Here is a 43,263-nt window from a genome sequence, read left to right as displayed (position 1 = left end):
TATCAGTTATCAGTTATCAGTTATCAGTTATCAGTTATCAGTTATCAGTTATCAGTTATCAGTTATCAGTTATCAGTAAGCAGTTATCAGTTATCAGTTATCAGTTATCAGTTATCAGTAAGCAGTTATCAGTTATCAGTAAGCAGTTATCAGTTATCAGTTATCAGTAAGCAGTAAGCAGTTATCAGTAAGCAGTAAGCAGTTATCAGTAAGCAGTTATCAGTAAGCAGTTATCAGTAAGCAGTTATCAGTTATCAGTTATCAGTAAGCAGTAAGCAGTTATCAGTTATCAGTAAGCAGTTATCAGTTATCAGTTATCAGTTATCAGTTATCAGTTATCATGAGATGGGGGGAATGGGGGAGATGAGGAAGATGGGAAGTTAACTCAAAACTCTACCTACCTGTTAACTGACGAATGACAAATGACAAATGACCTAACTCACTACCCCTACCCTTCAACACGACGGGTGATTATGGGTAAGCATTGTGCTGTAGCCACCAGCCAACCCCTCGCCACATTAGCGGGGATGGAGATGATTTGGGCGGGGGGGAATGCCGTTGATGCGGCGTTAGCGATCGCGATCGCACTCACGGTAGTTGAACCCACCTCTAACGGAATCGGTTCTGACACCTTTGCCTTAGTCTGGGATGGTCAGTTACATGGACTCAATGCTTCCGGTAAAAGTTCTCAAGCCTTAAGTTTAGACCATTTTACCGGGATGGAAGATATCCCTCAATGGGGTTGGTTACCTGTCACCGTACCCGGATGCGTCTCTGCTTGGCGAACATTATGGCAACGGTGGGGAAAGTTACCCTTTGAGCAATTATTTGCCCCGGCGATTCGCTATGCTCGGTCAGGATATCCCGTTTCCCCGGTTACCGCAACGGCTTGGAAACAAGCGGAGGCGATTTTCCTCCCCCTGAAGGGGCGAGAATTTGAGCCGTTTAAATCTGTATTTTTCCCCAATAACCGGGCGCCGCATCCGGGAGAGGTTTGGGGAAGTGAAGCTCATGCCCAAACCTTAACCCAGATTGCTCAAACTGGCGGTGAATGCTTTTATCAGGGAGACATTGCTCGTGCGATCGCGAACTTTGCGGCGGATACAGGTGGCTTATTAACCGTGGCAGATTTCGCCGCCCATCAAGCGGATTGGGTTAACCCCATTTCCACAACCTATCGAGACTTACGGGTTTGGGAAATTCCCCCAAATACTCAAGGATTAGCTGCATTAATCGCCTTGAATATCTTAGAAGGATTTGACTTAAGTCAATATCCCCGTGACTCCGTGGAAAGCTATCACCTGCAAATTGAAGCGATGAAACTGGCATTTGCCGATGCTAAGCGTTATATTGCCGATCCTCGATTTATGGACATGGCAGTTGAGCGACTCCTGGATAAAGACTATGCCAAAACCCGTCGCCAGTTAATCACACAAACCGCAATTCCCTTAGCCCAACCCGGTTTAGCCAAAGGCGGAACCGTCTATTTAGCCGCCGCAGATGGCGAGTTGATGGTGTCGTTGATTCAATCGAACTATCAAGGGTTTGGCAGTGGGATTCTGATTCCGGGTACGGGGATTGCCCTGCATAATCGGGGGTGTGGTTTCACCTTAGAAACAGGTCATCCTAATCAAGTCGCGCCCGGGAAACGTCCCTATCATACAATTATTCCCAGCTTTCTCACCCAAGACGGTCAACCCTTAGGACCCTTTGGCGTAATGGGGGAATATATGCAACCCCAGGGACATCTACAAATGGTAGTGAATCTGGCAGATTATGGCATGAATCCCCAAGCGGCACTGGATGCCCCTCGATGGCAGTTTATCGCCGCAAATCAGGTACTTTTGGAGCCAACTGTACCTGCTGAGGTTGCCTTGGCACTCGCCCAACGGGGACATGACATTGAAAGGAGTGCCGATGGGAAACGGTTTGGCAAGGGTCAGATGATTTTACGGCAGGGAGGCGTTTTTGTTGCGGCGTCTGAACCCCGTGGGGATGGATTGGCGCTGGCGCAGTAGTTGCAAGGTGAGGTTATTGGAGCAGGGCTGTAGGGGCGGGTTTAGACACTCAATGTTGAATCCCACCGATAACATCTGTAGCAAAACCCGCCTTTACTAACCCCAAATCAATACAATACAACACGCTTATAGTCAACATAAGGCAATATTTTTTTACACGTCTTTAAGTAAATACATGGCTTGGCGAGAAAAGAATTCCTTAGTAGAGGAGTAGAAAAATGCAGAAATTGCACGAATTATTAAGGGTTTGGCGAATTGTTACCCTATTTTAGTCAATAATATTGCCCAATATATAATATTATACCCCAAATCGACAAATCGCTGGAACCCCCATAATCTCGTCAATTTATTGGGGAAATGCCTCAAAAACAGGAGTTTATGAAGTTTTGTTACAAAGGCGGTATCATTTAAATGTTTAAACTATTGGACTGTAGGGTATCGCGTAAGTTTATTAGTTTCTGGTGTATGTAGTACCTGATGGTTATCCTGAAACGAACATTCTGCACTCTGAAAGCATGGTTTGGTATAACCACAGTTAGTGGCGCTTAGTAAGTAATAATTGATCAATTGAATACTGAAAATCGGCGACGATTTGAGAATGGCGTATAAGGGTTAAAATCTAGAAGGAGATGCTGGTAATCTATGTCTCATTGATTCAGCCCTGTGTAAGATTGTCATTAAGTTGTCATAACCTTGTCATACCATCTTTCTAGAGTAGGGAGTGAAGTGAGTTCCCTCCAGATTATGCACGGTTCCAATAAGTCAATGATTCTCCTAAATGAGCAAGTTATAGAAATTGACGAAATTACCCGCAAGCGTTGGGAACGGGATATTTATAGCCGTTTTCAGGAAGCTAGGGAACGCTTTCCGGAATTTTTTCCCTGCTTTGAAATCAGAAACTATGCAGTCAACGGATTATATTATTCTATTCACTTTAAGCCGTTGACCCAATACGCTAAACGATTAACCCACCATACTGCCGATTTTCCACATACCGAGCAATTTAAACCCATTGAAATGCTGTGGAATGAATACGGCAAAAGTGAATTAGACATTTTATTTGAACGCTTCCCCACTCAGCGAGCCTTAAAACCTGCCAAACTGGGGTGGGCAAATCCTTTGGGGGAATTTTTCTAGCTTTAATGATTTCAATAGCTTCTGTTAAAAGTTTCCTCTATTAATTAACCTGGACTGACAAATTCAGGTTCAACATCCTGCATTTTGGGCAAGAATTTTTCATCCCGGTAGACCCAGGCGATTCCCAGTGGATCTCTCGATTGACTCCATTGTTCAAAGTCTGGAGCCGAACGCATTCTCTTGAGTAATCGATCGCCACATTTGAAGCGCTTGCAGAGTTCTCTGGCGCTGTGGGGTCGGGTTTGGGGAGGAGAAGCGGTTGCGATCGCGCCTTGCTCTTGCTTAGAGTTTCCCGTCCCTATATCAGATGCTATCTCGTCCAGGGAATACCCCACCAAGGGCATATCCCGGCTATATAATCCCTTTTGTTTGTGATATTGAATAATCGACTCTCCCGCAAACCAATCTAGGGCTGTACGCACCCAGAAACATCCCGGAACAGAGGACGTTTCTAGGCACACAGGTGTTCGTTCACCCGTACTCTGAGCAACCAAGTGATGAGTGGGTTTAAACATTCCCTTTTCCGGTTTTCGGGTTGCTGATGCTTTCTTCTTCCTCGGCGCACAGTTGAGGCAGTACTTTGGTGGTGTACCCGGATAGCACTCGCGAGTTGTCGCCTGATGGCACTTCGCACATATAAATGTGACGGGGCGGGTATAGATGGTTCTCGCGTGGGCGCGAACAATAAACGTTTTGGAGGGCATTGGTGTAGAATAATCAGTATTGTATTGTAATATTTAAATGTTACATTCCTGTAGGAGTAGGGCTGTAGGGGCGAAGCATTCGCGCCTAGATTGTTCGATTCTACAGCTCAATTTTCACCGCGAATGCTTCGCCCAAACCTATGCATCAATCGAGAACAGAAGGGATATCACATCATTCGCCCAAACCTATGCATCAATCGAGAACAGCATAAATACCCATCAATGAAGTCAGGGTCAGTTGCGCTGGGTTATCTTTGTCGCTACAACTCACCCTTACCCCAAATTTTTAGTTAATAACTCCCTTAATCGGGTAAAGTATACTCTCCGACAATTCGCTTGGCAAACTCTGGCACATGGGCTTCTAATTTCTCTGGGTGATGGCGCTTCACATAGAGATAATTGCGGGTAAAGTGGGAGTCTATCGAGAAACGAGCATACTCCAATCCTTTCGGACCAATCTTTTCAATCACCACCCCCATTAATTTGGCGGCCCACATCGGTAAGGTGACACCTTTATCATAAGCCGGAATACTCTGTTGCACCGCTTGGTGTCTATCGCCCTTAGACGTAACCGATTGAGTTTCTAGCTGATTTTGCACCAAATCCAGCATTTCCTGTCCCCGCTCATTTCGCACCACTATCCATTGCCAACCAAAGGGTGCGCCCATGTAACCGACAACCAAATCCGCCAGAGAGTTGACATAATCAAAACAACTCATGCAAGAGGGGGCAAATACATCCTTGAGTTCTTTGGTATTCAATCCGAAGAAGGGGACTTTCTCAATTGAACCATCTTCGTGTTTGAAGTGAACTTGAAAGTCCTGCATAAACTCATAATGCACGACTGTATCAGGGGACTTGCTGGTGGTGTCTAAGAATTTCTGCAAGCCGGCGCGGGTGACATTATCTACACAGGGTGTACCCAGAACATAGAGTTTTTCTAAGCCCAGTTCTTTTTCCACCGCCCGTAATGCCTGAATTTGACAGCCGACGCCAATCACTAATAGGCGTTTCATCCCCGACTGTTCGATTTGTTCCAATACCGAAAGGTTAGGAGACAGGGTTGGCTTATTCACCCGCGCGGCGAGAATATCTTCTGGAGTCCGGGCGATAATCGGCATGGGTTGAAAACGGTCTTCTTTTGTGTTCTGCACACAGACGACGCCTTCGACTTTGCCACTTGTTAGCATTTCAATGGCAATGGTGCTGACAATTCCGGTCCACTGCGCCCCTTCAATGGGTTGAATTTTCCGCGCCGCCATCATGTTTTGGTTGACGCCGAAATACCAATCATCGGGATTATCTAGATTCCGGCTACGTCCGTGAGTTTGGGTTTCTAATTCGGGAATCTGTTGGTTAAGAAATGCACAAGCTTCCTTGACATAGTGAATATAGTATGTATCACACAGACCACATTCGCTACAGAGTTCCTTGGCAGGGCGTATAGTCCCTGGTTTCAGGGCTTTAGCTTTTTTGTGTTTGGCGGAGTTGGGAGTAGTCGCAGTCATTGAAAAAGGATTTTATCTTACGGGACGGTTCTTCTCTCAAGATATCCTAGTTCGTAATCAGGGCTTTAGTGAACCGCCTCTAAGTTCCTCGTTGAGGTGCGTTGAACGTTCCAACATCTGGAAACAGAACTCCCAGATACGTTCAGCTTAACTTGTTTGATGACTTCAGGGCTACTGAAAACCCAGACCTGTGCGATCGCAGGTCTGGGTAGTTGATTAACGCATCCTGTCCGCGATCGCGGAAATATTAGCCAATGGACATCGCCGCATAAGGGGTAATGTAGCGCAACCCTGTGGCTTCAATCGCACCGTGATTATCTAACGGACGACCTGTGGCGTCCATCACCCGACCGAGCAGCGCCTCTCCCACTGGCGCATCCAGAATCCTTTGCCATGGAGTCTCCTTCGCTATGGAGTAGGGTTTTTGACTCAACCGAAAGTCTAGGGGGTATTCATTACCTCGACAGTATCGGCAACGATAACAGGCTTTCCGACATACTCAGCTTCTATCGTCTGCCGAACATCCCCCTCCCAAGTTAGGTCATAATCCCGCTCAAAGTCAGCTAGCACAAGTTCGCGCACTTCTCCGGTAACTTGCACATTCTGCTCTGCGAGAATCGGCTCTGTTGTTGCTGCGGTATTGATCACCAAGACTTGATCAGCAAATATCTCACCGGTTTCTTCTAAGACAAAGGTGTTGATCCCATAATCTTGTTCAACTTCACCCATCACTGTTACCGTCTGACCGATCAGTTCTTCGGTATCTTCAACAACGTCTTCAACGTCTGTATCGTCCGTTTCTGTCAATGTTGTGTCAGGTTCGGTTTGAGGAACCGTTGCTTCCGGTTCGGGGTTGCAAGCACCTAGGAGTAAGGACAATGTGAGTAAAGCAAACGCACCTTTTTTCAAGCTACTTAATCCGTTGTGTTCTTTTTTCGGCAAACGATTCTGCATTCAACAATGTCTCCTTGTGTGGTTTTGGGCAAATTGCCAATTTATCAACTATAGTCCTATGACTAGAAAATAGTTCGGCTAATCAAGTTATAGTCCTCGGCAATCAGCTTAAAAGATGAGGCGTCAAAATCGATCTGCCTCAAGGAGGATTTATCTGTTGTACTCTTTGAGTCCTAACAGATGATTTTTGTTCCGCTTTAAGAGAGATATTTTCCGAACATTTAAGGCAGTAATGAAAGCCAGCGAATCAACAACGGTGCTATTGCCAGGAGGCTGACTTGCACTAACGCGATCGCAATCCACACAATAAGCTGAGATGAAATAGGCATCAGTCTACTCCTACTTGTGCTTGAGGCAATTTGTTCAACAATGAACGGAGAATAATCGGTGCTAGAATGCTAGTCACCCCTGACACAACAACCATAGCAGCGAAAACCTGATTGGATACCGCCCACTCTCCCAAAGAGAGTCCCCGTTCCATGACAATCATGGTAGTTTCGAGTCTTCGGTTCTGTTCATCTTGATCAATCCCTGACAACTAACCGCAGCAGCTACTCTCATCTGAAAATGTAAGCTAACGTCCATGGGTAAGTATGAGCGGGGTAGTTGACCTCTCAAAAGGACGAATCGCCTATGTGTTTTTAGTAGCTTTATTATTAATAAGTTAGTCTTTGGGCTGAGAACATCCTCCTTTTGAAAGAGAGATGTTGTTAGCAAAGTATATCAATTAGAATAAGAGAGGGGTCTAGAAGCAACTCCCTTACCTCAATTAACAAACTGTAGGGGCGACCCGCTTGTATCAATTAACAACACCAGCCCATTCAATTTCATCGGGTCGCCCTCTCCTCAAACCCTTGAGTCAGAACGTGTTTTCTTGAGAGTGAAATTAAAATTTTGCCGCACGAGTGATAAACCCCACGTTACCGGAAGGTGGGCAAAAGCAATGAATAATAACACAACTCGTCTCAAACTTGATAACTCTTGCTCACCCGACATCAAAATTGGCTTACCATTGAACGATGTGCTAATCTAGCCCATCATTCCAATAATTGGTAGTTCCTCTTGCTCTGGTGATGTATTGCTGATCTTCAAGTTTTTGGATTTGTGACTCTCAGTTTCTTCAGGAACAAATTCTAGGCTGATTCTCACCGTGCCTTTTTGCCACCCTTTAGCCGTAAATCTCAAAACTTCAGCCGGAATACCCTTTTCGCTAAACCAGGCATTCTTGTCTTGAGTCCATCCCTCTACATCTTCAAGCTGCATCCGTATCGCTTCTACGAATTCCTCAACTCGGAACGTGCGATTCCCAAGTAAAAGTTGTGCTGATTCATCAACGGACAAGACTTCACCGCCCAAAAGTGGCTCAAACTGATTCTGATTATCTACGCTCATTTTTTGTCATTTATCATTGGTCATTGGTCATTTTTCATCCCTGTGCCCTTTGCCTTGGAGCCTTCACTTTACCAAGGATTGCCAACAATACTAAATGCTGACCAGTAGTAGGGATGAGACAGGTCTGGATTCCCTAGTTTGGCATCAGAAGGTGGCAAAGTAATGGCTTTATCAGACAAGATTAATTGATTGTCTTCATACCTAACCCTCCCTTCAATCATTGCCACTTGCGCCCGTCGCCATGCTTCGGCTTTAATCGGTGCGTCATCCAGATGATTGTAAAACTCTGCCATCATTGGCAACGTTCCCCAATCTTCGATGTACCACAAACTGGCTAATACTGATTTAACTCCAGCTTTAGCCGCAAATCCAGCAAATCCCAGTTCTGCACTCGGATCACCTAATGCGGTACGACAAGCACTTAATACCACTAATTCTACAGGCGGATCATTCCAGCCTAAACTACGTACTTGGTCTAATCCTACCTTAGTATCCCATAACTGAATATAGGAATTACTGGGTGCGCCCGGTACAAATTCAGCATGGGTGGCGAGGTGAATAATACCAAAGGGTTTGTCTTCTCGTTGTCTCTTGAGATTGTTAACAGTAAACTTGTCATTGAAAAAGGCTTGACCTCGCCACAGTGTATTGGTCAGAATCGATACCTCAGCAGCGGCAGCTGGTAATTGTTCCAAAAGGGGATTATTGGGAAATTCTGAGGCTCCCATTGCCAAAACGGGCATTGTTTTAATACTAGCATAACGGGTATCCGTGAGGCTAACACTAGGCATCAAACTGACGCTATATCGCTGCACAATAAAGCCATCTCCATCATGAATAGCGGCTAGGGGCAATGAGCGCAACCCTTCGTCGAGAATGAACACGAGATTTTCAATTCCTTTCTCTTGTAATTCTGGTTCTAAGGGTGCTACTAACCATTGATACAGTTGTTTGGCATCATTTAAATACCCAAACCCACCATCAATAATTTCCTGACGAAAGTTCTGTCCTGTAAGCAGTACATCAGATTGTTTAGCCCCTGACACTCGCTTAGTGATCACATCCTGCTCCGCTGTTACCAGCATCAGTTCGAGTTCCATTTCTGAGTTAGTGCTGCTAGGTACAAAAAAACCGTAAATTACAGCCGGCTTGACCCCAGTCGCAACTTCAATGCTACGCAGGCGACTCCGAATTTCATCTAAGGTGAGGATTTTTTCCGCCTCCATCCCCAATTGTTTCTCAAATGTTTGAGTAAAGTAGCGTTCTATTTTGTAAACATCCGCGTTGAGAATTGGCTCTTGATCTAAGGCATTAGGAGTAGGAGGTCGCTCTAAAGGTCTTTTAAACTCTATTAGCGGACTATTCGGATTATTTGGATTATTCGGATTATTCGGATTATTCGGATTATTCGGATTATTCGGATTATTCGGATTATTCGGATTATTCGGATTATTTGGAACATTCGGGTCAGTTGTAATAATCCGAATATTGCCCAGAGTATAGCTTCCTGGAAATGACTGAACCGGTGCGATAGTAAATTCACCACTGGTAATGGCTTCAGCCGTACCATTATCACTGCCATTACCCACTACAAAAGGCTCATTTCTTGCGCCACCATCGTGACGAATGGTAATATCGCCGCCACCTTTACCGCCAGCAGTAGAAATGCTAGCTTCTCTGCCATTTTGATCAGTAAAACTGCCTGTTGCTTGAAAGAAGCGTTGGGTCGTGATTTCAACATCACCGCCTTGACCATTGCTTCCGCCTTGAGCATTAATGGAACTGACGGTAATATCTTGGATGGGATCAAGTAGAACGTTACCGCCATCGCCTTCAGTGCCGCTAGAATTGATGGCTCCAGTCGTAATCCTGATATTCGCATTTACAGTGATATCGCCACCAGTGGCTGCAGAAGAATTTAAGTCACCCGTATTAATCCGTCCTGTTTGACTGGTGAGATTAATGATGCCGCCAGAGGTGGTAATATTTTCTGTGTTCAGATCAGTATTGGCACTCAGTTCTACCTTGCCGTCAGTTGCTGTAATATTGCCGACAGTCAGGGTATTCGTGGTATTGAGAAGTAAGTCTCCATCCAGGATTTGAATATCTCGAAGATTTGCCTGATTAATTGTGCCAGTTCCCGGTTGATGAGTCAAGCTAGTGGCTCTTGTCGCGTCTTTTGCCGTCACATTAAAAGCACTACTAATTGTCAGGTTTCCCAGAGGTATACGGCTACCTACTTTCTCCTCAAAGATCACATTACCTGTTCCCGCCGTAAAATTTAGATTTTGAGTCCCATCGAGAAGATTATTAAACAGAATATCTCCCGTTCCAGCGCCTGTAGATAGAAACGTTTCACCGGTCAGCGTGAAAGCATTTTCAAATTCAATAGTACCGCCAACCGTAGTAACCTGGAAGTCACCACTTAGCTGAATTTGTTCGGGAATGTTAACCTTACCCCCTGTAGCACTATTGTTTACAGTTAAATTTCTGGCAGTGATATTAGCGAGAGTAATATTGCCACCTTCAGCACCTGTATTTAACCGGATCGTTGTATCTCCCGTACCAGAATTAATTCGTACTTTAGGATCAATTAAAATCTCAGCTTGCCCTGCATCACGAAAATCTCTAATCGCATTCCTATCATTGGCAATTAAGGTCAAATTGCCATTATCGGTTGTAATATCAGCCTTAACAGAAATACTCCGACCGGCTTGTAACGTTAATCCGCCGCCAACCTCCTCCGCTTGAGTTTGAATAACATTATTCACGATAATATCGTTGTTTGCCTGCAACACCATCTCTGTTCCAGTGTTAGTAATGTTGGTAATGGTGTCAGCATCGATGGTAACCTCGGAGTTAGGATTATCATCAAACATGAAGCTTGAAGAAAATAAGTAAACCTTTCCAGCATTGTTAGCAACATCACCCGTATAGTCTCCGACAAATATCTGTGTGCCAACTGTAGTCACCGAATTTCCAAAATGAGAGCCACCAGAAGGATTGGGAAGCGTTTGTAGTATATCTCCTGTGTTGGAATTAAACAAATAGGCAGAGCCTACCGTCCCTATTTTTGTATTATCACTAGGCGCACTCCCTAAAACATTTGCTCCTACCATCGCTATCGACGAGCCGAAAGCTCCATTCGGTGTAGATTGGGGACTTTCAAATGTTTGCAGAAGATTGCCTTGCTGATCAAACAAATAGGCAGCTCCTGTTGTTCCTGAAGTCGTGTTATTCTTAGGCGCACCGATCAGGATATTTTCTCCTGCTGCAGCTACAGAAGTGCCAAATTCACCATTTTCATTATTTAGGTTTTGGAAGCTACGTATCAAGTTACCTTGACTATTGAACAAATAGGCTGCTCCTGTAGTGATAGTATTTGGAGCATCACCAGGGGCACCAACGACTATATCTGAACCAACTCCTGATACGGCATAACCAAAGTGACCACCATTTGTAGGTTTTTGGCTGAGCAAACCTGTTTGGTCTTGCCAATCATTGCCACTAAATAAATAGGCAGCTCCAGCATCCGAGGCTCCTGCCGTATCATCAAAAGGAACACCAACTACTACATTGTTCCCTACTCCAGCGACAGAAAAACCAAATTGGTCACCTTGTGTGGCTCCACCAGCGAAGCTTGGCTTCAAAAAGATTCCTAATTGATTCCCTGAATTATCAAACAAATACGCTGCACCTGCATTATTAACTCCTCCTGGATCATCTCCAGGAGCGCCAATTAGCACGTTTATCCCTACTCCAGCGACAGAAAAACCAAATTGATCTCCCGCTGCATTAGTATCATCGGGATTTAGAAAACTGTGGATTAAGCTTCCATCGTTACCATCAAATAAATAAGCCGCACCTGCATTGGTTCCCTTCGTATCATCCCCAGGATCACCCACTAATATATTGGAGCCGACTGCCGCGACTGAATATCCAAATTGATTATTGGTTAGGTTATTAGGATTAAAAAGTTCTTTTAACGGAGCATTAGTCTCCCCAATTATGATATTTTTAGGATCAAGCAATAACGTACCCGGTTGACCATTAGCTGCTCCAGCATCAGCGTGCCCCGTAAAAACCAGCAACTCTTTGCCAGAAACCTCAATAAATCCCCCATCTCCCACTTGATTTCCACCACGGGCGCTTATCGTCCCATAAAAGCCTGTAACTCCATCTGCCCAAACAAACACCTCACCGCCTGTCCCCTGTACCCCAGCATCAGCCGTAATCAGCGAGTTTTCACTGACGAGGGTTTGAGAGGCATTAAACGTACCTTGACCCTGATAGTCGCCGCCCAGTCGTACTGTTCCCCCGCCATAAGTCCCAGAAGCGTTAATCGTGGCATCAAATACACCAATTTTGTTGCCCAAAACATTCACAGACTGGGAATCGACAGTAGGAGACGCATGAGAAACATCCAGAGTACCAGACGCGATCGCAACGCCTACTTCTGTAGGTACACTCATACCAGAATCCTGAAGCTGTACTTGACCTGTATCCGTAACAGTTAATCCCGTCTCCACACTTTCCTCTGTACCCGTCAGCAGCGTTGGTAAATCCAAGGGTTCAATAGCTTCCATCTCCCCATTGACACCTGTTGGCGGTACAAATTCTAAACTTAATAATTGTCCCGGTTGACTAATCCGCACCCGATGGGATTCCGGTACAGCCGCCATTGTAATTGTGCCGCCCGGTGCAGTCAGTTGCCCGGTGTTAATCGTATGTCCCGCCAGTAAGGTTAAATTGTGTCCTTCAGATACAGCTAAATTGCCACCATTAATGAGAGTTGCTCCTTGAGCCAAATCAAAGGCAAACTGATTGGGATCACCAATTAAGCTTTGATAGTTATTTTCACTAAAGACATTAAACCAATTCTCCCCCTCAAAGCCAATTCCTGTCGCGGTTGTGGCTGTAAATGACGCGGGAACATTTAAGCTAGCATTGGCGCCAAATATAATTCCCGCCGGATTCATTAAAAATAAATTTGAGTTGCCCCCCGTAACTTTAATCAAACCATTAATAATTGAGGCATTCCCACCAACCACCCGCCCTAAGATATTACTAATTTGAGGATTAGAAATAAAATTGGCAATTTCACCCGATGAAAGACCAAATTGTTGAAAACTCTGAAATAGATTTGCCCCATCTCCAGAAACTATGCCACCGTCGATGTTAAATTGGTTACCGTTTTGGTGAACCGTTGTACCTGTCCCATCCACCGCCTCGGTAATGGACTGAGCCATGATTAAAGTTGGGGGGTTGCTCGGTGCGGCTTTCTTGGTTACAATAGTATCTTTCAAATAAGGATTGGGCGCAGACTGTTGAGTAACTAAAGGGTTTCTCAATAGAGAGCTAGGGTTAGGGTGCGAAACAATCGGTACGCCCGTTTTATTCCCATCGGCATGGATTAATGTTGCCTGAGTTGGCGGTATACCAGTTGCCGTCGCACCAAAAATGGGTAAGGTAGCCAACAGTAGGGTTGCTCCTTTCATTGCAGAATTAATCATAGGGGCTACAAAACTCCGTCGAATAAGTAGAACTGATGTATAGGACTTTACCGACAGGATGCCACTCAACCCTACATATAGTAAGTCCTAACCGGAAGCCACACCGAATCCCAATACGCTTACTCAGCTATCAAATAATAGGTGGAATTTTCTACAGACACCAAAACTATTGCTGTTGAATTATCCTCAAGAGTATCTGAATAATCAACCTGGGCTATATCACTCCAATTTTCAGGGTTACGCTATCTGTTATTGGTTTTAGCTAAGGTGAACCTAGGCAAATGCTCAATACAAATGCCCCTCAAAGAAATTCAGAACCGGGAATCTCTTTGCCAGGATGACTCAATTAGGGTCAGCCACTAACCTATATTCTCCAATGACAACAAAATACTAAACCATTGGACAAAAAAGCCACAGTATTTAGTTATACACCACCTAATAATTTAGGAACTATGTAATCTACTTCTTTATAGCACACTGTTTTCAAGGTCAAGTGGCTATGGAATTAAACTTAACCGAGAAGGCGATAAGCTGTTCCCTGTCTAGTACAGGAGAACAGCCAAAGTGGGAAAGCGCATGATCGAACGAGATAGTGTAGCGGGGTCTTACAGGATCGAATCAAGTCGCTGATATATGTACAATCAGATGATGCACATCCACTAGATATAGGGGTTTTGGGGAATGATGTAATACCAGCAACCTGAATTTGAGGACATGGTGATTGATAATGCTCAGTTGAGAACCCCTAGACAAATTTTGGGATTACTTAGCAGAAGCACTACAGCATTCCGTAATGGGTTGGGATGCGATCGCCTCGAGTTCAATGTCCTCTAACAGATTCGTCCAATCCGCCGCCAGGGCGCGATTGGCTGTTTGAGTACGGCGAAGATTGCCGATCAGGGTGATAGAATCAAACCAAATCCCATTCCGGGCAAAGATAACCGCGCGATCGCGTGGTGTCACAACACTATTCAATCCTTGTTTGAGTTCAGCGGTTAAGGGAACACGTTGGATGGAACCTCTAACTCGGACTCGTTTAGGATCAGTGGTAACAGTCGCCCGTTGGGGATCTTCACAGTAAACCGTGAAAATCCAGTTGTAGTATTGGTTTTCCTTTAGCGCGGGTGTGGTTGGCGGTAAAGAGATGCTAATCACGCCGGGTAGGGTGTTTGTCACCCGATAGGTAGTTTCGTACAATTTTTCACCCTGATCACTCCAGAGGGCAAATTTCATCGAGTGGAATTTATTCGCGCCATCGGGAATATAAAACCAGAAGGTGGGATGTTCCTCTACTGTTAATCCCAAATTGGTATCGGGAATCAGGGCGAACAGTGGTTCTCCGGTTTTACCCGCCCCACATAGACTACGACTCGCGCCCCCTGTGCGATCGCCAGGGCGCCCCCTACCCGATAGATCGAGATTAAATTCAAGCATGTCTTGCAGCGAGGGAGTATTACTCGCTGAGTTGATTGGTTGAGATTGAGTCGGGATGGGACTCACCAGACAACCAACCACGACTGATGCGATCGCCACAACACGTTTGATGGGTGGAGGCGATATAGGTATCCTAGTCATGACATAGTAAAGTCTATAGATTTAGACATTTACTAGTACAAGCGGCAATTTCCTAATCCGGATTTACAACACAAATTCAGAAAAACAGATAATTATGCTGGTTTGTGGGTTATTTTTGCAATGTTACTCTAGAGCTTACAGGCTTTTGTAGCTGTAGCGACTCATCGCGCCTGCAAGCTTAACTAGCCTTAACCCAACTCGGCTTAAGGCTGAATCGATTATCGATTAGAGATACTTTTCTAGAGTATTTGCCAGTGTTGTTTTTGGCACTGCGCCCACAACCATATCGACTCGCTGCCCTCCTTTAAAAATCATTAAGGTAGGAATGCTGCGAATTCCGTACTGACTGGCTACATTGGGATTTTCGTCAGTGTTGAGCTTCACAACCTTGACCTGACCTTCGTACTGTTGTGCAATTTCATCCACCACAGGTGCGACCATCCGACAAGGACCACACCAAGGTGCCCAAAAATCCACTAAAACGGGAACGTCACTGTCTAGGACGTCTTGCTTAAAACTGGCGTCTGTAACTGCTACGGCTGTTGACATGCCTGGAAATCCTTGCGTGTACTGTTTCTACGTTGTCTTGGATATTTTACCACAGAGAAAACTGAGCGTTCTCCTGCCAGAAAAGTATTTATTTAGACATAAATTGTCACATTTAATCAGTTGGGATGTCAATGTATCGTGGCATGGGAGCTTGATACTCAAAAGGAACCGCCCGAACGTAGTCCGGGCGGAGTGTGGTGTGAGGAGTGAACGGAAACTTTTAGCTTCCGCTTTCTCTATGTTAACTCACATCAGTGGGGTTTGGGGGAGGCGTCAACCCACAAGTTTTATTTACCCATTCCCAACTGCTGCGCTTTCTGGTAAACTTTCCCTTCTGTGAGCAGGGATGGCGCAATAACAACCTCCACTTGCTGCATTTCTTTCAAGTTCTTAGCGCCCAAGGTTCCCATACTGGTTTTCAGGGCACCTAAAAGATTGTGAGTGCCGTCATCGAGTTGTGCAGGTCCAATGAGAATTTCCTGTAATGTTCCCGTACTCCCGACTTGGATGCGCGTTCCTCGAGGCAGAACTGGGCTAGGGGTTGCCATTCCCCAGTGAAACCCGCGTCCTGGGGCTTCTTTGGCACGAGCCAAAGGAGAGCCAATCATCACCGCATCTGCACCACAAGCAATACATTTACAGATATCTCCTCCCGTAATTAACCCACCATCAGCAATGACTGGCACATAGTTACCCGTCTGTTGATGATACTCATCACGAGCAGCGGCACAATCAGCCACCGCCGTCGCCTGAGGGACTCCCACACCCAAAACCCCCCGCGAGGTACAAGCCGCACCAGGACCTATTCCCACTAAAACAGCCGCCGCACCAGCTTTCATTAAATTCAGAGCAACTTGGTATGTGACACAATTACCCAAAATCACGGGCATCGGCATATCCTGGCAGAACTGGGCTAAATCTAGGGGGGTGACTGACTCTGGCGACAGGTGAGCCGTGGACACTACGGTTGCTTGTACGAAGAATAAATCAGCACCCGCCGAGGCGACAATTTCACCGTATTTCATCGCGCCTGCTGGCGTAGCACTCACAGCCGCAATCCCACCTTGGTCTTTGATTTCCCGAATTCGCTGGCTGATTAATTCCGGTTTAATGGGTTCGGCATACAAATCCTGCATCAGATTAACGAATTCTGACTTACCCACGGAGGTGATTTGCTCTAATATCGGCTCAGGGTCAGCATAACGGGTTTGGATGCCTTCGAGGTTAAGCACCCCTAACGCTCCTATCTCAGATAGCATAACTGCCATTCGCACATCGATTACTCCGTCCATCGCACTGGCAATGATCGGAATTTCTCGTTCAATGCTCCCCAAACGCCAACGGGTGTCTGCCAAATTAGGGTCTAGCGTCCGTTGTCCGGGGACTAGTGCGATTTCATCGATGCCGTAGGCTCTGCGAGCTGTCTTACCTCGCCCAATTTGAATATCCACGCTTCTCTATTCGTTCCCAAGACTATTTAAGCTAGGGTATCAAATTTTGTCATTGGTCATTGGTTATTGGTTGTTGGGGATTGGGGATTGGTTATTGGTTGTTGGGGATTGGGGATTGGGGATTGGTCATTGGTCATTGGTGGTTGGTCATTGGTCATTGGTGGTTGGTCATTGGGCGAAGCATTCGCGTTGGAATTTGAGGAGAAAACCGATATATCTAGGCGCGAATGCGAGAGCCCCTACGAATGCCCATCTGCACCTCTGCCTTAATTGTGAAGGGTTTTGGCATCTTCGCTCTTGCTCTTTGCCCCAGAGACGTGATCCGGTGGCGTGGAAGCCTGATCACTCTTAACCTGAGACGGTTCAACAACTTTCGTGGATAGGGAAGAGGGTTGTCGTTGTCCAGGAGATTTGGACGGGGGAGGGGGTGGCGGGGTTTGCCGCTTGACTAATGGAATCTCCGATTCGGCTGAGAACTCTGGCGGAGTCGGGTTGCCATTCCCTCCATTTTGGCTCGGATTATTCCGCATCAACTTACTCACATGACCAATTAACGTTCCCAGCTTCCCTTCATCCAGAAGTGTGTTGATTAACGATAAGCCACTGGTCGAGAGTAATAGTTTGTTAATATCACCCATCCCATTCCCATTACCATTACTGCCATTCATACCTGGGAACGCGAAAATTCGGGTATCTCCTAAAACTCCTGGCTGTGGCGCTAAAGCTTTGGCAATTTCTGGCAGTTTGTCTACCAAATCGGGCCAAATTGTGGTTAACACTTGGGCGCTTAACTTCGAGTCACTCAAGGTATTCTCGGCTTCAATGACTGCCCGTTTTCCTTCGGCTTCGGCAAGGGCTTTATCCCGATTCGCTTGGGCTAATGTGCGAATGGATTCAGCTTCTAATTCTGCCGCTTGACGCGCAATTTCCGCTTGACGACGACGGCGGAAGACATCAATTTCAACGACGTTCTGATCGGCAATCCGCCGTTTTTCTGCCTCTTGTTCCGCCGAAATCAGCGATAGGCGTTTTTCCCGTTCCGCTTTTTCAATCTCTGTCGCCGTAACCACACCGGATTCCGCTTGGGCGCGTTCGGCTTCAGAGACAAAGCGTTCCCGTTCTTTATTCGCGATCGCAATCGCTGCTTCCTGTTTCGCCACTTGTGATAAGCGTTCAGCCTCAGCCACCCGAACTTGAGCTTCTAGGCGGGAGGAATCAACGGTTTGCTGACGGGTTATTTCGGCAATCTCGGCTTCCTGTTTTTGCAATGTTTGGGCGACTTTTAGCTGTTTATTCCGTTCCTCTAGGGTAATATCAGCTTGAATTTGGTTTTCTTGAACCGAGAGTTTGCGGCGAATTTCTTCTTCTTCAACGGATTTATCTTGTAAAATTTTCGTCCGTTGTACGGTGGCGGCTTCTCGGTCTTTGGCTTCTTGAATTTCCCGTTGTCGCTGGGATTTTAGGGATTCCACCTCCAGTTGTTGCCCCAGAGTGGCGTCTTCTTTTTCTCTGGCGATTCGCAGGGATTGCTTTTGGGCATCAAGTTCCTGCTGTTCAATTCTCACCTGGGTACTCAGTTCAACTTCCCGTTTTTGTTGGATGGATCGTTGAATAGTTTCGGTTCGTAGGCGTACCCCTTGGGCATCGAAGAAGTTATTTGTATCGTAGGTATCGCTTTCTTCTATCTCAGAAATGGCGATATTATTCAGGGTTAAGCCTACTTTTTTTAGGTCAGGCTGAATCAGATTCAATACTTCATCAGCAAACCCTAATTTATCAGAATCAATTTCCGTTAAACTCTGCTTCTTGGCAGCAGCTCGAATCGCATCATCTGCTCGTTTTTCTAGGGCTTCTTTAATATCTTCAGTCGAAACCCGTCCTTGTTTCGAGAGTCGAGCCGCAGCGGTTAACACATCGTCTTTATCGGCATTGATACAGACATAAAAGGTTGCCCGCATATTTGCCCGCAGATAGTCTTGAGTACGAACGGCTAGATTTCCTGTCCGTTCCACATCAATAGAAATTTCGCGTAATGGAACACGGGTCAGTTCATGAAATCCGGGCAAAACGATACAGCCGCCGTAAAGAATAACGGATTTCTTTTTAACGAATAAACCGCCCGTTCTGACAAATGCTTCATTATTGGGGGTGATTTTATAAATCAGTTTGTAAGACCATAAGCCCACGAGAAGCAATAAAATTAGTGCGCCAATCAAACCGGGGAAAAAGAGCATCCCACTGGGCAGTTGTGCCAGGGTAGATGATACCGGGACAGGCTGGGAGGTTGAGGACGTAGATGGTTGTGACATGGTAGTTGGCGATTAGTAATCTATAGGTTTTATTAAAGCCTGGAACTTATACACATGTAGGGTTTGTGTAAAAAGAATCACATTTGACCAAAACCGTACACAGACGGTTGTGTATTCACCCGTTACGGTGAATCCTTAAGCTGGGATGAATTGGACAACCACTGCTGTTGATCAGAACTGTCTTTGGTAATCACGCGATAGCTTTCCGGTTGTCGCTCAATAACTAAAACGTAATTGCCTCGATTGGGAATTATTTTCGCCCATTGAGGCAAAGTGGCATTAATCGTAACCAGATTACCGTTGGGATCAAGAACATCAACTTGACCGATTTTGCCTTGACTTTCTAGGGGAATTGAACGGGAACTGACAGTACCCTGACAACCAATTAGGCGCTCGCCACTAGCATCTTCACCAAAGTCGGCGAAAATTTTGCCCAAGGGTCGAGAAATTAAGCCACCGCAGAATAAACTTAGCACCAGGGATGCACCACCGACGACACCGCCCAATAAACCTGTGGGAATCGTACCCGTGACATTTGCGATCGCCACATTCATCATCCAGCCGAAAAGCCCCACCAGACTACAGTCGGTTGCTAAGAGCAAAATTAGGGGAACTTTACCCACACCGAGTAAACCGAACATTGATCCCATGGCAAAATCGCCACCGGTATCCACATCAATGTCCGCATCGGCATCTACATCAAAATCAAAATCATCATCACCGCCACCGGAGACGATAACAACGAGAAATAGGAGAACTCCCATCCCTAGGAAAATCCAGTAGGGCAGGTTGAGCAGGTTGAATAGCATGGATCGAGGTAGCGATCGCCACTGTAGCGTTAGCTCTATTAACTGATATTCTCAGCCTAGCGGGGAATGGACAAAATAGCTTCACTCCTCTAAAATACTTAATGTTTTGCAAAGGCAAAAAGAATTCCACCGCAAAAGAGACACATACTCATGTAGATAGGCTATAATCCCTATTGTAGAGACGTAGCATTGCTACGTCTAATCGGGCGGCATCGCCAAGTGGTAAGGCAGGGGCCTGCAAAGCCTTTACCCCCAGTTCGAATCTGGGTGCCGCCTTTTCGAGAAACGTGACTCCTGTTTTATTGCTCCGTTGAGGACTATAATTGATTGCCATCCTGAGCAAGTAGAGGAGAAGTCCATGAGTTCTTGGCGCGATCGCTTGAATAAACTGAGTGGCAAAACCCGCTTAGTCGTCTGTCGGTTGTTTGTTCATTTAACCGGCAAAGAAGTCGCGCCGTTATTGGGAGTCCTCAATCAGGCGGCGCGAGATGCGGTAGAATCCGATGGAGATTTGAGGGTTCTCGGAGAAGGGCTGGTCGATATTTGCCAAAACCTCTTACAGTACAACACCTATTGGCAATCGGCTGCTAATGAAGGGAATGTATTTTGGAATGAAGGGGAGGCGGGAGATTATGTGAGTGAGTTATTTACCGACTCTGCCCAACGGTATTTGAGTGAGCCTGACTTCAATGGATATTCATCGGAGGATGAACCCCTATCTTTGCCGGTCACTCGTAATTTAATTGTGATGATTACTATGGCATTTGAGGGGGAAGTGCTGGAACTGGAAACCAATCTGGCGGATATAGAGCCACTAGAAGAGGGTCTCAAAGCTTTAATTAATCTCCATTATCAGGAACGCTTGCGAGCCATTCAAGTTCACTTTTCGCCGGCTCAATTTGGCGATCAATTGACAGATGAACAACTGTTGGTTAATTTCCCCGAACTGATTCCTCTCTAACTCGAAAGGCAGAGAGAGCAGAAGGCTCCAGGGGAGAAGGGAATGATAACTGTGTAGGCGGACATGATATAACGCTATTTTGGTCTCGTCATGTCACAGAGGTTAAGGTAATTAAGTGCCGCTCTATCGTGATGATTAATTGCTATAATATCTTGGAAATTTGCCACGGCTAAATCAATTTTGTTTTGATAAAAACTAACAATTCCTTCTTCAAATTTAGTTTTTGTTTTTTCTTTTAATTTAATTATAAAATCAGGTTCCGAATCAAAAACTTCAAAGATCGGAACCAAATGCTTTTTGCCTTTAACTTGCACTTGGCCGATAAATCGATAGTGATATTGACTTTGATCTTCTAGACAAAATAAAGTATAACCACTAATTAAAATCGATGCCCCATAGACTTTAGTCAAATCTTCTAGACGTGACGCCAAATTAACCGTATCGGAAATCACCGTACTTTCCATTCGCTGCTGTTCTCCAATCGTCCCCAGCATCAAACTACCCGTATGTAAGCCAATACCAATGGTAATCGCCGGATAACCCGCCTTTTCGCGATCGCGATTATAGCGTGTCACTTGTTGCTGGATTTCAATCGCCGCTTGTAAGCCATCATCGGCGGTTGCGGGAAACAGCGCCATGATTGCGTCACCAATGTATTTATCAATAAAACCCTGATGTTTACGGATAATTGGTCCGACTTGTTTCAAATAAGAATTGAGAAAATTAAAATTCTCCTGGGGAGACATACTCTCCGAGAGCGTGGTAAAGTTGCGAATATCCGCAAACATAATTGACATCTCCTGCTGAACCTGATCCCCCAACCGCACATCCACAATACTTTCATACCCCAAAAAACGCAGGAATTCGTGAGGGACAAAGCGCCCGTAAGCGCTATTAATTTTCGACAGATAAAGATGGGTTTTAATCCGGGCAATCAGTTCATGTTTAGAAATCGGTTTAGTTAAATAATCATTCGCCCCCACATTCAAGCCTTCCACCAAATCCGAGACTTGCTCCTTCGCTGTTAACATGATAATTGGCATTTCATTAGCAGGAAAGCGTTGGCGGATTTTTTGGCAAACTTCGTAGCCCGACATCCTGGGCATCATAATATCCAGAATCACCAAATCCGGCTTAAACCCCCGCTCAATTTTGGCTAAAGCCTCCATACCACTGGTCGCTTGAACAATGGCATAATTGTGGACAGATAGGTGATTGGTAACAACCTGCAAATTAATCGGTTCGTCGTCTACAACTAAAATCGTGAATTCGCCAGTTTTAGAAACCCGTGGTAAAGGTTCGCTGGGGGATAAGGTGCTATAGTCCCGCATTTTGGTGATTTCTGTACTGTATTCTGATGAGGGTTTAATCGGTTGGGAACTGATGGGAAGCGTGAAAATAAATCGCGAACCTTGACCCAGTTCTGATTCAACGCGAATGGTTCCGCCGTGGAGTTCAATGAGTTGTTTGGTAATACTTAATCCCAATCCTGTACCCCTGTAGGGACGGGATACAGAGGCGTCAAGTTGCTCAAAGGATTTAAAGATATCCTCGAAGTTATCCGGGGCAATACCAATCCCTGTATCAGCCACCGTCACTTCTGCCCTATCCTGCTTCTGGGTTGCTGACACTGTAACGGAACCCGATTCGGTAAACTTAATCGCATTTCCCACCAGATTGTACATAATTTGTTGCAACCGATTCTCGTCTCCATCGATTCCGGGGAAATCTTCAGGTATCTCATTTTTCAACTCTAGAGATTTACCCCTAATCAGGGTGCGAGACAGGGTAAGCACCACTTCGGTGATTTGGCGAAAGTCCACAGACTTGCGGTGCAATTCGATATCGTGGTTTTTCAGTTTGGCGAAATCCAAAATATCATTAATCAGACTTTGGAGGCGCTTACCACTGGAAACAACCATTGCCAGATTCGCCATTTGCACCTGAGACAAAGGACCAGCCGCCCCGTCAATGAGGGATTCAGCAATACCAATAATGCCATTGAGAGGGGTACGCAGTTCATGGGAGGTATTGGCTAAAAACTCATCTTTGAGTTGATCCAGGCGCTGCAACGCCGCATGCTTTTGTTCCAAGGTTTGGGTAAACTGAAGCCGTTCGGCTTCGGCTTGCTTGTGGGGACTGATATCTTGAAAAGCGGCAATAGCATAGATAACATTACCCTGGTGATCAAAAATGGGAGTTGCCCAAACCTCCAAAGGGATAATCCTATCGCCCTGACGGATTTCCATGTCATCAACCGTCGCTTGTTCACCCATAAGCGCCCGTAAAATTGGATCACGATGACTGGGATAGACTTGTTCTGTTCCCGCCAGATAGACGTGATAAATTTCAGCGAGTTGTTCGGATGGGTGTTTGGATACCACTCCTTTTCCCAGTAATTGCTGTCCTGTCTGGTTAGCATAGTAGGGTTGACCATTGGCATCAATTACAAATAAACCCACAGGTACAGCTTCCAGAAATTGCGCCAACTGTCTCTCACTCGCACGCATCGCATCTTGGACTCGCTGGCGCTCAATCACTTCTTGGCGTAGATTTTCTAATAAGTCAGCTTGCGCCCGTTGTGCCAAACGCTCCTGCTGTTGCGCGGCTTTAATCTGTTGCACATGCTGGAGGGTTTTATTGGTGGTAATTTCTAAATCTTGGAAATCAATGGGTTTAGTCAGGAAGTCGAACGCCCCCAGATTCATCGCTTTGCGGATATTTTCCATATCCCCATAAGCAGAAAGAATAACGGCTTTGGTGGTGGGATAGTTTTGGGCGAGGCGCGTGAGTAAGGTTAACCCATCCATTTGGGGCATATTAATATCGGTTAAAACCATATCAATATCCGGCTGGGTTTGCAGCTTTTCTAAGGCGTCCAAACCGTTACGGGCAAAAATAAACTGGAGTTCCTTACGCCGGATCTTTTTTCTAAATTTCTGGCGGATTAGAAGTTCTAAATCAGGTTCATCATCGACAACCAGTATTTTCGCTGGCATTGTTTTTGCCGGATAAGGATGGACTGTAGAGACGCGATGCAAGAAGCGTCTGGGGGGCGGGTTTTACCATTAACGGGAAGGTTTTCACCCTGATGTCACTCGCGCCCGTCCCCAACGGAGTACAATAATTTTAAAGACAAAGGACAAATGACCAATAACCAATCACTGCTGCTTAAGGATAAGTAAGGTAATATCATCATGGACTTTCTGCTCTCCAATATGCTGCCACACTTGGTCAATAACCGCCTGTCTAATCTCACACACTGAACTGTGCCAGTTTGTTCTTAAAACTTCACAAAGCCTTTCCAGACCATATTGCACCCCATTCATATCTTCAGCCTCAGTAATCCCATCGGTGTACAGGACAACTCCATCTCCTGGATACAACTGAACTGTCGCTTCAGCCACAAACTCAGCAATCGTCTCAGCCAAACCAATAGGGAAGCCTAAATCAATCGTATCAATTCGCTCAATCGTACCATTGGAGCGTAGCACAATCATTTGTTCATGTTGTCCACTAACCGTCAGAACACCTTGGTGATAGTCGATTAAGGCAAGGCTTAAGTTCTTGTCGCAGCCCATCCGTTGCAGGTTCTGGTAAATCGTTTGGTTAAGGGTACTCAAGAAGTTAACCGCATTTGTCTCGTTATTTATTAGCAGTGTCCGCACAGCGGTTTGTACCATCAGCATCAGGACACCGCTTTCTAACCCATGACCGGTGATATCGCCAATCCCAATTTTTACTGTGCCATTGTGTTCAAGTACATCGTAGTAGTCTCCCCCTACCTCATCAGCAGGTTGCATATATCCAGCAATATCCAGCCCCTGAATTTGACGAAGTTCTGTCTCCGTTGGTAAAAGCATTTGTTGCAGTCGTCGGGTAATATCGAGTTCAGTACTGAGGCGAAGGTTTTCTGCTTCTAAACGTTTGAGATAATTTTCCTGGGCTAACGCCTGTTTGAGCTGCTGGACATGTTGCAGAGTTTTGTAGGTGGTAATTTCTAAGTCTTGAAAATTGATCGGTTTGGTAAGAAAGTCAAACGCCCCCAAGTTCATCGCCGCTCTAATATTGTCCATATCCCCATAGGCGGACAGAATCACAGCTTTAATCACAGGATAGTCCGCAGCCAGTTTCATTAGCAAAGCTAGTCCATCCATTTGGGGCATATTAATATCGGTTAAAACCATATCAATATCGGAGTCAGATGAGAGCTTGTCTAGGGCGTCCACACCATTACAGGCAAAAATAAACTGGAGTTCCTTTTGCCTAATCTTTTTTCTAAATTTTTGGCGAATTAGGGGTTCTAAGTCGGGTTCATCATCGACAACCAGAATTTTGGCTGGCATCAGTGTTCAGTCTGCTAATTTGTGGATACATTAAATATTTTTTCTTTAAGTTTGTCAAATTCAACGGGCTTATGAATATAATCATCGGCTCCGTATTCTAAGGACAGTCGATAGTTTTCATCATCGCCGTAAGCTGTAATCATGAAAACTTTTAAATTTGGGAATTTGTTTTTGATTGTTTTAAGTAATTCTAAGCCGTTTATCTCCGGCATATTAATATCTGAAAGAATCAAGACAACACAATTTTGTTTTTTACTTTCCATTTCAAGATAGTAGAGGGCTTCCTTGGCTGAGAAAGCAAAGTGAAATTCAATTTTGCCTTGTCTGATCTCTTTTCTAAATTGTTGTCTAAACAACAACAAAACATCTTTTTCATCATCGACTACCATAACTTTAATCATTCTTTCCTCTCAAGTCATCGGTACAATTCGGCATTTAAACCTTAATATCAAGAATTGCGAAATTCTTGTATGTCGGGCGAGAATCTTGCTCGTTACTCAGCATCTTGCTCACTACCTATAGTGTTTTCATTTGAGATGTGAAACTCACGATAGTGGACAAAGGCAATAGGCAATAGGCAATAGGCAATAGTAGGAGAGAAATGCGTCTGTTTTTTGTGTCATTAGAAACTGGCATTGGGTTACATAAATGAGCAAGAAAATGCTATATATCCAATTTAAATGCATAACACCTTAAAGGGTGAGAGTAAAGGGCAACCTGATTAATTATAGGGCGACCCGAGCCTATTGAGTGGATTCTAAGTGCGCCATGGCAGACGCGCCATGGCTAGAATTATTGAGGTAAAATCAGCTTAAACTCGGTATATGTCCCAACTTCGGTCGCTACTTTAATCTCCCCTTGATGCTCTCCCACAATGATATCGTGACTAATGGATAATCCCAACCCTGTTCCTTGACCTGTGGGTTTAGTGGTAAAAAAGGGGTTGAATATTTTATCCCGGATGTCCGCTGGGATGCCATTGCCGTTATCTCGGATACGGATTTCGACTTTATCTCCTAGATTTTTGGTTTTAACTGAGAGTGTGGGGGTAAATCCTGCGCCAACAGTTTTTTTCTTTTCATGGGCAGCATAACAGGCATTATTGATGACATTGAGAAAGACTCGACTGATATTCTGCGGCACAATTTTAATCTGACCGATGCTGGGGTCATAGTGGGTTTCAACGGTAATGTTGAATGAGGAATCTTTGGCACGCATACCGTGATAGGCTAAATTAACATATTCTGCCAGCAGTGAATTGATATCGACGAGTTGTCGTTCGCTACTTTGACCCCGTGAGTGCATCAGCATACCGCGCACGATATTGTCGGCGCGTTTGCCATGTTCGTTAATTTTTTTAACGTTTTGTCCTAAGTCAGTGAGAATTTCTTCAATGTATTCCGTGCTTTCCGGGTCTAATCGTTCTTTTTGACTATCGAGTTCTTCTAAGAGTTCTTCGGCTAACTCAGCAGAAAGTTCAGCGAAGTTATTGACAAAGTTTAAGGGATTTTTAATTTCATGGGCAATCCCGGCGGTTAACGCGCCGAGGGAGGCGAGTTTTTCTTGGGCGATAATTTGATCTTGAGTGGCTTTGAGTTTTTTCAGGGTGGCGGAGAGTTCCTGATTTTTGTCTTGGAGTTCCTCGGTTCTTTCATCGACTTTAATTTCTAGATTACGGCTATAGGCTTCGAGTTGTTGGTAGAGGCGGGAATTTTCGATGGAGATGGCGGCTTGGGCGGACAGAATTTTTAAGGTTTCGACTCGATCGGGTGTAAATGCGCCGGTGGTAAGGTTATTTTCTAAGTAAAGGATACCTGTCAGTTTACCTTGATTGAGGAGGGGGGTACAGAGAATAGATTTGGGGTGAGTGGCGACGATATAGGAATCGCGGGTAAATTGTCCTTCATGAGTGGCTTCATTGAGGACAACATTCTCCTTCGTGTGGATGACGTAGTTGATGATGGCGGTTGACAGCAGGGGCAATTGGGTGTCAGGATCAACAGCATCAACAGGACGCGATCGCAAGATATTAACCGCTTCTGAATCCACTACACCTTCGGCTTCAATTACCCATTTCCCTTGCTTAGTTCCTGGCTCAATTTGGGATTGCAAAATCAGAAACCCTTTTTGTGCGCCTGCATTTTCAATCGCAATGTTCATTAGTTTGGCGAGTAAGTTATCCAGCACAATTTCACTGGTGAGGGTTTGCGAGGCTTTCATCACCGTTGATAAATCCAAGGCTTGAGCATCACCCCCCGATGTAGAAATTCGGGTGCTAATCCCTTTACCATCAGTTCGATGGGTTGAACCGACTAAAATTTGCGGATATTCTGCTTCCAAGGCTTTGACTTTAGCCTTAGCACCCCAGCGCGTATAGCAATGGTGGGCGTTTTTCAGGTAGAGTTGACCGATTTCGTCTCTACCTAGGGAGAAATAGAACTCCGCTGCACGTTCATAAGCGATGGCTTCTTCGTGGATGAACCCTTGCTCCCTAGCACCACGAATCGCGCGATCATAAAGTTCCATGGCTTGGGTTTTTTTACCCAAAACTCGCGACTTTTCGGCTGCGACTAAATCATATTTGTGCTGATAATTTTCAGGGCAATAAGCTGCCCATTGTTTCAGACGCTTTTGATTTAGGTTAATTTTATTGATCAATTGTTTTTTGGCTAAACTATTGTCTTTAAAATATAACCCAAAATTGCCCATTGATTCATAAAAATTAAGCTGAACGAGGGCTATCATTCCAGCAGCAGAACTGGCGTAGGATTGACCTAAGCTAATATTTTCAATGACCTGATCATAATGTTTAAACAAAAAAGACAATATTGCTTTATTAGCATACAAGTGACATAATGTACAGTAATTCTTGCCTTCTATTAATCTAGGGATAGATTGGGTTTCATTAAAAGCCGTGCCACTTAAATTTAATTTCTCTACAGAGGTATTGAGTAAATTTAATACAGTTTGATGAAAAACCTGGGAATATTGTATAGAGTATACTAACTTTAACTTGATCATTAATTCAGTATACTTTGCTGTCTGTTGCTCCACTTCATCCAAATTGTTGCCAATAAAGAACAAATTAGCACAATAGGAATTTGCCGCCATGCCAGCATACTCCAAATCCCCATGTTCTAATCCGGTATTTAAGCCCTCTCGTAACGGTTCTATTGTTTTTCTAGTATGTTCTTTCCAATGTTTAACCTGAGTATTATAGATTAAAGGAACTCTTGCTGTAAATTGCTGGGCATTAAACTTTTCCAGTAGCTGCAAAGACAACTGACCAAAATGATAAGCATCTTCTTGATAACCTTCGATTCCGGATAGATAGAGAGCATACTGAATATAAGCCCCCACCGCTAAACTCGAATTTCCATACTTAACACAGAGAGTCACTAGACTATAGGCAACCATCGCAAACAATGGTGGATTAGTAATATAAGTAGGCGAAGCGATCGCAAGTAAGATTCTCATTGCTGCAAGTTTATCAGCAGCCGTCATTTCGGGTAGATTAGCTAAGTCTTTAATCGGCGTATCACCTAAAAGTAAATTGAATGCATTATGTTCTTTTTTTATTCGGCTTTGGCTTGATTTTTGAGGTAAAACTATTCCCAATTTAATTAAAATCTCAAGTCCTGTATTTATCGCGGACTGGAACTGTAGTTGCGAGGAATAGGATTGAAGCTTGATTTCATACACTTTGACTTGATCGAGGAGTGTTTTCGTGTGTTGTAGCACAGCAGCAGAAAGCTTTTCCGCTTGATCAAATTGGGTGCTGAGGTATTGGGATTTAATCGTTTCTATATGCAGTTCCAGTGTTAAGTCATACTGACGTTCCCAGCCATCTGATGAGAGGATATCTACCCCTATCTTTAAGTACCGAACAGCCGATTCATAAGCTGTTGCTTCTCTGGCTTTTTTCCCCGCCATCAGATTTAATTGAGCCAACTCATCTCTATCTGACTGATCCTTAATTAATTCGGCTCCGATATTTAACTGGTTAACAATGTCGAAAATATTTTCATCGAGTTCATTTTCTTTAACATTCGCTAGCAATAATTGACCAATTTTGACATGAACTTCTTTTTTCTGATTATCGGGGATCAGAGCGTAAGCCGCTTGTTGAACTCGGTCATGCAAAAACTTATAAAAGATAGAATATTTCTGATCCGCAAAGAGAGAGGGATCTGGTTGATTAGAATCAATTAACTCGGTTTCTTTCTGCCAAAGCAAGGGGATTTTGTAGTCATCACTTAACGGAATAATTAACCCTTCTTGTATAGCTGACAACAGTTCGTTAGCCGTGTCTGACAAAGATTTGGCGTTGACGACAGAGAGAACATCCAAATTAAATCGGTTGCCAATACAGGCTGCTAATTTCAACACATTTTGTGTTTGAGGATCTAACCTTTTAATTTTACTGACCATTAATTCAACAACATTGTCAGTTATGGCTACAGTTTGGATCTGGTTGATATCCCAATGCCAACACCCCGTACTCTGATCGAATAAAATTATTTTTTCTTGATATAAATTTTCAAGTAACTGGGTAACAAAAAACGGATTCCCATGCGTCTTTTTAAAGATTAAATCAGCCAAAGGTTTGGATAAATCTCTTGAGCAGTTTAACGTATCAGCAATCAATTGGTTAACACAGTCTATTCTTAAGGGTTGAAGAGTAATAGTATTCACACTGGTATTAGTCTTTTGAATTTGCTCCAAGGTGAGCATCAAAGGATGTGTGGCAATGACTTCATTATCTCGATATGCCCCAATCATGAGTAGATATTGGATATCGGGTTCAGTCATTAACAACTGAATTAACTTGAAAGAAGCCGAATCTGCCCACTGTAAATCGTCCATAAAAAGAACTAAAGGATGTTCTTTTTTAGTAAAAACGCCAATAAATTTTTTAAAGACTAAATTAAATCTATTTTGAGACTCGGTTGAACCAAGTTGTGGCACGGGTGGCTGTTTACCAATAATTATTTCAACTTCAGGAATAACATCAATAATAATATTCCCATTGTTTCCCAGTGCAGCTAACAGGTCTTGCTTCCAAGTTTGCAGACGCGCTTCACTTTCTGTCAGCAATTGTCGAATCAATTCTTGGAAAGCTTGAATTATAGAAGCATAGGGAATATTCCGCTTAAACTGATCAAATTTACCGGAAATAAAATACCCATGCTGTCCCACGATAGGTTTATGAATTTCATTCACTAAAGCTGACTTACCAATACCTGAATAGCCAGCAACAAGCATCATCTGAGTCGTGCCTTGGGTCACTTGATCAAAGGTGGCTATCAGTTGCTTTATTTCTGTTTCCCTACCATAGAGTTTTTGCGGGATTTTAAACTTATCTGAAATATCTTGTTGACCGAGAGTGAACTCTAAAATCGCCCCTTGAGTTTGTAATTGATTTAAACAGGTTTCTAAATCGGCTTTTAGCCCCCAAGTACTTTGATAGCGATCCTCTGCCGTTTTTGCCATCAGTTTCATGACGATATCAGAAACCGTTTTAGGAATCTCGTTGATCCTCCTATTTTCCGGTTCACTTACTCCTCCTCTCAAGCGATGGGGTGGAATTGGTTGTTTAGCGATATGACAATGCACCAACTCCATCGCATCAGTCGCTTTAAACGGAAGTTGATAGGTGAGAAGTTTGTAGAAAGTAACCCCCAGAGAATAAAAATCAGTGCGGTAATCAATCACTCGATTCATTCTGCCTGTTTGCTCTGGGGAAATATAGGCTAAAGTTCCTTCCAGATGATCCGGATTACGAATGGCTGGATTCTCCCGCGATAAAACAGAAGACATGCCAAAATCGATAATTTTTAATTGTCCTGTTTTTGGGTTATAAACAATATTTGATGGATTAATATCTTTGTGGATGATGTTGGCAGCGTGAATTCCGCCCAAGCCCTCGGTTATTTTTATAGCAACATCAAGAAATTCTTTCAGATTAAACTGGTATTCTGCCATCCATTTCTTTAAGGATTCCCCGCCAAAATCTTCCAATAGCATAATCATGCTATTTTGATATCGCTGTAAGTTGTAGGCTTTAACCACACCCTCCAGATTTAAGGAACGGGTTATTTCATATTCTTGCTTGTATCGATTAAGTTCTGCTGGAGTGGGATAGTCTTCTTTAAGAATCTTCAGGATAATGGGTTGATGATTTTGGGCGAGAATCGCTCGATAGACTAATGAATTATTGCTTTCGTATATTTTGGCAAGAATTTGATAGTCAGTCGTGAAGTTCATTTTTTTATTTCAACAGAAGTAAGTGTTATTCAGTTGGACTGTTATTTTATGGTTTTCTATATTACCAAATACCTTGTCGTGTTTTTTTCTATTTTAGCCATAATTTGGTGATAAAATGGCTACAATCCATAAAAACGAGCCGGGTTATCCCAAAGAATCTTTCGCACTGTTTCCTCACCCAGTTGTTCATGAAGTGCCACGGCTCTTTCCACAATATCCTGCTTATGATCCATGTGAGGATAGTCAGAACCAAAGAGCAAATTCTCGACGCCAATATCCTGAATAACCCGATCCAGATAAGGCTCAGAAGGCTCAATCGTGATAAAGCACTGGCGACGGAAGTAGTCGGACGGCTTCATTTTAACGTTATTCTTCACTTCCCAACCTAACTCCTCATACTCTTCATCCAGACGCCACAGCCAATAGAGTAACCAACCACAGCCAGATTCGAGAAAGCCGACTCTCAGGTTAGGGTGACGCTCTAACACGCCACCTTCAATCAGCGCTAACAATGCCATCATCTGTTCCATTGGATGAGAGCAGGCGTGCATCCCAAAACGGGTGTTAAAGCGATCCGCGCCAGTGGTTGGTAAACGACTGTGACTACCACTTTCATGAATCCCCACCGCTACCCCTAACGCTTCGCACTCCGTCCAAAATGGCTCGTAGGCGGGATCACTCAGCAGTCGTCCCTTAACGGGGTTGGAGCGCAAAAAAACGGCATTCCAACCAAAGGCTACAACTCGGTGCAATTCAGGAAGCATTTCTTCAGGATCGTGTAAGTTGATTGCTCCCACCCCTTTGAGAATTTGCGGGTTATAGCTACAAAAGTCATGTAACCAATTATTGTAGGCTCTGGTAAATGCTCCAGCCAGTTGCGGTGTCATGCTATCGATTCCCATCACCCACAATCCCAGGCTGGGATAGAGAAATGAGATATCAACTCCCATCTGCATCATTGCCCTAACTTGAGATTCTGAGTCAAAACCATTGGGTATGGCATCTGTGGGGTGATTGCGTCCAATATTTCTTACGGCATAATTGTGAATGTCATTAGACATTTTGCTGTAAATTTTTTCACCCTGAATCGTTATATTGGGTGACGTTAGGGCAAACCGCTTTAACCCTGGTTCTAGGTACTTGTGCCAAAGATCTTGCGGCTCGAATACATGAGCATCTGCATCAATAATTTGATATCCGTTAAGCATGATTTCTGATTCTTTAATTAGCGACGATATACTGAAGGTTCTAGAATCCAAATCTCAAATGGAATGCTACTGACAGGAAATCCCCCATCCTTCAGACGGGGGATTCACTTGATGGGAAAATACAGGTCGTTAAACTATTACGGCTTTCATGACTCGATTTAGCTAGTTTGAAACCTGGGTAACTTTATGCCTTGCTGTATTAGCAAGATGAGCAGGGAATATAGAGTGAAGGAGGAACGAAATCTTTTGTGATACCGTTCTCTTCTACTATTGGTTCCTTTACCCATTCTTCTATTTCTGCGTAAGTTACAGTCAATTCACCCAGGGCTGGGCGTGGAGGATAAGGCAAGGTCATTTTAAAAGCAGGAGATACTTTCCCCGTTTCAATTAAAGAACCCTCGAACGAATCTAATGTGATCTCGAATTCATACCTGTCTATTTCCGTCTCATCAAAAATAGGCTGATCCCACAATTCTGATTTCTTTCCCGTCAACAAATCCTTCAAATCTGAATCATCTTCCCTCTTAGCTTTTCTGAATATTTCCCGAATCTGCGTTGCTTTTTCACCATTTAGCCATGAAGTAGCAATCAGTTGAGAAAGAAGTTTGCATTGTTTCGATAACAGGGAAAAAAGTGTCTCGTAGTTACAGGGATGGTTTTCTGGGTATACCCGGAATGAGGGAGCGCTAGTTTTGCAATGAGACCATTCAACTAACTCTTTTATTTTCAAGTCTTTCATTAGTCCAGCTTTCCAATCGTATTTACTTGACGTATTTACTTGAGCGGGTCACACAAGGTACTAATTTGATTTGATTATTCTTTTTTCAAATATTATGAACAACATTGGCAGTACACTCAACAGTTCTACATTATTCTTAACAAACTAAGCATATCGTTGTTTTCAGGATGAGTTCGCTGGACTCACATCCACATCGGGAATGGATTGAGTTGATTTTCCGGAAGCGGCGCTTTCAACCACCCCAATTCTACCGGAACCTGATATAACCGTCCCGAACCCAGCCGTTTCCAGAAGTGGCGCATTCCGGGAACAATCACCTTGACAACCTTGAGTCCGATATCAGGACGAGTCTGATCCAGCACCAGCAGTTCCATCCCCCGGTTCTCGACAAGTTGCTGACAGCGAATCACATCATCTTTGAGATCATCACTCCACACTTGCGGATAATCTGACTGTACCTTTACCGCCATACTCTCATCAGGAACTAAATACGGCTGATTCGCCACCGTTGCCATTTTCCACCAGTCCAGCGCCATCGGATCAGCCCCAGGATTATAGAATGTACTACCATCAGCATTTGCCCTTAACACCGAAGGGAGAATCTGGTTCACCTCCGTCAACGCCCGTTGGATGGCAATTTTCGGGTCAAAATGAGCGCCGTACCCCAAAACGATATCTTCCACCGCGCGATCGCACCGCCGACTAATCGCCGCAAATACGGGAATATTCAAATCACTGGTAATATCGAGCACCCAGAGTTCCCGATGCAGGCTTTGGTAATACTCGTTTAACTCATGAAAATAGGGGTCATCAAAACTCTCTAAATCCACCTTGGGGCGTTGAATCCGGTTATACCACCATAACGCCACACTATCCCGTTCCACTAATTCCATAAACCCTTGCAGGATAGCTTCTTCTATCGTATTTCCGGCGGCACAACCATTAGAATCTGCCCAACAATCGGGTTTTTCGGATTGAGGATAGCCATAATAACAGTAAGCCGTAGGCAAATACTTAAACCCTTGATCCGTTAACGACCAAACTGGCGTCCATTCTCGCTCTCGTTCCTCGTCAAAGGGTTCAGGAACTTTTTGAAACCACCCCAAACATTTGTTATTCCAGTCTTGACGAGTTTCATATTGACTAGGGCTAAAATTCATACAGGTATTCGGATGAATCGCGCGATCGCCCAGCCTGTGATAACTCCCTTTTTCTCGAATTTCGTCCCCCTGAAAAACCCCAGAATAGCGCTCAATCGCCTCACAAAACCCACTGGCTTTTGCTTGAGCGTCCGTGCGACCTTTTCCCGCACTACGACCCCCAATATTTTGGCGTAACGTGTTGAGATCATCAAACAGTGTGGCGAAATGATGCTTGGCTATATAAGTATGAGTTAAATGATTGACGCCTGTCTCTAACCGGGTCAATTCCCGGACAACACCGGTAATCGGACTCAGGTGATGGTGATAGGTTTTCAGCGTTTCTTCCGGTGAACAATAACGATGTCCGCCATCTGTGGTAAAACTCTTCTTCCGGTGTCCCAGAATAATCGGTAAAGGTTTACGGTTCAACGTCTGAGTCAGTCCACAACGGGGACATTGCGGACGCTTAACTAGACGATGATTTCGGGTGTCTAAGGATAAAGTATCGTGAGTAACCAGAACCCCTGTTAACCGTTGATTTTCGCCCAAAACAATCCATTTAAACACCTCCGTTGCTGCCATTCCCAAAGCGGTTTGTACGCTAGCCGGAAAAGACGTTAAAGGAATCGGTATCGGTGTCGGACGGTGCTGCTGTTTTTGGATAAAGCGTTCTATTGGTCTGTTATCCCGTAAGCGTTGCGCTAAACAGTGCCAGCAGCCCGTTTTTCCTGGCTCAATAATTGGTCCGATCCAAACCACCGTCCCCACGGGTTTAACTAGCATCCAGGGACGTTGAGATTGTAAGGCATTTTGATGAAATGCTTCTAAATCAACGTGCAAATAGTCATCGGTTAATACGATATCAATATCTCCCTGATCCGCCACTTGAATCTGTAGCGATTCCAGAGTAGATAGGAACTCAGAAGTAGACAGAGAACCCAAACAGCTTACTGCTACTTTTGTCGTTTGCAATCGCTGGTAAGCCTCCTGAACATCAACATTTAGCATCTCGCAGAAGCTGGCTAAATTATCGGGCAATAGAGACTCACTTTCTACAATGTATCCCTTCTGTTCCATCTGCATCAAGGCATGTCGCGCCATGACGCTAGTATTGAGCATCTCTTGAAACGAAATAGTTTCCGCAGATAGATGCTGGAGGATTTGATCAATAATTTCCTCAACTGTGTGATGCCCATCGATTAACGGAACTAATTGTTGATAGAGATGACGATTAAGTTGAATCGAACCTCGCTCCGACAACAAAAATACTGTTTCTGGTTCGACTATTTCAACATGAAAGCATTGTTTAAATTTGGGCTTATTGAGCATATTTATCAAATATAACTGTGGCTCGTTCGTACTTGGATGGGAACCTAAAAATCCGCACCATTAACGCTCAGGATTCGACATGTTTACCCATTAACTACGTTAATTATTAGATGGCGAAATAAATTTTGTCAAGAAACACGTTCTGACACAGGACGTTGAGGAGAGGGCGACCCGAGTAAATTAAGTTAGGACACATCATTTATGTAGAGACGTTGCATGCAACGTCTCTACTGCCAATTGTCCATCATAAAGATTGTCAGGCTTACAACAGTTGTAGCAATTATTGAAATTGTAGATTGTAGGGGCGAGTCGCTGCTCAAATATGGCGGTGTTAAAATTAACCTGTCTCGACTCGCCCTAGCTTAAATGTAGCGAAGGAACTGAATCTCTGTTTACCTTGACATAAGAGTTATGCTAAGGGCAGATAAAACCGAAACGTACTGCCAACCCCTAGCTGACTTTCTACCTCAATCTCACCCCCTTGCAATTCCACCAACCGCTTCGAGATAGCTAACCCTATCCCCGTTCCCCCGGTATTCGGATTGCGCGACTTTTCCGCCCGCCAGAACCGTTCAAACACATGAGGGACATTCTCTGGGGCAATACCCATACCCGTATCGGTTACCGCAATCGATAACCGAGGAATAATTCCTTTTCTCCCGTCCCGTTCTATCCACACCCGAACGGTAATCGCACCCGTTGGAGTATGTCGAATCGCATTGCCTAAAAGATTCACCAATACTTGTTCCAATCGGTCACTATCTGCCAATACCCGAGGCAATTTTTCTGGACAATCTAAATGCAATACAGGACCTTCTTCCAAAACCTGATCCGCAAACTTTTGCACCAGTGATTCTAACAGGGGACGCACATTCACAGGTTCAACTTTTATGGGCAGATAACCGGCTTCGGCTTTGGAGAGTTCCTGTAAATCGTTAATTAACCGTTCCAACCGTCGCGTTTCTTTTGCCAACTGCTGATACATTGCAGGCGTTGCTTCCATCCTGTGTGTGGCAAGTTCTTCTAAATAACCTCGCAGTACCGTCAGAGGGGTTCGCAGTTCATGAGTCAAATCACTGACTAAATCTCGCCGCCGCTGTTCTACATCTTCTAAACTCACCGCCATCTGATTAAAACTGGTGGCGAGTTGATTAATTTCAGGAATTTCACTGGGCGGAAGTCGTTTATCTAGCTTACCCGCCGCAAATTGTTGAGTAATGTCTTCGATTTGAGTCAGGGGTTTGACAATGCGACGAGACAACCAGTAACTAAGTCCTCCAGCCGCCGTTGTCCCAACGATAACCGACCAAAACGTGCCGCGATTCCAGGCGGTTTGAAATCCTTGTAATAGGGAGGTACGGGCTACGCGAAAGATAACGCCTTTGCCTTCTAGTTGTTGCAGATGCAAAATAAAGAAGCGCGGCGAAGAGAGTTTACTGATAATTAACAGGGAACCCACGCCGACAATCATCACCAACAAATGGGAGAGAAACAGGCGCGAGACTAAGGGTAAGGATTGGCGGCGGCGTAAACCGGTTTTACTCATGATTAAAGAGAAATGGTATAACAACCTGTAGGGGCAACCCGCTTGGTCTACTTAACAACACCAGAAATTTATATAAGAGGGGTTTGGTGACCAAATCCCTACGGGCTATCTTCAAATTTATAACCAACGCCGATAACGGTTTTAACAAAAGTAGGATTACTCGGATCAGGTTCTATTTTTTTTCGCAATCGGGCGACATGGGTATCAACCACCCGTTCATCACCAAAGAAGTCATTCCCCCAAAGCTTATCAATCAGTTGAGTACGATTCCAAACTCGACCGGGTTGACTGATAAAGGTGGCTAACAGATTAAATTCTAACGTGGTTAAATCCAGGGGTTCTGATTCCTCAGAATCCAGTTGGCGACTAGCAGTATGTTGATCCACATCTACGGTAAAATGTTGAGTACGGTAGACGAGGGACTGTCCGCCGTGACGCAAACTACGCCGCAATAGCGCCCGGACTCTCGCCACCAGTTCGGTAGGGCTAAAGGGTTTGACGAGGTAATCATCAGCACCTGTTGATAGACCAATTACGCGGTCAATTTCCTCTCCCTTCGCCGTCAGCATTAGAATATAGGGGTCTTTGGGTCCCGGTTTTTGGCGAATTCTGGCGCAAACTTCCAGTCCATCTAATCCGGGTAGCATTAAGTCCAGAATAATTACATCCGGTTGCTGGGTTTGGAATGCTTGCAAGGCGGCTAGTCCATCGCGACAGGAGTAGCAGGTAAATCCTTCCCGTTCTAGGGCTAGTTGGATGAGTTTGGCGATTTCCGCTTCGTCTTCAACGATTAAAATATCCATATAAGTAGGTGGGAACAATTACAGTGAACGCTTTTGATCGTCATTCGTCATTTGTAAGGGTTTGAGGATTATTTACAAAACAAGCGTGAGCGTGCCGTTTTCTTTTCTCCGACTACTTACGTGGTAGTTTCTAGCTATCAAGAAAGTCCTCACCTTTATGGTGACAGATATAATTCCTAAGAAACCCTTTCTGATACAGGTGGTTGAGTAAAGGGCGACCCGACCCCATTGAATGGACTGGTGTTGTGAATTAGGTCAAGCGGGTCGCCCCTACAGGGGAATTATAAATGTTTCGTTCATCCGTTGCGGATGCGATCGCTAATTTAGATTCCCAATCTTCAAGAAGTCGAGGCTCGGGTAGGGGAATGGATCATAAGCCCAATTTCTCTAAAACAGGTCGTGTGGACACAATATGCTTACTCAACCCCAACTCCTTTGGTGGAATCCCTAGCGCCAAGGCGACTAATTGCGGTAAATGTAACACAGGTAATCCCAGCTTGCGCTCAATTACTTTTTCCACTTCCGGTTGACGAGAGTCAAGATTCAGGTGGCACAACGGACAAGGCGTTACCATACAATCCGCCCCAGCGTCAATGGCTTCTTGGATATGTTTTCCTGCCATTTGGAAGGATTGCTCAGTCGCATAACTGGCAATGGGCCAACCACAACACTGGGTTCGTCCCCGATAATAGACAGGAGTTGCCCCAACGGATCGGAATACATTTTCCATCGATTCGGGGTGAAACGGGTTGTCATAGGGTATGGTGGTCTGCCCTCGGAGCAAATAACAGCCGTAGAAGGCGGCACATTTTAACCCGCTTAGCTTTCGGGTAACCCGTTCTCGTAAGGCGTCTAGTCCATAATCGGTAACTAACGCCCACAGCAAGTGCTTGACTTCGCTGTTCCCCTTATAAGGAGAACAACCCTCTTTTTTCAGTAAGCCATTGATTTGATCCACATAGCCCGGATCACTCTGTTGAAATTCCTTTAAGCGTTCATCAACATGACCAATAACTCCCTGACAGGTGCTGCAATGGGTCAACAGGGGTAGATTGAGTTCCTCCGCCAAGGCAATATTACGGGCATTTACGGTATCTTCCAGCAATCGGGAATCTTCCTTAAATGTGCCAGAACCGCAACAGGAAGCTTTTTTCAGTTCAATCAGTTCAATGCCCAAGGCTTGAGTCAGGGCTGCGGTTGATTGGTACAATTCTCGGCAAGCGCCTTGGGCGACACAACCGGGAAAGTAAGCGTATTTTAGGGTTTGAGATGGCATAGCAGTTAATCTGGATTCTCAGGATCAATTATCCCATCGCTAATCTTAATGGGTAGCGTTGGCAATGCTGGAATTTCTGGTTGAGTAAAGGGCGAGCCGATCCCATTGAGTGGATACAGGCGTTCGACGAAGTGGGAGGTCGACGAGCGAATTTTGCGTATTCCTTATTATGACGCTCTAGATGATTCTGACTTTTCACCGGAAGTCTCGAAATTGGCGAAAGTCGGGGCGGGTTTAGTCACATCTGGGTGTCACCGAAGAGATAGTAGTGAAACCCGCCCCTACACATTCATGCGCCGTACCCTCAAGGGTTGTGAAGGGTCAAAACGTACCTTCCTTAATTGCGCCACATACAGTGAAAAGTCAGCTAAACGATCGCCCTCGTCGCCTGGAGATACATTTCCGCGATCGCTATCGCCATTAGTACCCCGACTAAACTGAACCAACTCCCCAGAGTCCCTAGAGTGGTGATTAATAAGACAATCATACTGGTGGCGGTGAGGTAGGTGAGGGCGACTTGGCGATGAGTCCAACCGGATTGTTGAAGCCGCTGGTAAATGTGACTACGATGCCCTTTAAAGATGTTTTCCTGGCGGATGAGGCGACGGATTAGGGTGTAGATGGCATCAGCGGTGAGTGGGAGGGTTACAGCCAAAGCAGACCAGGCTTGTACGGGGTTATTGGTATTGAGCAGGGCGATGGCGACACTGGCTCCCAAGACGGTGCTACCTGCATCGCCCATAAAGATTTTCGCGGGAGACCAATTCCACCAGAGAAAACCGAGGAGGGCGGCGACAAGCAGCCAGAATAGGGGTTGGTTGAGGTAGAGTGCTAGGAATGCCATCTGGAGGGCGGTGACGCTGGCAACTAGACCATCTAAACCATCCATGAAGTTGTAGAAGTTAATTAGGGCGGTGATGCCAATTAGGGTGAGTGCGATCGCGAGCATTTGACCCACTATACCGAAGTTAGGGAGCCAGGGTAGGGGGAAGGAACCGAAACACGCGATCGCGAGACTGGCGACAGACAGATGCACTAGGTAACGTATTCTGGCGGGAAGCCCTTGGCGATCATCAATGATACCAATGATGGCTAAGGGAGTGAGGATGAGCCACAGGAAGGTTGGGTTGGGGTTAATTAGGGGGTGGGATAGGAGTTGAGGGAAATAACTGGCGAATAGAGAGGCAATTAAGCCTGTTATGGCAAACGCCAGGATGAAACCCAAGCCACCACCACGGGGAGTGGGTTGGGTATGGGAACTGCGATCGTTGGGAATGTCCAGTAAGTGGTTGCTGAAGCGTCGTTTAAGGATATTGGTCAGGAGGATACTCGCCAGAACACTGGCAGCCGCAAGAACAGTTAACATGCTTGTCTATTAAACTTCTCACACACACTTTTCCTACTATATGACCTATTGCTTTTTGGTGGGTTCCGTGAGATAGGTGTCTCAGCGCAAGGTTTTTGAGAGACCTTCGTCAACGGTGTAGGGAGGTTCCCAGTTGAGGGTGTTTCGGATGTGGCTGCTGTCAACGACGAGGGAACCTAGCAGGCGGTCAATGGTTGAAGTATTGAGCGGTAGGGGGCGTTTGGCGAATTGTTCGATGGTATTTCCTAGATGACCTGCTAGTTTGAGCAGGCTGGGTGGTACTGGGAGGAGGTGACAAGGGCGTTCTAAGTGGTAGGCTATCTTGCGGATTAGTTCAGGTGTGGAGAGATCTTGACCATCGCTAACCAGGAACGTTTGGTTTTTGGCGTTGGGGTGAGTTAGACAAGTCGCGATCGCATCAACGAGATTACCGACGTAGAGAAGGCTACGGCGGTTGTTGACTAGACCAAAGGGTAAGGGTAAGCCTCGATTGATGAGTTTAACTAGGCGTTCCATGTTGCCAGGGTTGCCTGAACCATAGACTAGGGTAGGGCGTAGAATAGTCCAGGTCATGTTGCTTTGGCTGGCAAGAGCGATTAGGGCTTGTTCGGCTTGGAGTTTGCTGCGTCCGTAGGGAGTATCGGGTTGGCAAGGGGAGGTTTCCCTGAGGAGATGGTCGCTTAGGGTTGCCATAGCACCGATGGAGCTGATGAAGATAAAGTGTTTTACTCCTGCTTGGATTGATCGCTGGACAAGGTTTGCAGTGCCGTCGGTGTTAATTCTGAGAAATTCTGCTTCCGGATTTAGAATTTCCTCTCCTAGGATGTGAGCGCGAGCTGCTAGATGAATTACAGTATCAATATTTTTGAGAGCTTGTTGCCAATTCGTGTCGCCGTTAATGTCTCCGATAGTAACGGAAATAACAGAAGAAGGAAATTGATTAGAGGAACAACGGTCACGAATAGCAGCCGTAATTTGCCGATCTGGTTTATCAAGGTAAGGCATGAGATGGCTAGCGATGAAGCCTTTAGCACCAGTTATGAGAATAGAGTTCAATTGTCTACAGGTTTTAACTAATTGAGCAGTTCGGTATTAAACAATAGCTTTTCATACTCATCTAGGGCGCGGCTGAATGTGTACTTTTCTTCATAAAGTTGACGCGCTCTTTTTCCCATTGCTGTCACTCGTTCTGGGTCTGCTGCTAGTTTAGCGATCGTATCTGCCAGTTGCTGAGGGTTATGAGGGGGACAGTTAATACCGCAACTATAGTCATTCAGAAGTTGATCGATATAAGAACCTGTAGAGGATATCGAAAGGATAGCTCGACCCGCTGCCAACATCCCATAAAGTTTGCAAGGGGCAATAATTTCCTCTGCACCTTCAATAAGGCTGACGAGAGAGACATCACAAGCTGTAAGCGATTGCGATAGTACATCTCTAGGTTGAAAAGGCAGAAGCAAGATATTTTTTAGCTGATGTTCTTGGATATAGCGCTCTAATAATTTTTGCTTTGCACCATCGCCGATGAATACAAACTGTATTGAGGTATCGTTCAAAAATTGGGCAGCAAAGGCAATACTTTCTATGTCATGGAGCCGTCCTAAGTTTCCTGAATATAGGATGGTGAATAGTTTATCGAAGCCGTGCTGTATTGCAAATTCATTATTCTTTTTACTGCATATATAAATATCTTCAATTGACCAATTTTCAACTATTTCAATTTTATCATTTTCTTGAATGTCAGAATACTTTTTTCCTAGAAAAATCTTCATAGAACTGCTAAGTACGATTGTATTTTGGGAGTACTTACAGGTCAGATATGTTAAGTAACTACAAAACTTAAATAAAAAACTGCTAGACTTAATTATACCAATGAGTACCGCTGATTCCGGAAAGATATCTTGTAACAGAAAATAAAACTTTCCTTGCTTAAAAATTTTAAAACCTAGACCTAAAATGCCTGAGTAAGGGGGATTGGAAACTATTAGTAGAGTATTATTATAATTTACATTAAATATTATGTATGCAAAGCTAATAAATAAAAAAATTAGCGAGTTAAAAACTTTGATAAATATATTCTGATTATGCCAATTTATGTATGGGGTTCGGTTTATTTTTATCTGACTCAAAAAGCCATCAACTAGATTAATTTTTGAATGGTCATGACCAGATGTAAGTACTTTTACAACATAACCTCGTTCTGCAAAGCCCCTTGATAAATCGGTAATTAGTTGAGCAGTGGAAGCAGAATTCGGATAAAAGTACTGACTAATAATTGTGAGATTTTGCATATCTATGGTAATAAGCTAAATATAGATAACATATATGTAGAAGTAAGGAGGCAAGAACTTGACTAATCAC

General features: G+C 44.6%; 29 protein-coding genes and 1 tRNA gene (1 of these 30 running past the window's edge). 4 read left to right on the top strand and 26 right to left on the bottom strand.

Annotated elements, in window-relative coordinates; all coding sequences use genetic code 11:
- The first annotated feature begins 422 nt into the window (after window positions 1-422).
- Together ACLGGO_RS01380 and ACLGGO_RS01375 are read left to right on the top strand one after the other, a co-directional pair.
- Window positions 423-2,018: a gamma-glutamyltransferase family protein gene (locus ACLGGO_RS01380; RefSeq protein ID WP_446418000.1), complete on the top strand. Its 1,596-nt coding sequence runs from the start codon at window positions 423-425 to the stop codon at window positions 2,016-2,018.
- A 693-nt stretch (window positions 2,019-2,711) separates the two neighbouring features.
- Entirely contained in the window at window positions 2,712-3,155 is a 444-nt protein-coding gene (locus ACLGGO_RS01375) for a hypothetical protein (RefSeq protein WP_446417999.1), read from the top strand.
- 44 nt (window positions 3,156-3,199) lie between these two features.
- On the opposite strand, the gene ACLGGO_RS01370 is transcribed toward ACLGGO_RS01375, so the two are convergent.
- The 12 genes from ACLGGO_RS01370 to ACLGGO_RS01315 all read right to left on the bottom strand — a co-directional run bounded on the left by ACLGGO_RS01370 (window position 3,200) and on the right by ACLGGO_RS01315 (window position 19,919).
- Complete coding sequence (locus tag ACLGGO_RS01370) at window positions 3,200-3,859, bottom strand: hypothetical protein (RefSeq protein ID WP_446417998.1); 660 nt, start codon at window positions 3,857-3,859, stop codon at window positions 3,200-3,202.
- A gap of 302 nt (window positions 3,860-4,161) precedes the next feature.
- Window positions 4,162-5,367 carry a Coenzyme F420 hydrogenase/dehydrogenase, beta subunit C-terminal domain gene (locus ACLGGO_RS01365; RefSeq protein ID WP_446335998.1) on the bottom strand — a complete coding sequence of 402 codons (1,206 nt, stop codon included), beginning with the start codon at window positions 5,365-5,367 and terminating at the stop codon, window positions 4,162-4,164.
- A 247-nt stretch (window positions 5,368-5,614) separates the two neighbouring features.
- Window positions 5,615-5,800, bottom strand: coding sequence for a hypothetical protein (locus tag ACLGGO_RS01360; RefSeq protein WP_446336041.1), 186 nt, complete (start codon window positions 5,798-5,800; stop codon window positions 5,615-5,617).
- A gap of 8 nt (window positions 5,801-5,808) precedes the next feature.
- Entirely contained in the window at window positions 5,809-6,321 is a 513-nt protein-coding gene (locus ACLGGO_RS01355; RefSeq protein ID WP_446335999.1) for a hypothetical protein, read from the bottom strand.
- Between the two features lie 328 nt (window positions 6,322-6,649).
- Window positions 6,650-6,811, bottom strand: a complete 162-nt coding sequence (locus ACLGGO_RS01350; protein WP_446336000.1) for a hypothetical protein — start codon at window positions 6,809-6,811, stop codon at window positions 6,650-6,652.
- 539 nt (window positions 6,812-7,350) lie between these two features.
- Window positions 7,351-7,713: a KGK domain-containing protein gene (locus ACLGGO_RS01345; RefSeq protein WP_446336001.1), complete on the bottom strand. Its 363-nt coding sequence runs from the start codon at window positions 7,711-7,713 to the stop codon at window positions 7,351-7,353.
- Window positions 7,714-7,781: 68 nt separating this feature from the next.
- Window positions 7,782-13,226 carry a CHAT domain-containing protein gene (locus ACLGGO_RS01340; RefSeq protein WP_446417997.1) on the bottom strand — a complete coding sequence of 1,815 codons (5,445 nt, stop codon included), beginning with the start codon at window positions 13,224-13,226 and terminating at the stop codon, window positions 7,782-7,784.
- Window positions 13,227-13,988: 762 nt separating this feature from the next.
- Window positions 13,989-14,801, bottom strand: a complete 813-nt coding sequence (locus tag ACLGGO_RS01335; protein ID WP_446417996.1) for a DUF928 domain-containing protein — start codon at window positions 14,799-14,801, stop codon at window positions 13,989-13,991.
- A gap of 225 nt (window positions 14,802-15,026) precedes the next feature.
- Entirely contained in the window at window positions 15,027-15,350 is a 324-nt protein-coding gene (trxA, locus tag ACLGGO_RS01330) for a thioredoxin (protein ID WP_446336004.1), read from the bottom strand.
- Between the two features lie 287 nt (window positions 15,351-15,637).
- The gene (locus tag ACLGGO_RS01325) at window positions 15,638-16,801 is read right to left on the bottom strand and encodes a GuaB3 family IMP dehydrogenase-related protein (protein WP_446417995.1); all 1,164 of its coding nucleotides are present in this window, start codon (window positions 16,799-16,801) and stop codon (window positions 15,638-15,640) included.
- Window positions 16,802-17,067: 266 nt separating this feature from the next.
- A complete protein-coding gene (locus ACLGGO_RS01320) occupies window positions 17,068-19,110 on the bottom strand; it encodes a flotillin family protein (RefSeq protein WP_446417994.1) in 2,043 nt (680 codons plus the stop codon).
- Between the two features lie 122 nt (window positions 19,111-19,232).
- Complete coding sequence (locus ACLGGO_RS01315; protein ID WP_446336008.1) at window positions 19,233-19,919, bottom strand: DUF1449 domain-containing protein; 687 nt, start codon at window positions 19,917-19,919, stop codon at window positions 19,233-19,235.
- A gap of 205 nt (window positions 19,920-20,124) precedes the next feature.
- Here ACLGGO_RS01315 and ACLGGO_RS01310 point away from each other — a divergent pair.
- Both ACLGGO_RS01310 and ACLGGO_RS01305 read left to right on the top strand, forming a co-directional pair.
- Window positions 20,125-20,195 (top strand) — tRNA-Cys (locus ACLGGO_RS01310).
- A gap of 82 nt (window positions 20,196-20,277) precedes the next feature.
- Window positions 20,278-20,880 carry a DUF1517 domain-containing protein gene (locus ACLGGO_RS01305; protein ID WP_446417993.1) on the top strand — a complete coding sequence of 201 codons (603 nt, stop codon included), beginning with the start codon at window positions 20,278-20,280 and terminating at the stop codon, window positions 20,878-20,880.
- A gap of 74 nt (window positions 20,881-20,954) precedes the next feature.
- Here the strand turns inward: ACLGGO_RS01305 and ACLGGO_RS01300 are convergent, their stop codons facing one another.
- The 14 genes from ACLGGO_RS01300 to ACLGGO_RS01235 all read right to left on the bottom strand — a co-directional run.
- The gene (locus ACLGGO_RS01300) at window positions 20,955-23,879 is read right to left on the bottom strand and encodes a response regulator (protein ID WP_446336010.1); all 2,925 of its coding nucleotides are present in this window, start codon (window positions 23,877-23,879) and stop codon (window positions 20,955-20,957) included.
- Between the two features lie 162 nt (window positions 23,880-24,041).
- Complete coding sequence (locus ACLGGO_RS01295) at window positions 24,042-25,226, bottom strand: SpoIIE family protein phosphatase (protein WP_446417992.1); 1,185 nt, start codon at window positions 25,224-25,226, stop codon at window positions 24,042-24,044.
- A 14-nt stretch (window positions 25,227-25,240) separates the two neighbouring features.
- Window positions 25,241-25,624: a response regulator gene (locus tag ACLGGO_RS01290; protein WP_446418004.1), complete on the bottom strand. Its 384-nt coding sequence runs from the start codon at window positions 25,622-25,624 to the stop codon at window positions 25,241-25,243.
- Between the two features lie 394 nt (window positions 25,625-26,018).
- Window positions 26,019-31,493: a trifunctional serine/threonine-protein kinase/ATP-binding protein/sensor histidine kinase gene (locus ACLGGO_RS01285; RefSeq protein WP_446417991.1), complete on the bottom strand. Its 5,475-nt coding sequence runs from the start codon at window positions 31,491-31,493 to the stop codon at window positions 26,019-26,021.
- 119 nt (window positions 31,494-31,612) lie between these two features.
- The gene (locus ACLGGO_RS01280) at window positions 31,613-32,701 is read right to left on the bottom strand and encodes an amidohydrolase family protein (protein ID WP_446336013.1); all 1,089 of its coding nucleotides are present in this window, start codon (window positions 32,699-32,701) and stop codon (window positions 31,613-31,615) included.
- Between the two features lie 199 nt (window positions 32,702-32,900).
- Window positions 32,901-33,440 carry a hypothetical protein gene (locus ACLGGO_RS01275; RefSeq protein WP_446336014.1) on the bottom strand — a complete coding sequence of 180 codons (540 nt, stop codon included), beginning with the start codon at window positions 33,438-33,440 and terminating at the stop codon, window positions 32,901-32,903.
- Between the two features lie 182 nt (window positions 33,441-33,622).
- Entirely contained in the window at window positions 33,623-35,911 is a 2,289-nt protein-coding gene (locus tag ACLGGO_RS01270; RefSeq protein ID WP_446417990.1) for a TOMM precursor leader peptide-binding protein, read from the bottom strand.
- Window positions 35,912-36,320: 409 nt separating this feature from the next.
- Window positions 36,321-37,457, bottom strand: a complete 1,137-nt coding sequence (locus ACLGGO_RS01265; protein WP_446336016.1) for a sensor histidine kinase — start codon at window positions 37,455-37,457, stop codon at window positions 36,321-36,323.
- Window positions 37,458-37,555: 98 nt separating this feature from the next.
- A complete protein-coding gene (locus ACLGGO_RS01260) occupies window positions 37,556-38,260 on the bottom strand; it encodes a response regulator (RefSeq protein ID WP_446336017.1) in 705 nt (234 codons plus the stop codon).
- A gap of 370 nt (window positions 38,261-38,630) precedes the next feature.
- The gene (locus tag ACLGGO_RS01255; protein ID WP_446336018.1) at window positions 38,631-39,536 is read right to left on the bottom strand and encodes a CoB--CoM heterodisulfide reductase iron-sulfur subunit B family protein; all 906 of its coding nucleotides are present in this window, start codon (window positions 39,534-39,536) and stop codon (window positions 38,631-38,633) included.
- Between the two features lie 367 nt (window positions 39,537-39,903).
- On the bottom strand, window positions 39,904-40,902 hold the full coding sequence (locus ACLGGO_RS01250) for an MraY family glycosyltransferase (protein WP_446417989.1): 999 nt from the start codon (window positions 40,900-40,902) through the stop codon (window positions 39,904-39,906).
- A gap of 81 nt (window positions 40,903-40,983) precedes the next feature.
- Window positions 40,984-41,958, bottom strand: a complete 975-nt coding sequence (locus tag ACLGGO_RS01245; protein ID WP_446417988.1) for an NAD-dependent epimerase/dehydratase family protein — start codon at window positions 41,956-41,958, stop codon at window positions 40,984-40,986.
- Between the two features lie 17 nt (window positions 41,959-41,975).
- Window positions 41,976-43,193 carry a glycosyltransferase family 4 protein gene (locus tag ACLGGO_RS01240; RefSeq protein WP_446417987.1) on the bottom strand — a complete coding sequence of 406 codons (1,218 nt, stop codon included), beginning with the start codon at window positions 43,191-43,193 and terminating at the stop codon, window positions 41,976-41,978.
- A 62-nt stretch (window positions 43,194-43,255) separates the two neighbouring features.
- Window positions 43,256-43,263: the end of an FkbM family methyltransferase gene (locus ACLGGO_RS01235; protein WP_446417986.1), read on the bottom strand. It continues 841 nt past the right edge of the window; only the last 8 of its 849 coding nucleotides appear in the window; its start codon lies off the right edge, out of view — the gene reads right to left on this strand; the stop codon is at window positions 43,256-43,258.

Source organism: Coleofasciculus sp. (assembly GCF_046565525.1).
Taxonomy (GTDB): Bacteria; Cyanobacteriota; Cyanobacteriia; order Cyanobacteriales; family Coleofasciculaceae; genus Coleofasciculus.
Note: the sequence above shows the minus strand (reverse complement) of the source record. Positions and strands in the feature narration are given on the sequence as shown.

Bases quoted from the DNA above. Each gene is read 5' to 3' on its own strand.
- ACLGGO_RS01380 (WP_446418000.1), top strand. From the start codon at position 423: ATGACAAATGACCTAACTCACTACCCCTACCCTTCAACACGACGGGTG.
- ACLGGO_RS01370 (WP_446417998.1), bottom strand. From the start codon at position 3,859: ATGCCCTCCAAAACGTTTATTGTTCGCGCCCACGCGAGAACCATCTAT.
- ACLGGO_RS01365 (WP_446335998.1), bottom strand. From the start codon at position 5,367: ATGACTGCGACTACTCCCAACTCCGCCAAACACAAAAAAGCTAAAGCC.
- ACLGGO_RS01355 (WP_446335999.1), bottom strand. From the start codon at position 6,321: ATGCAGAATCGTTTGCCGAAAAAAGAACACAACGGATTAAGTAGCTTG.
- ACLGGO_RS01350 (WP_446336000.1), bottom strand. From the start codon at position 6,811: ATGATTGTCATGGAACGGGGACTCTCTTTGGGAGAGTGGGCGGTATCC.
- ACLGGO_RS01345 (WP_446336001.1), bottom strand. From the start codon at position 7,713: ATGAGCGTAGATAATCAGAATCAGTTTGAGCCACTTTTGGGCGGTGAA.
- ACLGGO_RS01340 (WP_446417997.1), bottom strand. From the start codon at position 13,226: ATGATTAATTCTGCAATGAAAGGAGCAACCCTACTGTTGGCTACCTTA.
- ACLGGO_RS01335 (WP_446417996.1), bottom strand. From the start codon at position 14,801: ATGACTAGGATACCTATATCGCCTCCACCCATCAAACGTGTTGTGGCG.
- trxA (WP_446336004.1), bottom strand. From the start codon at position 15,350: ATGTCAACAGCCGTAGCAGTTACAGACGCCAGTTTTAAGCAAGACGTC.
- ACLGGO_RS01320 (WP_446417994.1), bottom strand. From the start codon at position 19,110: ATGTCACAACCATCTACGTCCTCAACCTCCCAGCCTGTCCCGGTATCA.
- ACLGGO_RS01315 (WP_446336008.1), bottom strand. From the start codon at position 19,919: ATGCTATTCAACCTGCTCAACCTGCCCTACTGGATTTTCCTAGGGATG.
- ACLGGO_RS01305 (WP_446417993.1), top strand. From the start codon at position 20,278: ATGAGTTCTTGGCGCGATCGCTTGAATAAACTGAGTGGCAAAACCCGC.
- ACLGGO_RS01300 (WP_446336010.1), bottom strand. From the start codon at position 23,879: ATGCCAGCGAAAATACTGGTTGTCGATGATGAACCTGATTTAGAACTT.
- ACLGGO_RS01295 (WP_446417992.1), bottom strand. From the start codon at position 25,226: ATGCCAGCCAAAATTCTGGTTGTCGATGATGAACCCGACTTAGAACCC.
- ACLGGO_RS01285 (WP_446417991.1), bottom strand. From the start codon at position 31,493: ATGAACTTCACGACTGACTATCAAATTCTTGCCAAAATATACGAAAGC.
- ACLGGO_RS01280 (WP_446336013.1), bottom strand. From the start codon at position 32,701: ATGCTTAACGGATATCAAATTATTGATGCAGATGCTCATGTATTCGAG.
- ACLGGO_RS01275 (WP_446336014.1), bottom strand. From the start codon at position 33,440: ATGAAAGACTTGAAAATAAAAGAGTTAGTTGAATGGTCTCATTGCAAA.
- ACLGGO_RS01270 (WP_446417990.1), bottom strand. From the start codon at position 35,911: ATGCTCAATAAGCCCAAATTTAAACAATGCTTTCATGTTGAAATAGTC.
- ACLGGO_RS01265 (WP_446336016.1), bottom strand. From the start codon at position 37,457: ATGAGTAAAACCGGTTTACGCCGCCGCCAATCCTTACCCTTAGTCTCG.
- ACLGGO_RS01260 (WP_446336017.1), bottom strand. From the start codon at position 38,260: ATGGATATTTTAATCGTTGAAGACGAAGCGGAAATCGCCAAACTCATC.
- ACLGGO_RS01255 (WP_446336018.1), bottom strand. From the start codon at position 39,536: ATGCCATCTCAAACCCTAAAATACGCTTACTTTCCCGGTTGTGTCGCC.
- ACLGGO_RS01250 (WP_446417989.1), bottom strand. From the start codon at position 40,902: ATGTTAACTGTTCTTGCGGCTGCCAGTGTTCTGGCGAGTATCCTCCTG.
- ACLGGO_RS01240 (WP_446417987.1), bottom strand. From the start codon at position 43,193: ATGCAAAATCTCACAATTATTAGTCAGTACTTTTATCCGAATTCTGCT.